This window comes from Pseudomonas sp. Z18(2022) (genome assembly GCF_036346535.1).
GTDB lineage: Bacteria > Pseudomonadota > Gammaproteobacteria > Pseudomonadales > Pseudomonadaceae > Aquipseudomonas > Aquipseudomonas yamanorum_A.
Window position 1 is genome coordinate 1 of record NZ_JAOTOA010000012.1, and the last position, 56,544, is coordinate 56,544.

Here is a 56,544-nt window from a genome sequence, read left to right on the forward strand (position 1 = left end):
GTTTTGGTTACTTTTGCGCTTTTCAAAAGTGACCCGCTGTAAGAGCGGAACCAATAGCGGCCGTTACCGAAGAAACGGATATGTACCCAACCCAGATCAAGCGTTCCCAGCCAACCTCAACCGCGCAGCCTGAGTAAAATCCAGCATCCGCTTCAGCGGTCTAACAGCCTGCGGAATCACCGACGGCTCAACAAAAATCTCATTACTCCCCTCACGCAAACACTGCAGCGTACGCTCCAGGGTGTTCATCGCCATCCACGGGCAATGCGCACAACTACGGCACGCCGCCCCATTCCCAGCCGTCGGCGCCTCGACAAAAATCTTGTCCGGACACAACTGCTGCATCTTGTAGAAGATCCCGCGGTCGGTAGCCACGATAAACGTCTTGTTAGGCAACCGCTGCGCCGCCGCAATCAACTGACTGGTAGACCCCACCGCATCCGCCAGCTCGATCACCGACGTCGGCGACTCCGGGTGCACCAGGATCGCAGCGTCCGGGTACAGCGCCTTCATGTCCTCCAACTGCTTGGACTTGAACTCTTCGTGAACGATGCACGCACCGTCCCACAGCAGCATATCCGCGCCGGTCTGACGCTGGATGTAGGTACCCAGATGCTTGTCCGGCCCCCAGATAATCGTCTCGCCGTTATCCATCAGGCTTTCAACGATCTCCAGCGCACAACTGGAAGTCACCACCCAATCGGCCCGGGCCTTCACCGCCGCCGAGGTATTGGCATACACCACCACCGTGCGCTCGGGATGCTGATCGCAGAACGCCGAGAACTCATCCACCGGGCAACCAAGGTCCAGGGAGCACGTAGCTTCCAGGGTCGGCATCAGGATGCGTTTTTCAGGGGTGAGGATCTTGGCGGTCTCGCCCATGAAACGCACGCCAGCCACCAATACGGTCTTGGCCGGGTGCGCTGCGCCGAAGCGGGCCATTTCCAGGGAGTCGGAGACACAGCCGCCGGTTTCTTCGGCCAGGGCCTGAATCACCGGGTCGCAGTAGAAGTGAGCCACCAGCACCGCGTCCTGAGCCTTGAGCTCGGCGGCAATGGCGGCACGGTAGCCCGCCTCTTCCTCGGCACTCAGCACCTTGGGCTGCTTGGCATCGAGATGGGCTTGGACCAGAAGGCGTTCGGAAATTTGCGTCATGTTCGCAAGACCTGCAGGCGCAGTTGCGCGAAAGTCGAGTGTACCACCGGCTCTGGAGCCTTTCGGGCGCCGCCGGACGAAGTGATTGTGTTCATCAAGCACGGTGAAGCTGCGCAAGGCTACAGAATATCGAATGGATTCAAAAGCCTAATCTGGGATTCGGCGAGGCATAAAAAAGGGAAACCCACGCCGGGGTTTCCCTTTTTTACAACGTCCGGTTTAGCGCGGCAACGCGCCAGGATCGTCTTGCAACAACACGCCCTGATGCATGTTCGCCAGCGCACCCTTCAGGATGGTTTCATCGGCGCCCTGGACCCTCTTGCCCTCCCGCGCCGCGTATTCCAGCAATATCAGGTAGTCGCGATGGCTGCTGGCCTGGTTGGGCTCCAGGGTGTCCTTAACCAGATTAGCCATCTCGTAGCGCTGGGTGCGGGTGTTCTGGCTGGCGCTTTGATCGACGGAGGCGTTGGTCAGGAATCCATCCTTGTAAGTGATATTCGCCGCACTGCTGGCCTTGTCGTCGACCTGTACATAGAGATAGTTCTGTGACTCGCGGCGGGTGTCGAAAGCCGGTGGCTTCCCGCCATTGAGGTCCCGATGGAAACTGGCTTTGAGGCTTGATTGCTGGACCTGATCGATCGTGCGATTCGAGATGTCACTGCCGCCCACGCGGGTTTTCTGGGACACCGTATAGGCAAACGTGTCGGTTTCCCCAGGGCGCGCCGGGTTGGGGGAGCTGGCCGTCTGGCTGATGGAGGCCTTGAAATCTGCCAAGCCCGTCAACAGGCCTTGATCCGCGGCATTGCGGGTCAGCGCCTGTGGCGCTTTGACGCCCTGCGGGTAGTTGCTGTTCATGGCGGTAAACGCATCCTTGAACATCGCCATCAGGTCCGCATCGGCTTTGCCCCGCGCCTGGGCCTTGTCGAACTGGGCCAGGTAGCTTTTCAGCGCGATTGCCTGCTGCTTGGCGTTGCCGAGGATGCCGGCGTTTTTCAGGTCGACCGAGAGATTCACCTCTCCCGCCGGGCTTTTCATGCGGGTGGTACGGCTCTGGCTGTCCGCATGAAACGCGAGGGTGATGTCATCCACTGCCCCCACTTTCAATTTGCCGCTGAGGTCTACCGAGGACAACACACGGGAATCAAACTGCGTCAGCTTGCTCAAATCGAGTTTCGGCGGCTGGGCAGCCAGGCCGTCGATGGCGCCTTGGAAGGCTTCGCCCAACTTGGCGATCTCCTTGAGCTCGGCGGCGCTGAGGGTACCGCCGTCCACCTTGGCCTGCGCGGCCAGGCCACCGGGCTGGCTGGCCAAGCTGAAGGTGACGGTCTTGCCGCTGGCGGTCTTGACGGTAAGGCTGACCCGGTTATCGGCTTCGCTGTGCAGCAGCGCTTGCTGAACCTTGAGTTCGGCCGGGCTTTGGATCTTGGACGACGCGGTGCCGAGCGCCGACTGGGAAATGTCCGTACCGCTCTTGGCGAATTGCTCGATCAGGGTAGCGCCCAAGCCGCTGAACCCGGTGGCTCTGGGCGTTGAGTCGATATTCGCGCCAATCGCCCGTGTCACGGCATCCTGGCTGTCATTTTCCCAGACCGTGATCGGTTCATGGACGGGTAATTGGCCGTTTCGGGAATAGGTCTGGGCCTGGACATCAACCGCCACGTTGCCGAGGCTGACCACCGAGGAGGGCCGCACGAGCGTGGCGTCCGTTTCTGGCGTCAGCGTCGTCGCTGGCGGCGTAACGGCCGGCCGATTGATAAGGGCAATGGCGGAGCTGATGGGCGAAAGCGTAGTCATGACGATCCCTGTCTTGAGCTGGATTGCTCCTAATTTAACCAAGACAGGGAGGGTTTGATAGCGAGATTGATACAATTGCTAGCAAAGAGCCATGTCAGAAAAATGACTCTTTGCCCTCTTTCGGTGCATCAGAAGCGGTAAGTTACCGAACCGCCAAAGCCGTTGGCGCTGTTTTCATACTTGGCGTCGTAGGTCAGTGCCAACTGCGGATTATTGTCGCGGACCTTGATCGGCTCTTCCTTCAGGTAGGAATAAGCGACGTCGAAGGTCAGGTTATCGACTGGCGTCCAGCCGGCACCCAGGCTGAATACCGTGCGGTCGCCTGTAGGAATACGCACGGAACGGTCGGTGTTGTTGGTAGGTGTCTGATCCACCGAGAAGCCGGTACGCAGCACCAGTTGTTTGTTCAACTGGTACGACAGGCCAATGGCGTGGGACCAGGTGTCATGCCAGTTCTGCTGCTCGGTGATGGAATTCAAGCCGCCAAACTGGGCCGCGAGCGCCGACACACCGTCGTTGTTGACGGTGATCTTCTTCAACTGGCTCCAGCGGGTGTAGGTACTGCCCAGGTATAAGGTCCAGTCGTCGTTCAGTTGATGAGTGACCGAGAAGTCCACCGACGATGGCGTCGTCACGTTCAGGCTCGCGTCATAGCGTTGCGGGCCGCCATCAAAGGCATCGGAAACCAGGCCCGAGGCATTGGTCTTGCCGGTCAGGTGGTAAACCACTTGCGAGTGGTAGGTCACACCGAAGCGCGTACTCTCAAACGGTTGCACCAGGATGCCGGCGTTAAAACCGGTGGCGGTGTCATTCCCCTTGATCTTGACCTGTTCACCGGCGCCGCCGCCCAGCGGCACGTTGGAATCCAGTTCACCCGAGATGCGGTTGAAGGTGGGCCCGAAGCCTACCGAGACCTTGTCGTTGAAGGCATAGCTGACGGTTGGCTGGACGGTGACAACCTTGATCACGCTTTTGCTGCCAAAGCCGTTGCCCTGGAAGGCGTTCTCATAATCGGTTTCGAGGCCGAATGGCGCATAAACACCCAGGCCGAACGCCCAGTGCTCATCAATCGGCGTCACCAGGTAGCCCATCGGCACGGCAATGCCAGGTACCATGTCGCCCTTGTCGGTGCCCGGGTTGTTGGCACCAAATTGTGAGGAACTGGCATTCTTGATGTTCGATTTGGCATCCAGGTAGGTCGCCCCGATGCTCACTTCATTCTGCTTGATGCGGGCCATGCCGGCCGGGTTGCCGTACACCGTGCTGGCGTCATCGGCGGAAGAGGAACGCCCGGCGTAACCAGTGCCCATTGAACTGATACTTTGTTCATTGAGGGCAAAACCACCGGCAAACAGGGAAGTGGAGGCAAGGGAGATCGACAGCGCCAAAGCGCTCTTGAAGAGTTTTTTATTCATTATTAGAACTCGAATTATTGGGCTGCACGGGGAAGCTACCAATCTTCGAGAGGGCGAATTATGAAGAGTTTTTCATGCGAAAAATTGTCCTACAATTCTACTGATTTCAAAGACTTCGGCGGTTTTTACGGTGCTTATTCAGACCTTGAAACCGGAATGTGACTGGCGGGTTTTAAGCGTGATTCCCTCGTAACCATTGACCTTCAAGCCACGCTTGAAGCATTGCAGGCGAGTACCGCCGAAAAAGCGTCAAGTCGCTGGTGGTATAGGTGTCGCAATGACATGATGAAGGCCATTTAACACGCGCGGCCGCACTCAAATGAATAGCACTGTCGGGAAGGGTTCAGAGACAAACAGCCCATCCGATTCGGGTGCGAGCGATTTGTCCGCCGCCGGCCTCAACCATAGCGAAGCCTTCACCGAACGGGTGCTTGCCAGCATCAACGACTGCATCAAGGTGCTGGACCTCGACGCACGCCTGACTTTCATGAGCGAAGGCGGCAAGCAGATCATGGAGGTCAGCGACTTCAATGCGATTCGCGGCTGCCCCTGGCCCGACTTCTGGCAGGACCAGGGCAACGTCGACGCCAAGGCCGCCGTTGCCGCCGCCAAGGCTGGGCGCAACGCCAGCTTTGTCGGCGCCGCCAATACCTTGGCCGGCAACCTGAAATGGTGGCACGTGAATGTCAGCCCGATCATGGGCAGTGACGGCCTGCCAGAGAAAATCCTCTGCGTGTCCCGGGACATCACGCCCCTGCGCGAGGCCGAAGAGTCCCTGCGCAAGCTCAACGAATCCCTGGAACAGCGGGTAGTGGAACGCACCCGCGACCGCGATCGCATCTGGCGCCTGTCGCCGGACCTGATGCTTGTGGCGCAACTCGACGGCGTGATCTCTGCGGTGAACCCGGCCTGGACCCGCATGCTCGGCCACGCCGAAGGCGACCTGGTGGGCAGCCAGTTGCTCGCGCTGGTTCACCCCGACGACCTGGCCGTCTCGTCATCGGCCGTCAGCCGTTTGGGCGACGGTAAAAACTTCCCCAACTTCAAGAACCGTTACCGTCACCAGGACGGCAGCTACCGCATGATCGCCTGGACGGCCGTGCCCGACAGCGATTACATCCACGCCGTGGGCCGCGATATCCAGGCCGAGGAAGAAGCCAAGGAAGCCTTGCGCCTGTCGGAAGATGCCCTGCGCCAGTCGCAGAAACTGGAAGCCATCGGCCAACTTACCGGCGGTGTCGCACACGATTTCAATAATCTGCTGACGGTGATCAAGTCCTGCGCCGACTTGCTGAAGCCGCCCTCCCTGAACGAAGCCCGCCGCATCAAATACGTGGAAGCCATCGCCAGCACTGTCGACCGCGCAGCCCGCCTGACCGCCCAGTTACTCACGTTCGCCCGTCGCCAGGCCTTGCGGCCAGAGGTGTTCAATGTCGGCGAAAGCGTCATGCGAGTAGGCGAGATGATGGACAGCCTGACCGGTTCACGGGTCAAGGTGAGCATCCAGGTGCCGGACGATGCCTGCTTTATCAACGCCGATGAAAGTCAGTTCGATACAGCGCTGGTCAATATGGTGGTCAACGCCCGGGACGCCATGGCCGGCAATGGGCATTTGACGATCAGCGTCTCGACGGCAAGCTGGCTACCATCGGTTCGCGCGCATCCGGTGCGCATCGCCGATTACGTGACGATCGAACTGGCCGACACCGGTTCCGGTATCCCGCCGGAAAAACTCGACGCGATCTTTGAGCCCTTCTACACCACCAAAGGCATCGGCCAGGGCACGGGGCTGGGCTTGTCCCAGGTGTACGGTTTCGCAAAGCAATCGGGAGGCGAGATCCTGGTGCAGAGCGAGTGCGGCAAAGGCAGCAAATTTACCCTGTACCTGCCCAAGGTCGAGCCAAGCGCCATGCCGGTACTTCAAGACACCAGCGCCTCGCCCATCGTCTCGAACCTGGGCGTATTGATGGTCGAAGACAACGCCGATGTCGGCCTGTACACCTCGCAAACCCTGGAACAGATGGGCTTTCACGTGCTGTGGGTGCCCGATGCCCAAAGCGCGCTGGAAGCGCTGGCCCCCAACCCGGAAAGTTTTCAGGTGGTGTTTTCCGATATCTCCATGCCCGGCATGAGTGGCCTGGAGTTACTGGAGGCCATCGAAGCCCTGTATCCGTGGCTGCCGGTGGTGCTGACTACCGGCTACAACGACGAGTACGCGCGTATTGCCCAGGAAGAAGCCAGTCGCTTCGTCCTTCTGCAAAAACCCTACTCCACCGAGGCGCTGGCCCTGCTGCTGCAAAAAGTCGTCAAGAGTCGTCTGACGCTGATAGCCCAAGGCTAGGCCGGGTGCCGGGAACGTTACCCATTTCCAGGGCCAGATCCAGCCAGGCCCGTGCAGCCGGTGGCAAATGTGCCTGCCGTCGCCAGGCCAGCGCGATGTGCCAATCAGTCTGGGGCTCATCCAGCTGAATCAAGGCAATGCCGGCATGCAGGTGCTTGTAAGCCAGCATGCTCGGCAAAAACGCGACGCCCAGTCCTGCGGCAACCAGGTCGACGATAAAGTCGATCTGGGCGCTGCGCGCGGTGATGCGTGGGACTACGCCTCTGCGCTCACAGGCCGTGAGAATAATCCGGTTAAGCGCAAACCCGGCTTCGAACAGTATGAAGGGTGAGTCGGCGAGGTCGGAAAAGTCGACGCTTTTACGCCCGGCCAACGGATGGTCGATCGGCATCACCACCATCAGCGGCTCCACCCGCACATCCTGATATTCAAATTCGCCGGCCACCGGCACCAGCAACGCGGCCACATCCACCTCACCAGCCTCCAGGCATTCGCCCAGCTTCTTGCTGCCGTGCTCGATCAGCTCGATCTCAATCTCTGGATAACGCTGTCGGTACAGGGCGAACATCGCCGCAAACAACACGCCACTGCCTACCGGCGGCAAACCGATGCGCAATACACCGCGCTTGAGCCCCAGCAAGTCATTGATCTCGGCCACCAGGTCACTGCGCTCGGCGAGCAGCACCAAGGCGCGACGGTAGGCGATTTCGCCAGCAGCCGTCAGCTCGCTCTTGTGGCCGATGCGATTGAACAGCGGCGTGCCCAATTCATCTTCCAGAGTCTTGACCGCCTTGCTGACGGTAGACTGGGTAAGTGACACCACCTCGGCCGCCTGTGAGAAGCTGCCTTGGCGTACCACTTCGACGAAGGCCAGCAACGTGCGAAGGTTCATGAGTATTCCATTTGCGACTTGAATCAAGTTGGAAAAGTTGTTTTTACCATGAAAGGCCTTTGTCTATCCTCACCCCACCGTTTTCTTCATTCCGGGGCATCACTGTTCATGATCATTTCGTCCGCATCGGATTACCGCGAAGCCGCCCGCCGCAAACTGCCACGTTTCCTGTTCGACTACATCGACGGCGGCGCCTACGCCGAACACACCCTCCGGGCCAACAGCTCGGACCTGTCGGATATCAGCCTGCGCCAGCGCATCCTGCGCAACGTCGAGAGCCTGAGCCTTGAGACCACCCTGTTCGACCAGCCGCTGGCAATGCCGGTGGTGCTGAGCCCGGTGGGCCTGACCGGCATGTTTGCCCGGCGCGGCGAAGTCCAGGCGGCGAAGGCAGCCGCGAACAAGGGCATTCCGTTTTGCCTGTCGACCGTTTCCGTGTGCCCGATCGAGGAAGTGGCGTCCCAGAGCCCACAGTCCATCTGGTTTCAGCTGTACGTGCTGAAAGATCGCGGCTTCATGAAAAACGCCCTGGAACGGGCCCAGGCCGCCGGGGTGAAAAACCTCGTGTTCACCGTCGACATGCCCACCCCGGGCGCGCGTTATCGCGACGCCCATTCGGGGATGTCCGGGGCCTACGGGCCGCAACGCCAAATCCTGCAGGCCATGACCAAACCGGCCTGGGCCTTCGACGTCGGTGTGATGGGCCGCCCCCACGACCTGGGCAACATCTCCAAATACCTGGGCAAGCCCACCCAGCTGAAGGACTACATCGGCTGGCTGGCCAACAACTTCGACCCGTCCATCAGCTGGAAAGACCTGGAGTGGATCCGCGAGTTCTGGAAAGGCCCGATGATCATCAAAGGCATCCTCGACCCCCAGGACGCCAAGGACGCGGTGAGCTTCGGTGCGGATGGCATCGTCGTCTCCAACCATGGCGGGCGGCAACTGGATGGCGTGCTGTCCACGGCCAAGGCACTGGCGCCTATCGCACAAGCCGTGGGCAGCGATCTGACGGTGCTGGTGGACTCCGGCGTACGCTCGGGGCTGGACGTGGTGCGCATGCTCGCCCTTGGCGCCAAAGGCGTGCTGCTGGGCCGTGCACAGGCATACGCACTGGCCGCTGACGGGCAGCGCGGGGTGGAGAACCTGCTGGATATCTTCGCCAAGGAAATGCGTGTGGCGATGACGCTGACGGGTGTGACATCGATCGCCCAGATCGATGAGTCGATTCTGGTGCGCAGCCAGGGTTGATGAGTGCTGCGACCTCAGAATTCCCCCTTCTGAGGTCGCCGGCAGATATTTCTAAATGTTTCTTCATAAAGCCAAACGGTCATCAAACAGAAACATCCCGGGAATTAAATCGTCACGTCTTAGACAGGTGGACCCTTCCACTTACCCCCTTCTTTTGAGGTGTCGTCGTGATGTTGCTGACCAAAAAGAGTCTGTCAGTCTTGTTGACCGCCCTGTGCCTGAGTGGTGTCGCTCACGCCACTGACGTAACGGGCGCCGGCTCCAGTTTCGTCTACCCGGTGCTGTCCAAGTGGTCCCAGGAATACAGCAAGAGCTCCAGTGACCGGATCAACTACCAGTCCATCGGTTCCGGTGGCGGCATCGCCCAGATCAAGGCAGCAACCGTAGACTTCGGTGCCTCCGACGCGCCGCTGTCGGCCGATGAACTGAAGGCCGGCGGCCTGGGCCAATTCCCAAGCGTGATTGGCGGCATCGTGCCGGTGATGAACGTTGAGGGCGTCGCGGCCGGCCAGTTGAAACTCGATGGCGATGTCCTGGCGAAAATCTTCCTGGGCGACATCAAGGCCTGGAACGACCCGGCGATCGCCGCACTCAACCCTGGCCTGAAACTGCCGGGCGCGAACATCACCGTGGTCCACCGCTCGGACGGCTCGGGTACCTCGTACAACTTCACCAACTACCTCGCCAAAGTCAGTGACGGCTGGAAAACCAAGGTCGGTTTCGGCACCACCGTGCCATGGCCAGTGGGCGTGGGCGGCAAGGGCAACGAAGGTGTTTCGGCCTACGTGAAGCAGATCAAGAACTCCATTGGCTTTGTTGAATACGCCTACGCCCTGCAGAACAAAATGACCTACGCCTCGCTGAAGAACGCGTCGGGCAAGTTTGTCGAGCCCAACGCGAAGGCCTTCCAGGCGGCAGCAGATACCGCCGACTGGGCCAACGCCAAGGACTTCAACCTGATCATGACCAACGCCCCGGGTGAGAACGCCTGGCCGATCACGGCGACCACCTGGATCATCATGTACAAGCAGGCGAAGAACGCCGAGCAAAGCCAGGCGGCCTTCAACTTCTTCAAATGGTCGCTGGAAAAAGGTCAGCAGCAGGCCGCGGCATTGGACTACGTAGCGCTGCCCGATTCCCTCGTGACCCGGATCGAAGGTTACTGGAAGTCTGACTTCGCCCACTGATCCGCCCTCCCATGATCCCCTTGCCCAGGCAGCGTCGTGCTTGAGCAAGGGGATGAGCACATCCGATATGAATGAAACTGTCCAACCCCTGGCCATGACCACTCACGCGAGCGATGTATCGGGTGACAGCCGCGCCGCTCGTGATCAACGCAACGACCTGTGGTTCAAACGCTCAATGTTCGGCGCGGCCATGCTCGTCCTGCTGTTGCTGGCAAGTATTGCCGCTTCGACATTGTGGGGCGGTGGCCTGGCCTTCAAGACCTTCGGTTTCGGCTTTATTACCAGCACCGAGTGGGATGCGGTCAACAACCACTTTGGCGCCCTGGTGCCGATTTACGGCACGCTGGTCACCTCCTTCCTGGCGCTGCTGATTGCGGTGCCGGTGAGTTTTGGCATCGCGATTTTCCTCACCGAGGTGGCGCCGCCCTGGCTGAGAATGCCGGTTGCCTCCGCCGTTGAATTGCTCGCGGGCATTCCCTCGATCATCTATGGCATGTGGGGGCTGTTTGTTTTCGGGCCATTCATGGCCGAGTACCTGTCACCCTGGATCAACGACTACCTGGGCGCACTTCCATTGATTGGCTCGCTGTTCCAGGGGCCGCCACTGGGCATCGGGATGCTGACCGCCGGCATCGTCCTGGCGATCATGATTACGCCGTTCATTACCTCGGTGATGCATGAAGTTTTCCGCAGTGTGCCGACTCAATTGAAAGAGTCTGCCTACGCTCTGGGTAGTACGACCTGGGAAGTGGTGTGGGACATCGTCCTGCCCTACACCCGCTCGGCAGTGGTCGGCGGTGTGTTTCTCGGCCTCGGTCGCGCCTTGGGCGAAACCATGGCCGTCACCTTCGTGCTGGGTAACGCCCAGCAGTTCTCCGCGTCGTTGCTGATGCCCAGCAGCTCCATCGCCTCCGTCATCGCCAACGAGTTCAGCGAGGCCTATACCGACCTGCATCGCTCAGCGCTGATTGCCTTGGGCTTCCTGCTGTTCATCGTGACATTCGTGGTGCTGGCATTGGCGCGACTGCTGCTCATGCGCCTGTCCCGCAAGGAGGGCTTATGAATAGCAGCGAACGCCTGTACCGCAGGCGTGCCTTCAAGAACCGCGTGGCCATGGTGTTGAGTTGTGGCGCCACGGTCTTTGGCCTGCTGTGGCTGGCGTGGATTCTGCTGACCACCATCATCAACGGCTTCCAGGCGCTCAACCTGCGCTTGTTCACTCAGATGACGCCTCCCCCCGGAACCGACGGCGGCCTGGCCAACGCCTTTTATGGCAGCGCCCTGATGTCCGGGATTGCGCTGCTGATCGGCACACCCATCGGGCTGATGGCGGGCATCTGGCTGGCTGAGTTCGCACGTCACTCGCGCCTGGGTACCACGGTGCGTTTCATCAACGACATCTTGCTGTCTGCGCCATCGATCGTGCTGGGCCTGTTCATCTATACCGGCGTGATCCTGCCGCTGAACCTGCTGACCAATCACCAGGTCGGCTTCTCCGCCATTGCCGGCGCCCTGGCGCTGGCGCTGCTGGTGATCCCGGTGGTGGTGCGCACGACCGACGAAATGCTCCAGCTGCAACCCTCCACCATGCGCGAGGCCGCCCTGGCCCTGGGCGTGCCGCAATGGAAGCTGACGTTGCAGATTGTATTGAGAGCGGCCAAGGCCGGGGTGGTGACCGGCATCCTGCTGGCGCTGGCGCGGATTACCGGGGAAACCGCCCCGCTGCTGTTCACCGCCTTCGGCAACCAGTTCTGGAGCAGCAACCTGCTCAAGCCGATTGCCAGTGTGCCGGTGGTCATTTTCCAGTACGCCATGAGCCCGTTCGATGACTGGCACGCCCTCGCCTGGGCCGGTGCCCTGGTGCTGACGATGTTCGTGCTGGTGCTGAGCTTGCTGTCTCGCCTGATTCTTTTGCGCAATAGGTCCCACTGATGCAATCGACCCGACTTGAACCTGAAAAAACCAAAATCCGTGTGCGTGGCTTGGAGTTTTTCTACAACAACCAGCGTTCGCTGAAATCCATCGACATCGATATTCCGGAAAAACGCATCACCGCGATCATCGGCCCGTCGGGCTGTGGGAAGTCGACCTTGCTGCGGGTATTCAACCGTATCTACTCGATGTACCCGAAGCAGGAGGCGCGCGGCGAGGTGCTGCTGAACGGCGAGAACATCCTGGCTCCCGGCTACTCGATGAACCGCCTGCGCAGCCACGTCGGAATGGTCTTCCAGAAGCCGGTGCCGTTTCCGATGTCGATCTACGACAACATCGCCTATGCCGTGCGCCACCATGAAAAACTGACACGCCGGGAAATGGATGACCGTGTCGAGCAGGCCCTGCGCGGCGGCGCCCTGTGGGACGAGGTGAAAGACAAACTCAAGCAAAGCGCCCAGAGCCTGTCAGGCGGGCAGCAACAGCGCCTGTGCATCGCCCGCACCATTGCACTGCGCCCGCAAGTATTGCTGCTGGACGAACCGACCTCGGCGCTCGACCCGATTTCCACCGGGCGCATCGAGCAGTTGATCACCGAGCTGAAAGAGCACTACACGGTGATCATCGTGACCCACAACATGCAGCAGGCCGCGCGGGTGTCGGACAGCACCGCGTTCATGTTCATGGGAGAGCTGATTGAGCACGGCAATACGGATGAGATCTTCACCAAGCCGAAGATGAAGCAGACCGAGGACTATATAACCGGGCGGTTTGGCTAGGTTTAACGAAAAAAGCCGATCACTCCCTGCCTTGGGAGTGGTCGGCTTTTTACCGGGCAAAAAAAAACCCGGAAATCCTCACTTGCGTGGGCCTTCCGGATTTTCTAAACCGCCAAAAATGGTGGGTCGTGTGGGATTCGAACCTACGACCAATTGGTTAAAAGCCAACTGCTCTACCAACTGAGCTAACGACCCGCTGTGTGGTGGCGCGTATAATACTGATTTCTAAGGATTATTCAACACCTTATTTGAAATAAATCAGAAATAACGCGTTGGGTCAGTAATTCCGGCCGCCTGGAAGCCTTCTGCACGCAGTCGGCAGCTGTCGCATTTCCCACAAGCACGACCGTCATTGTCTGCCTGATAGCAGGAAACAGTCAGCGAGTAATCGACGCCAAGTCCTACGCCAGCCTTCACGATATCGGCCTTGCTGCGGTTCTGCAGCGGCGCCAGGATGCGAAAGCCCTGCCCTTCTACACCGGCCTTTGTCGCCAGGTTGGCCATGCGCTCGAACGACTCGATGTACTCGGGACGGCAGTCCGGGTAGCCGGCGTAGTCCAGGGCGTTGACGCCAATGAAGATGTCACGGGCATTGAGCACTTCGGCCCAGCCAAGGGCCAGGGACAGGAAAACGGTATTGCGCGCCGGCACATAGGTCACCGGGATGCCTTCGCTGGGGCCTTGCGGTACATCAATGGAGCTGTCGGTCAACGCCGAGCCGCCAATGCCGTCGAGGTTCAGGCCAATCACCTTGTGCTCCACCACGCCCAGGTCGCGCGCGACGCGGGCGGCGGCGTCGAGTTCGGCGCGGTGGCGCTGGCCGTAGTCGAAGCTCATGGTGTAGCAGCTGTAGCCTTCGGCCCGGGCCATGGCGACCACGGTGGCGGAGTCGAGGCCGCCGGACAGCAGGATGACCGCACGCTTTTGTTCAGTCATCTCAGCGCCCCGGCTCGTCGTTCCACAGGTATTTGTGCAGTTGCAGTTGCAGGCGTACCGGCAGGTTGTCCGCGACAACCCAGTCGGCCAGGTCGCGAGCATTCAGGTCGTGATGGCTTGGGGAAAACAGCACTTCGCCGGCGCGGCGGTCCAGACCATATTGGATCAGCTTGGAGGTCGCCCAGTCGTAGTCTTCACGGGAACAGATGACGAACTTGACCTGATCGTTGGGCGTTAGCAACTCGATGTTCTCGTAGCGGTTGCGGTGCACTTCCTTGGAGCCTGGGGTCTTCAGGTCGACGACCCGACTGACCCGAGGGTCGACCGCAGCAATATCCAGAGCGCCGCTGGTTTCCAGGGACACTTCGTAGCCGGCATCACACAACTGCTTGAGCAAGGGAATGGCGTTAGGCTGCGCCAGTGGCTCGCCACCGGTGACACAGACATAACGCGGCCGGTAACCGGCCACTTGCTCGAGGATGTCTTCAAGGGTACGCACGGTGCCGCCGCTGAAGGCGTAGGCGCTGTCGCAGTACTGGCAACGCAGCGGGCAACCGGTCAGGCGCACAAATACAGTGGGCAGCCCGGCAGTGCGCGTTTCACCCTGCAACGAGTAAAAAACTTCGGTGATACGTAATGTGTCTTGCATAGTCGCCACGGGCGTAACAGCTAAACAGGCTGTCCGCCTCCGTCAGGCACTTCAAGGAATTGCGCCAACGCGTAAATCCCAGGAAGCGTGTTTCATAAAAGGGCGTGGATTCTAACGAAAAAACCCGCGCAGGGCGCGGGTTTCTTCTGAACGGGTTGCGACGCTTACATGCGTTGCAGATCCCGCTGGGCCAACTGGGCAGCGGAGGTACCCGGATACTGGGCCACCACCTGCTGCAGAATGCCTTTGACCTTGTCGGTATGACCCAGGCGGCGTTCTACGTCAGCGAGTTTGTACAGCGAGTCCGGCACCTTGGCGTGCTTGGGGTACAGCTGGCTGACCTTGGCAAAGGCCTGGCCTGCGCCCTGCAGATCGCCCTTGGCCAGGTTCACCTCACCCAACCAGTACTGGGCGTTACCCGCGTACTGGCTGTTGGGGTATTTGCGCAGGAATGCGGTAAAAGCCTGGCTGGCCTTATCGAAATCCTTGGCTTTGATCAGGTCGAAGGCTGCGTCGTAATACAGCTTCTCCTTCGCCGGATCACCCGGTTCGCTGCTGGCGGCAGGGGCTTGGCTGGCAGCCGCGCCTGCTGCTGCACCACCGGCGGCCGCACTTGGCGCGCCACCGGCAGAAGAATTATCAGGAGTAGCGGCTGGTGTAACGCCGGCTCCAATGCGTCGATCAAGATCCTGGTATCGCTCCAGGCCTTCTTGCTTCAGCTGGTTCACTTGATTCTGCAGAACTTCAATCGTGCCTTGTTGCTGCGACAATTGATCCTGCATGCGTTGCAGCTGGTTGAACAGCTCGCCCTGTGCCGAAGGTGCGGCCGTAGCCGCACCCCCGACATAGGCGCCGTTCGTGCCATAACCCGCTGGCGGATAACTGCTCCCGCTATTGTTATAGCCAGAGTTGCTATCTTCCACAGGAACCGCAGCCCACACCGCAAGCGGTGCCAGGCTGAGAGCCAATACAGTTAGAGCACGACGGCACGTTCGCATGACGAATTACTTACGCAGTTCGACGCGACGGTTTTGAGCCCAGGACTGCTCGTCGTGGCCAGTAGCAACTGGACGCTCTTTACCGTAGGAAACCAGTTCCAGTTGGCCTGGAGCAACACCTTGCAGTACCAGGTAGCGCTGAACGGCTTTCGCACGACGCTCGCCCAGTGCCATGTTGTACTCACGAGTACCACGTTCGTCGGTGTTACCTTCCAGAACAACGCGAGCGCCGTTAGCTTTCAGGTCCTTCGCGTGAACGTCCAGAGCGCGCATGGCTTCTGGCTTCAGGTCCGAACTGTCGTATTCGAAGTAGAAAGTGGTGATAGCGCGCAGAGCAGCTTCTTCGCTCAGGGAGCCGTCAACTGCACCAGTGTTAGCGCCGTAACCAGCGTTTGGATCAACAGCTGCGCCTTCACCGGCATTGTCGCCGCCTTTAGACGAGCAACCAACGGCTACGGACAGAGCCAGAGCCAGAGCAGCAAACTTACCAAACTTCAGCATTTCCATCGTGAAACTCCTAATGAACCCCAGTGTGTTAAGTACTTCTTTTTGTAGCGCCGCGTCAGTTCAGGTAAGGGGACCAGGACGGTTCTCTGACTTCGCCTTGTGCGGTAGGAAGCGGGAGCCTTACGCGTCCATTAATGGACACGAGCATCAAGACTCCCCGGCCCTGCTGGCGGGTGGCGTAGATTACCATGGTGCCGTTGGGCGCAACAGTGGCTGACTCATCAAGGTTGGTATCTGTGAGGATTTTTACGGTTCCGCGCTGCAAATCCTGGGCCGCAACCCGGAAATTAGTGAAACCATCCTGACGGTGAATCATCACCAACGTCTTTTCATCGGCCGAAAGCTTCGGTGCAGCGTTGTAGTTACCAATAAAGGTCACACGTTCGGCGCCGCCGCCGTTGACGCTGGTTTTGTAGACTTGCGGCTTGCCGCCACGGTCGGAGGTGAAGTAGATGGTCGAACCATCCTTACCCCAGAACGGTTCGGTGTTGATGCCCGGGCCGCTGGTCACACGGCTCAGCTGGCGCGAGGCCATGTTCATCACGTAGATGTCCGGGTTGCCATCTTTGGACAGGACGAACGCCAGGCGCGAACCATCGGGCGACCAGGCTGGCGCGCCGTTCAGGCCTTCAAAGTTGGTGATCTGCTCACGGCGACCGGTATCGATGTGCTGAACGAAGATCCGTGGACGCTTCTGTTCAAAGGACACGTAGGCGATACGTTTGCCATCCGGTGCAAAGCGTGGCGACAGGATCGGCTCACGGGATTGCAGCAACGTCACTGCACGAGCGCCGTCATAGTCGGAGCGCTGCAACGTGTAACGAGTGTTGTCTACCGAAAAACGCTCGGCCGTTACATAAAGCAGGCGAGTCGAGAAGGCACCCTTGATCCCGGTCAGTTTTTCAAACGACTGGTCGGAGATATAGTGCGCCATGTCCCGCAGTTGGTCCGTGGTGCCCGACACGCTGCCGGTCAGCACTTGCTGCTCGGTCGCGACGTTGAACAACGCGTACTGGATCTGCAGGCGACCGCCGGCCGGCGTGATGCTGCCAACCATCAGGTACTGGGCGTTCAACGCTTTCCAGTCGCGGAAGATGACTTCGCTGGCCTGGGTCGGCTGGCTGATCATGTTGCCTTTGTCGATCGGTGCGTAGTAACCGGAGTTACGCAGGTCATCGCTGATGATCTGCGCCATGTCGTCCGGCAGCACGCTGCCGCCCTGCCAGCCAAACGGCACAACGGCGATCGGGGTGGCCCGATCGCTACCGCTGGTGACCAGGATGTTCTTTTCATCCGCCGCCGCTATCCCTGCCATGCAGCAAATAACGACAAGCATTCCTCGAAGAAGGTTTCTCACAAGGCTAGATCCTCAGGTGTGAATGTCATCTTGAATGAACGGTAGGGAGCGAAGTCGCTTGGTTTCATTCCCTGCATCTCGGTCAACCGGCCAATGTTCTTGACCGCTGCTACCGCCGAACTGTCGAACGAACCATCGCCACTGGACTTGGCCACGCTGACCGAAGTCACCGTACCGTCCGGCAACATGCCGATCTGCAGCACTACTGTCATGCCTTTGCGTGCCGAAGGAGGACGAGTCCACCCTTCTGCTGCCCGTGAGCGAATCAGGTCATCGAAACTGCCCGCGACTTCATCACCACGTTCATCGGCCAAGGCTTGCTGGCGCTGCGGCGTGTCGGAAAGCAAATCGGCCAAGGCCTGGGCCTTTTTGTCTTCGGTCGATTTACGTGCTGCTTCCTGGGCCTTTTTCTTGGAGGCATCGGCGGCAGCTTTCTTCTTCGCATCGTCGGCGATTTTCTTCTTCGCCTCGTCAGCTTCAGCTTTCTTCTTGGCGTCGTCCGCAGCTTTCTTCTTCGCGTCTTCGACGATCTTTTTCTTCGCGTCTTCAGCGGCCTTTTTCTTGGCCTCTTCTTCGGCAGCTTTCTTGGCTTCTTCTTCAGATTTCTTCTTGGCTATATCAGCCAATTGTTTCTCTTCGGCCTTTTTGGCTTCGGCAGCTTTATCGGCTTTCTTGGCTTCATCAGCCTTCTGCGCCTCTTCCGCTTTCTTCGCCTCGTCAGCCTTTTTCGATTCCTCGGCCTTTTGAGCCGCCTCTTCTTTCTTTTGTTCCGCAGCAGCCTTCACCGCTTCCTGCTCGACCTTCTTCTGTTCCATCTGCTCGACTTCAGTCTGGCGCGCAGCCGACTTCTGGGCCTCACCCGCAATCTTCTGATTGGTCTGGGTGGTGGCCTGGCTTTTCGATTTCAGCTGATACAGGGTCGCCTGCACGATCGGCTTGGCTGGCGGCAGGTCCGGGGTCATGGCAAAGCTGACGAACAGCATGCCAAACACCAGAACGTGCAGGGCAATTGCCCACACGCTAGGCCAGAAGAAGCTTTCCGAGGCGGACGGCTCTCGCTGTTGGTGCATCAGGGCGCCTCGGTAATCAAGCCAACATTACCGACTCCGGCCTTCTGCAGCCCGCCCATGGCGCCCATCACGGAGCCATAGTCGACAACCTTGTCGCCGCGAATGAACACCTGGGTGTGCTTGCCGCCTTCGTTGCCGGCGCGAATGATCTTGGTCACGGCATCAGTCATCTGCGGCAAGGTCATGGCCTTGTCCTGCTGTTTCTGAGTGTCGACTTCGCTGCCAAGGTTCCAGTAATAGGTCTTGTCAGCCTTGATCGAAATGGTCAGGACCTGGGTGTTGTTGTCCTGCGGCAAGGCTTCGCTGGAAACCTTGGGCAGATCAACCTTCACGCCCTGATTGAGCATCGGCGCGGTCACCATGAAGATAACCAGCAGCACCAGCATCACGTCGATGTAAGGCACTACGTTCATCTCGGCGACCGGCTTGCGCTTTTTGCGAGCTCGAGCGATTAAAGCCATTGGGAATTACCTGCTTATTCTTCGCTGGTGTGCACTTTACGGTGCAGGATCGCCTGGAATTCATCGGCGAAGGTGTAGTAACGGCTGATCAAGGTTTCGCCACGAGCGGCAAAACGGTTGTAGGCGATTACTGCGGGAATAGCTGCGAACAGGCCGATGGCGGTGGCGACCAGCGCTTCGGCGATACCCGGGGCCACAGTGGCCAGGGTCGCTTGCTGGGCCTGGGCCAGGCCGCGGAAGGAGTTCATGATGCCCCATACGGTACCGAACAGGCCGATGTAAGGGCTCACGGAACCGACAGTGGCGAGGAACGGCAGGCTTTGCTCAAGCTTTTCCTCTTCGCGGGAAATCGCGACGCGCATGGCACGGGCCACGCCTTCCATGACCGCTTCAGGGTCAACACCTGGCTGCTGGCGCAGACGGGAGAATTCCTTGAAGCCGGCGCGAAAGATCTGCTCGACGCCCGAATCCGGGTCCGGGTTGCTGCCCGCCTGGCGGTACAGCTTGGACAGGTCGATACCCGACCAGAAGCGCTCTTCGAAGCTCTCCAGGGCACGTCGACCGGCACGCAGCAGGGTGCTGCGCTGAAAAATCATGACCCAAGAGGTAACCGATGCGGCTACCAGGACCAGCATCACCAGTTGAACCACGACACTGGCATTGCTGACCAGGCTCCACATGGAGGTATGGTCGACGACGGTAGGTTCCACGCTAAATCTCCTGCTCTGAATGTTTACCCGCGCCGCTCACGCCGGCAAAGGCCGTGCGTAGAGTTTCGGGAATGGCCCGGGGTTTCAAACTATTGGTGCGAACACAGGCCACCAGGAACTGCCCCTCACAGAGCAGCGTTGCATCCGTAGCCCGCCTGACCTGCTGTTTAAAGCGCAGGCTGGCACGGTTCAATTCGGTTATTTCTGCGCTGACCAGCAGTTCGTCGTCCAGTCGCGCCGGCGCGTAATAGCGCGCCTCGCTGGAATGCACGACAAACAACAGGTCCTCCCCTGCAAGCGTGGACTGGGCAAAGCCCAGCTCCCGTAGCCGCTCGGTTCGAGCCCGTTCCATGAACTTTAGGTAATTGACGTAGTAAACGATGCCGCCAGCATCGGTGTCCTCGTAATAAACGCGACAGCGATGTGCGAACGACTGATCCCCGTTTTGCGCGCGCATACTCTAGTGCTTACTCCTCAGGTTGCCAATCCGGCCAGGCAACTGTTTTTCATTCTCTGGCACATTTCTAACGAAAGAATGACGACGCCAGCCACTAGGACAGCACAAACGCCGAATAAATCGAATCGCCAAGCCTTTTTTAATCGTCTACTGCATCGAGGAATTCGTCTACTACGGGCATCTCGCCCAATCGTGACGGAATGTTTAACCCAAAGTGCAGATAGGCATGCCGGGTGACCACGCGGCCCCTCGGCGTACGCATGATGTAGCCCTGCTGGATCAGGTACGGTTCCAGCACATCCTCAATCGTGTGTCGCTCTTCACTGATGGCTGCCGCGAGGCTGTCCACGCCCACCGGACCGCCGTCGAACTTCTCGATCATGGTCAACAGCAGACGCCGGTCCTGGTGATCAAAGCCGTGTTCGTCGACATCCAGCAGGTTCAGCGCCAGGTCCGCCACCGGCTTGGTGATATGCCCCTTGGCGCGCACTTCGGCAAAGTCGCGTACCCGGCGCAGCAAACGGTTGGCAATCCGTGGTGTACCCCGTGCGCGGCGGGCGATTTCAAACGCGCCTTCCGGGTCCAGGGGCAAACCGAGGATGTTCGCCGAACGGCTGACGATGGTGGCCAGGTCCGCCGTGCTATAGAACTCCAGACGTTGAACAATCCCAAAACGGTCTCGCAGCGGGTTGGTCAGCATCCCCGCGCGGGTGGTCGCCCCCACCAGCGTGAACGGTGGCAGGTCGAGCTTGATCGAGCGGGCCGCCGGGCCTTCGCCGATCATGATGTCCAGCTGGAAGTCTTCCATGGCCGGGTACAGCACTTCCTCGACGATGGGCGAAAGCCGGTGAATCTCGTCGATAAACAGTACGTCGTGAGGTTCGAGATTGGTCAGCAGCGCCGCCAGGTCGCCCGGGCGCTCCAGCACGGGGCCCGAGGTGGACTTGATCGACACGCCCATTTCCTGGGCGATGATGTTGGCCAGGGTGGTCTTGCCCAGCCCCGGAGGGCCGAAGATCAACGTGTGGTCCAGTGACTCGCTGCGCCCGCGCGCGGCCTGGATAAACAGCTCCATCTGCTCGCGCACGGTGGGCTGGCCGATGTATTCGGCAAGGCTCAGGGGGCGAATGGCCCGGTCCTGGACTTCTTCACGATCACGCGGGCCGGTGGCCGCGATCAGACGATCAGCTTCAATCACTTAAATCATTCCCTTCAGGGCGCGGCGGATCATGTCTTCGCTGCTCAGGTTCTTGTCCTTGATGACCGACACGGCTTTGCTCGCCTCTTGCGGTTTGTAACCCAGGGAGATCAGCGCACTGACCGCATCGCTTTCAGCGCTGGCCACCGGCGCACCCGGCGCGTCCGGCTGGTTAGGCACCAGGGCGAACATGCTCGGCACCACTTCCCAGGCCTTGAAGCGATCCTTGAGTTCCACCAGCAAACGCTCGGCGGTTTTCTTGCCGACACCCGGCACCTTGGTCAGCGCCGACGTATCCTGGGCCGACACACAGCGCACCAGCTCATCCACTTCCAGGCTCGACATCAACGCCAGCGCCAGCTTCGGCCCCACGCCGTTGAGGCGGATCAGTTCGCGGAAGAAATCCCGGTCACGCTTGCCAATGAAACCATAGAGCAATTGCGCATCTTCGCGCACCACCAGGTGGGTGTGCAGGGTCAGCGGCTCACCGACCGACGGTAGGCGGTAGAGGGTAGTCATGGGCACTTCCAGCTCATAGCCCAGCCCGTTTACATCCAGAATCAGGTGCGGCGGCTGTTTCTCAGCCAGGGTGCCGCGCAAGCGTCCAATCACGTTCGAATCCTTAAGAATCGGCTCAGATCAAGGCCTGGCCGGTAATAACGCGGGCATGTCGGCCGACAGCACAGGCCGTTCATGCACCCCACGCAGAATGATTGCGCTGATGCTATCAGAGACGCAGCCGGCCGCCACGACTGCGTGCCGTACCCAAGCCATGGGGCATCAGGCTGGAGCGGGTGTGGGCGTGGCAAATGGCAATGGCCAGCGCGTCGGAGGCGTCGATTTGCGGCTTGGCGGTGAGTTTGAGCATGTGCATGACCATCATCATCACCTGCTCCTTGTTGGCCGCACCGGTGCCGACCACGGCTTGCTTGACCTGGGTCGCGGTGTATTCAGCGATTTCCATGCCCTCCTCGGCACCGGCAACGATGGCCGCACCACGGGCCTGGCCGAGCTTGAGGGCCGAGTCGGCGTTTTTTGCCATGAACACCTTTTCGATGCCCATGGTGACCGGGCCGTAGGTCTGGATCACTTCACGCACACCGCGATACACGATCTGCAAGCGCTCGGCCAACTCGCCGGCGCCGGTACGGATACAGCCCGAGGCCACGTACACGCAGCCTCGCGGGGTCTGTTGGACCACGCCAAAGCCGGTGATTCGCGAACCGGGGTCGATACCTAGGATTAGAGTCATAACGCCTGCGAGATGGATTTAAAGCGGATGCGCCAGGCACATGGTTTTTGTAACAGCATAGAACCCTGTAGGCGCTGGCTTGCCTGCGATAAAGACACCTCGGTACATCAGTTACACCGAGTTGATGCCATCGCAGGCAAGCCAGCTCCCACATTGGATCTCCGGCGCTCTTAAGTGAGCTGTTCGGCAACCGACTCAGGGATATCGGCGTTGGAATAGACGTTCTGCACGTCATCCAGGTCTTCGAGCATATCGAGCATCTTGAGCACCTTCTGCGCACCGTCCAAGTCCAGTTCGGCACTGGTGGTCGGCAGCATCACGATTTCCGCGTCGGTGCCTTTGAAACCGGCTGCTTCCAGCGCGTTACGCACCGAGTAAAAGCCCGCAAACGAGGTAAACACGTCGATGGAACCGTCTTCGTTGGTCACCACGTCGTCGGCATCCGCCTCCATCGCCGCTTCAATCAGCGCATCCTCATCAACGCCCGGCGCGAAAGAAATCTGCCCCTTGCGCTCAAACAGGTAGGCCACCGAACCGTCGGTGCCAAGGTTGCCGCCACACTTGCTGAACGCATGGCGCACAGCCGCCGCAGTACGGTTGCGGTTGTCGGTCATGCACTCGACCATCACCGCCACGCCACCCGGGCCATAGCCTTCGTAGCTCAATTCGACCATGTCATCGGTATCGGCCGCGCCGGCACCACGAGCCACGGCGCGATCGATGATGTCGCGGCTCATGTTGGCACCGAGAGCCTTGTCCAGGGCCAGGCGCAGACGCGGGTTGGAACCCGGGTCACCGCCACCCTGGCGCGCGGCTACGGTCAGCTCGCGAATCCACTTGGTGAAGATCTTGCCTTTCTTGGCATCCTGACGCTCTTTGCGGTGCTTGATGTTCGCCCACTTGGAATGGCCAGCCATAACACAACTCCGAAATTCTGTAGAAACCTGTCGATCCCGCCCCAGGCGGGACTTCCCTCTTAAACGTACAGCCCTTGTAACGCAAAGGCGCATCCGAAGATGCGCCCTTAGCTGACAATGTAAAACCTTATCGCGCTTTCACGCTGCGGCCTTACTCAGCCTTTGGTGTCTCGCGCAGACGGATATGCAGCTCGCGCAGTGCCTTGGCATCCACCACACCCGGTGCTTGCGTCATCACGTCGGCAGCACTTTGGGTTTTCGGGAAGGCAATCACTTCACGGATCGACTGGGCACCGGTCATCAGCATCACCAGACGGTCCAGGCCGAAGGCCAGGCCGCCATGGGGTGGTGCGCCGTACTTCAGGGCGTCGAGCAGGAAGCCGAACTTCTCTTGCTGCTCATCTTCGTTGATGCCCAGCAGGCGGAAGACCGATTGCTGCATTTCCTTGCGGTGGATACGGATCGAACCGCCACCCAGCTCGGTGCCGTTCAACACCATGTCGTAGGCACGGGACAGAGCGCCAGCCGGGTTGGCTTCCAGCTCTTGCGGCGTGCACTTGGGCGCGGTGAACGGGTGGTGCAGCGCGCTGAAGCTGCCGTCGTCGTTCTCTTCGAACATCGGGAAGTCGACCACCCACATCGGCGCCCACTGGCAGGTCAGCAGGTTCAGGTCGTTGCCGACCTTGATCCGCAATGCACCCAGCGCTTCGCTGACGATCTTGGATTTGTCGGCGCCGAAGAACACGATGTCGCCGTCGACCGCGCCAACACGATCCAGGATCACGTTGAGGTTGGCTTCAGGGATGTTCTTGACGATTGGCGACTGCAGGCCTTCAACACCCTTGGCGCGCTCGTTGACCTTGATGTACGCCAGGCCCTTGGCACCGTAGATGCCGACGAACTTGGTGTAGTCGTCGATCTGCTTGCGCGGCATGCTCGCAGCGCCAGGAACGCGCAACGCGGCAATACGGCATTTAGGGTCGTTGGCCGGGCCGCTGAACACCTTGAAGTCGACATCTTTGAGTTGGTCTTCAACGTCAACCAGTTCCAGCGGGTTACGCAGGTCCGGCTTGTCGGAACCGTAACGACGCATGGCTTCTTCGAAAGTCATGTGCGGGAATTCGCCGAACTCCAGGTCCAGCACTTCCTTGAACAGGTTGCGGATCATCTGCTCGGTGATGCCCATGATCTCTTTTTCATCGAGGAAGCTGGTCTCGATGTCGATCTGGGTGAATTCCGGCTGGCGGTCAGCCCGCAGGTCTTCGTCACGGAAGCATTTGGCGATCTGGTAGTAACGATCGAAGCCGGCAACCATCAGCAGTTGCTTGAACAGCTGTGGCGATTGCGGCAACGCGAAGAAGGAACCGGCGTGGGTACGGCTCGGCACCAGGTAGTCGCGGGCGCCTTCCGGGGTTGCACGGGTCAGGATCGGCGTCTCGACGTCGAGGAAGCCGTTCTCGTCCAGGAAGCGACGGATGCTGGTGGTCATGCGCGAACGCAGGCGCAGCTTCTCGGCCATTTCCGGGCGACGCAGGTCGAGGAAGCGATAACGCAGGCGGGTTTCTTCGCCCACATCGGAGAACTCGTTCAGCGGGAACGGCGGGGTTTCCGACTCGTTCAACACTTCCAGCTCGTAGCCCAGCACTTCGATCATGCCCGACGCCATGTTGGCGTTGGTGGCACCGGCCGGACGCAGGCGAACCTTGCCGGTGATCTTCACGACGTACTCGCTGCGCACGCGATCGGCGGCGGCGAAGCTCTCGGCGCGGTCCGGATCGAACACCACCTGGGCCAGACCATCACGATCACGGATATCGAGGAAGATCACCCCGCCGTGGTCGCGGCGACGGTGAACCCATCCGCAAAGGGTGATTTCCTGACCTTCCAGGGTCTCGTTCAGTTGGCCGCAATAGTGGCTGCGCATCATGATAGTGGTTTCGCTTCTCGTAATTCGAAATTCGGTGGAGGCCTGCCTCATCACCGTACAGCTAAGTCAGGTGACGGATAATGCAGGAGCCTGCGCGTAGAGTTCAACTCAGTCTGCTTTGTCGCCGCCGGCCAGATTCTTCTTCGACCCGGTCTTGAAGTCGGTCTCGTACCAGCCATTGCCACTCAGGCGAAAGCCCGGCATGGACAACATCTTTTTAAGCTCCGGTGCCTGGCAGGCAGGGCAATCGACCAGCGGCGCGGCGCTGATCTTTTGAATGGCTTCCAACTGATGACCACAGGAAGCGCATTGATAGTCGTACATGGGCATGAAGATGTCTCGGCGATCAGATCACGGCATACGCCGCGCCCTGCCCTGACTCCAACCCTTGGGAAAGTCCCGGCATGCGCAGCAAAGCCCGGGATTATATCTGGTAAATCGAGGCTGTGCAGCCGTGGCGGCGCGCTGCTCTTTATATAGGTGCCTGCGACAGGCTCCTGCCGGGCGCCAGACCCGGGAGAAGCCCGGGCCCGACAGGATCAAGCCTGCCCCGGATGCACAGTGGGTGCGGTAATACGCCCTTTCAATACATGAACCACGCAAACCACCCTGACCAGGCCGCTGAAGTTCTTTACACCGCCATAACGCAAGTGCACTTCCCGGTCCACGTAAGATAGCAGCGCACTGACCGAACAGGTATTGATCCTGGCTATCTCCGCAAGGATATTCCAATAAACCTCTTCGAGTCGCAAACACGTCGAAAAACCATTAAGCCGAACGGATCGGGACAATGGCCTGGCCAGGTTCATATCAAACCCTTTGGCAAAAGGATCCACCTTTATTTTGTGCAAGCCGCACGTTTCCATAACTCCATTACCTGTTCCGCGAGACATACACTTGACACTCCATTGCCTGACGACCACCCATCAATCGTTGTTGTTGGCCGTTGGGCCTATAAAACATCAAGAAGACAAGTGCAGCCAGAAGACGGGGAGCCGAGCGCCGTAGGACAAGCCAACGCGCGTATCGGGAAGCTCGCAAGGGAAGGGAGTCGCAGAGGAACAAGCACGCGAGGGGCGTCAGCTAGACGCCCACCCGCATCAGGTGTTACTTGTTTTCGAGCAGGGAACGCAGCATCCACGCGGTCTTTTCATGAACTTGCATACGCTGGGTCAGCAAGTCGGCAGTCGGCTCATCGCTGACTTTATCCAACAACGGGAAGATGCCGCGGGCGGTACGGGTAACCGCTTCCTGGCCTTCGACCAATTGCTTGATCATGTCTTCAGCGCTCGGTACGCCCTCTTCTTCCTTGATCGAAGAAAGTCGCGCGTATACCGAGTAGGCACCCGGTGCCGGAAAGCCCAGGGCACGAATGCGTTCGGCAATGGAATCCACCGCCAGCGCCAATTCGTTGTACTGCTCTTCAAACATCAAGTGCAGTGTACGAAACATGGGGCCCGTTACGTTCCAATGGAAGTTATGGGTCTTCAGGTAAAGTACATAGGTATCGGAAAGCAGTCGCGAAAGTCCATCAACGATTGATTTACGATCTTCTTCACTGATACCAATATCGATTGCCATGTTTTTCCCCTTCAATTGATAAAAAATTCATTGATCAGGTGCTGGACCACTCTAGCAAGAGTGCCGGCCTTGCGCAGCCCGCACGGGCCTCCCGAGGTGCGGCAAATCGCCCCTTGCAGAGCGAATCTACACAGCAGGCCGGGCTTCACGCCCAGCGAGAAAAATTACCCAACACCTGCGAAAAAGCCTGCACCTGTCTAGGACAAGCGTTTGCCGCAGAAATGCCGTGCCCCTTGTAACAGCCTGAAATGCTTGATTTGAGTAGGCACAGGCTTTGCTGTTAAATAGGCAGCGTGTCGCCACCGTTATTTTTCACGGCAGCGACATAGGCTGATACCCGCGCACGTGCCCAACGCCTCCCATTGTTCAGAAGCGAACCGTGCCAGTCAGCTCTTCCTTGTGATCCGTCTTAACGTGAGTTAATCAAAATGTTGAAAATCGTCCACCTGCTAACGGGCGCAGCAGCTTTGCTGCTGTCCTTTATACCCAGCCTGCGATCAGAAACCCTGCCTTACCTGCAACAACCTGACGCTCTCTACCTGACCTTCTTTGGTCTTCTTAACCTGACACTGGCTCCAGTCATTCCTTACTGGAACAAAGGCCCGCGTCATCAACTGCAAAACCTGGTCAGCGCCCTGCTGGTCCTGGCTGTTGTCGTGCAAACCCTCACCCTGCTGGCGCCTATGCCTGAAGTCGGTGGCCACCCGGCCGTCCTGCTCAGCCTGGCAATAGCACTGATTGCCATCGTTCTTCATCTGGCCATCAGTTTTTACCGCTCCTCCCCGGCCGCTGCGTCGCAAAGCTACGACATGACCAACCGGGATACCGGTACCGTCAAGTGGTTCAACACCTCCAAGGGCTTCGGCTTCATTTCCCGGGATTCGGGCGACGATATCTTCGTCCACTTCCGGGCGATTCGCGGCGAAGGCCATCGCGTCCTGGTGGAAGGCCAGCGCGTGGAGTTCTCCGTGATGAACCGTGACAAGGGCCTGCAAGCTGAAGATGTGATCGCCGCGTTGCCGCGTCGCTGATTCCAGCACCCCGAAAAAAGAAACCGCGATGCAGCCTGGCTGCATCGCGGTTTTTTTATGCCCGGGGATTTCCCCCTGCCTCATTAATAATGAGGCGGTGGCGCTTCTTCCTCGGAGGACTCGAACTGGCCGCCCATTTCTTCCTGGCGCTTGAGTAGCGCCGTCATCTGCATCTGCAGGCGTTCGACCGCCCGTTGCTGGGTAACCAGGATGTCATTGAGGGTCTCGATGGTGTCGTCTTGAAAGGCCAGGCGACTCTCCAGGTCCATCACACGGTCTTGAAGGTCCATGGCTCAAGCCTCCAGGAACGTAAAGTCAGCCGGCAGGATCTCGCGCAGACGTGCACGAATCACCGCCACTTGCTCGTCGCTGTAAGGCTTCGCCGGATGCTTGCCCCAGACCGGCGCCGGCCAGGCGGCGTCGTCGCGCTTGCGTACGATCACATGCACGTGCAGTTGGCTGACAACATTGCCCAGGGCGCCAATGTTCATCTTGTCGGCGCCGAAGCCTTCATTCAGCAACTGCGCCAGCGCTGTGCTTTCCTGCCACACCCGCTGCTGGTCAGCGACATCCAGTTGAAACACTTCGCTGATAGCTTCTATGCGCGGCACCAGGATGAACCATGGATAATTCGAGTCATTGGACAGCAGCAGCCGGCACAGGGGGAAATCCCCGATGGGCAAGGTGTCTTGTTGAAGACGTGGATCTAAGGCGAACACAGCAGTCACTCCCGTTCGGCGGGTCAGGTTTCAGGCGCCCAGCATACCTGCGAATGCCTGGCGCTTCACGGCGAATGCATCAGGCCAAATACGCGCCCTAACAGGACGCCACAAAAAAAAGCGCACCATTTCGAGACAGGCCAATATTTCGGCTACGCTAAATGACCAATGCAACCGAACCTGGTCAAAGTCCGAGCACAGGACCCGCTTCAAGACCCTGATCCAGAGGGCTTGCAAGGCACAAACAGAGAGTTGGAGCAAAAAACCCGGCCGGGAACAACTGCACCAAAATGACCCATTTGTGCCTCAAAGGGATCCGCCGACTACCCACCGAACGGGGTGAACCGGTAACGTTTTGCCCTGGTGCAGATTTTATGCACCACCGAACAGGAGTACAGCAGGCGAGTCAAGGCCAAACCAAACGGCGTAAAAAGCCCGTGCTTATGCGGTTTTTACAGGGCTTTGACAATTTTCACGAAAAAATCACATTCGGTTTCCGGTTTGTGCACGCTTGTTGCATTCACACCCATATGGTCGACAACAGCACCGGCGGGAAGCAGGTGTTTCGCGACAGAAAACAACAGCGGGTCAATGCTTTTCAGGGAAGTGTTAAAACTTTTAAGGGTGACTTTTCCACCCTGATTCCAAGGTTTTAAAACAGTATTGAAGTTGTCAGTTCGGTTACATTCGGACTGTAAATTTGCGACATGGACATAGCAATTTACGACAGGCTCGTAAAGAAGCTGAAAGGATAGATGGGCAAGTATCGCCAATATTGTCAGCGTGATATAAGTTTGCGCCGACACAAAAAAGAAAGAGCCGCCCAGACAAAAATATAGGTGGGACGGCAGTACTCTTCCTAAAACCAAAGGAGCAAATCACGATGCGCGTGATGAAGTGGAGCATGATCGCCCTGGCTGTTTCAGCAGGCACCTCGCAGTTCGCAATGGCGTCCTCCCAGGACGATTCCAAGGGCTTTGTTGAAGACAGTACCTTCAGCATCAACACTCGCCTCCTGAACTTTAGCCGCGACTTCCGTAACAATGACACCGGCAAAAGCCGCGTCGACGAAACCGGCCTGGGCTTCAACGGCCTGTACCAGTCGGGCTTCACCCAAGGCACCATCGGTGTGGGTGTCGACGTGATCGGTCTGTTGGGCGTCAAACTGGACAGCGGCAAGGGTCGTTCCGGTACCGGCCTGTTTCCTACCGGCTCCGACGGTCGCTCGCAGGATGACTACTCCAAAGGCGGCGGCGCAGTTAAGTTCCGTATCTCCGATACGGTCCTGAAAATCGGCGACCAGTACACCACCGCGCCTGTATTCGCTTCCGACGACAGCCGTCTGCTGCCTGAATTGCCACAGGGTATCTCGCTTGTCAGCAACGAGATCAAAGGCCTGAAACTTGAAGGCGGTCACTTCACGTCGAGCGTGGCGCAAGCCCAGACCTACCGCGACAGCCTGGGCCTGACAAAAACCGACTTCATCGGTGGCGTCTACGCCCTGACTCCAGAAGTCAGCGCCAGCCTCTACTACGCGAAGACCGAAGACTACTGGAAGAAAACCTACGCCAACCTGAACTGGACCCATGCGCTTAGCAATGAACAGTCCCTGGCGGTCGACTTCAACATCTACAGCACCAAAAGTGATGGCGCTGGCCTGCAACGGGCTGAGAAAGACGGCACCACCAAACTGGATAACCGTGCATACAGCTTGCAAGGCGCGTACACCATCCAGGCTCACACCTTTACCCTGGCCTACCAGAAGGTTAGCGGTGACGGTGACTACGGCTACGGCGTAGACGGCGGCGGCACGATCTTCCTTGCCAACTCCATCGCTCGTTCCGACTTCAACGCTGAAGACGAGAAGTCCTTCCAGGCTCGCTACGACCTGAACATGGCGACTTTCGGCGTACCAGGCCTGAGCTTCATGACTCGCTACGTTAAAGGTACCGGCGCCAACACCGCCGACACCTCGAACGGTAAAGAGTGGGAACGTGACATCGAAGCCAAGTACGTGATCCAGAGCGGCCCAGCCAAAGACCTGAGCCTGCGCGTACGTCAAGCCACTTATCGCTCCAGCGATGGTGTGTACTACGGTTCGGCGTCCATCGACGAACTGCGTCTGATCGCACAATACCCGCTGAACATCTTGTAATTGGCAGTTTGATTACAACGATGACTTAGGGCTTCGGCTCTAACTAAAAAGCCGCTCACTTGTTCGCAAGTGAGCGGCTTTTTTATTGCAACTTGATCTCAACAACCACATAACTAGCAAGCTAACTATCTAGTTTAATCCTACACATCAAACCTGACACATCGGACAAGTTTGATCCGCAAGTCACACCCTCACTTCGTAGCGCTTTCCTGCATTACTCGAATAACCCGCTGGGGAAACGGAATATCGATTCCCGCGCCTTTCAAACGATCACGTGCCAGTTCATTGAACATGAACATCACATCCCAATAATCCGAAGTCTTGGTCCAGACTCGCAGGGAAACGGTGATTGAACTGTCGCCCAGGGTCGAAACCACGGCTGCCGGCGCAGGATCAGCCAGTACCCGTGGGTCCTTGGCCAGTTCCAGCAGCACTTCGCGCGCTTTCTGCAGGTCGGCTTCGTAGTCGACACCCACATCAAACACCACTTTGCGGGTCGGCTGACGGTTGGTGTTGGTGATGAGGCCGTTGGACAGGCTGCCGTTCGGGATGATCACCGTCTTGTTGTCGCCGGTGCGCAACACGGTGTGAAAGATCTGGATGCTGTCGACGGTACCGGAAGTGCCCTGGGCTTCGATCCAGTCACCAATGCGGAACGGACGGAACAACAGAATCAGCACACCGCCGGCGAAGTTCGCCAGGCTGCCTTGCAATGCCAGACCGATGGCCAGGGTAGCGGCACCAATCGCGGCAACGAACGAAGTGGTTGCCACGCCGATCATCGAGGCCACGTTGACCACCAGCATGACCTTGAGCGCAATGTTCGCAAGGCTGGTAATGAAGTGTTGCAACGCCAGGTCAGCATTACGCAGTGCCAGCAAACGCCCCACTCGGTGGGTCAAGACGTTGATCAGCCACCAACCGATGGCCAGGGTGACCAAGGCCAGCAAAAACCGGCTGCCGTATTCCATGATCATCGGTAACCACGACTCCGAGGTCTTGATCAGGTGATCCACTTCAGCGTTCAAATCCATCTACATTCTCCTGTTTACCGGATGCTCGGCATATTGAGTGGCCATAAATGCAATTGAGCCCCGTAGGGCTCAATGGTGGGCGCAGGCTCTGGGGCGTGGGACGTCAAAAACGCCCGCAGGTTCCCCAAAGAGCCATCAGTCGCGGAAGTTATTGAACTGCAGCGGCATGTCGAAAGTCTTGGCGCGCAAGGCGGCAATGGCCTCTTGCAAGTCATCACGCTTCTTGCCGGTGATACGCACCTGCTCGCCCTGGATCGCGGCCTGGACCTTGAGCTTGGCGTCCTTGACATGAGCGACGATTTTCTTCGCCAGCTCCTTGTCGATGCCTTCTTTGAACACGACTTCCTGTTTCATCAGCTTGCCGGAGGCATAAGCGTCCTTGATTTCAAGGCACTGTGCATCGATCTTGCGCTTGACCAGCGACAGCTTGAGGATCTCAATCATCGCTTCAAGCTGGAAGTCGGCTTCTGCGGTGAGGTTGACGGCGAGGTCTTTTTCCTTGAACTCGAAGCTGCCCTTGCCCTTCAAGTCATAGCGACGATCCAGCTCCTTGACGGCGTTCTCGACGGCGTTGGTGAGTTCGTGCTTGTCCAGTTCGGATACCACGTCGAACGACGGCATGTAATTTCTCCAATAAAAAGGGGCGCGGCTCAGTAGAGATGGAGCACGCCCAGGCTAAAATGCCCGGGCATTATAGCGGTTCTTTCGCCTCGTTCACTGCGGGCAGCCTTACGGAGTAAAAACTGATGTCGACCACCTGGCATGTCCTCGGTGCTGGCAGCCTCGGAACACTCTGGGCCACCCGCCTGGCCCGTGCCGGGCTGCCCGTACGGCTGATCCTGCGGGACCACGCGCGGCTGGCGAGCTATCAGGCGGCTGATGGACTGACCCTGGTTGAGCAAGGCGTGGCCCACACCTACCCGGTCGTTGGCGAAACCTGCGACAGTCCGGGGCCGATTCATCGCCTGCTGGTGGCGTGCAAAGCCTACGACGCCCAAGAGGCCGTCGCACAGCTTGAACACCGGCTGGCGCCCGACGCCGAACTGATCCTGCTGCAAAACGGCCTGGGCAGCCAGGACGCGGTCGCCGCCCAACTGCCCCAAGCCCGCTGTATTTTTGCCTCCAGCACCGAAGGCGCGTTTCGCGAAAGCGACTGGCGGGTAGTGTTTGCCGGCCACGGTTATACCTGGCTCGGGGACGCGAGCCACCCTACTCCACCGATATGGCTGGATGACCTGCAAGCCGCCGGCATTCCCCACGAGTGGAGCACCGACATCCTCACCCGCCTGTGGCGCAAACTGGCGCTGAACTGCGCAATCAACCCGCTGACCGTGCTGTATGAATGCCGCAATGGCGACCTGCAAGCCCATCAATGCGAGGTCGCCACCCTGTGCGCCGAACTCGCCGAGCTGCTTGAGTGCTGCGGCCAACCGGCTGCCGCACAGGATTTGCAAAACGAAGTGGAGCGTGTGATCCAGGCCACCGCAGCCAATTACTCGTCGATGTACCAGGACGTAGCCAGTGGCCGACGCACCGAAATCAGCTACCTGCTGGGGTACGCCTGCCAGGCGGCCGCACGCCATCAACTGAGCTTGCCGCACCTGCAGCAACTCCAGGTGCGATTGGTGCAGCGACTGTCTGCACGCGGATTGCCCAGCGACTGAAGCACGCGCTACCCTGCCTGCTTGTTCCTTTGCAGCGAAAACCTTGATGCCACTGCGCCAGCGTCTCGAAAATCTACCGGTTGGGCAGAAACTGCTGGCGGCCCTGCTGGTTTTGTTGACCACCGTGTTGCTGGTGGCCAACCTTACCTTTATCAGCGCCGCCTACTGGATCTCCCAGGAAAGCATGGCGCCCCAGGCCTTGCAGGCCATCGGTCGGCTGGTGTCCAACCCGTCACTGTCTGCCGAGGCGCTGGACTCACCGCTCAAGGCGCAAACCCTGCTGGATGAACTCACCAGTTATTCGCCATTAAGGGCTGCGGCCTTGTATGACGGCGACGGGACACGCCTGGCCCAGTTGCAACACGCCAATCGCCTGCACCTGCCAGACAACTACCACGAGATTGAAATCTGGCGCGCCACCGAATTTCGCAGCAATCAAGTGATCACCATTCCCCGGGCCGGCCAACCGTCCGGGCATCTGTTGCTGGTGGCCAGCAGCGAACTGCCGGTGGCGTTCTACACCGGCACCTTCACCGCCAGCCTGGGCATCCTGATTTTCAGCGTACTGCTATGGCTGGTGATTGCCCGGCAGATCAAGCGCCTGATTACCCGGCCGATCCATGAGCTGGAAGAGTTGTCGCGCCAGGTCACCCGGGAAGAGAACTACGCCCTGCGCGCCGGTCGCGGTAACCATGACGAAATCGGCAGCCTGGCCGAAGCCTTCAATACCATGCTCTCGCGCATTGAAGCCCGCGAACAGCAACTCAAGCGCGCGCGGGACGATTCCCAGGCCGCCTACGATCAAGCCCAGGGCCTGGCGGAAGAAACCCGCCACACCAACCGCAAGCTGGAGCTGGAAGTGCAGGTGCGCAGCAAGATCGAGAAAAAACTCACCGGTTTCCAGAATTACCTCAACAGCATCATCGACTCGATGCCCTCGGCGCTGATCGCCCTCGATGAACAGCTCTACGTCACCCAATGGAACCAGGAAGCCAGTGCGCTTTCCGGCACCCGCCTGGACGAGGCGCTGAACCAGCCGATCTTCCTCGCCTTCCAGCCGCTCAAGCCCTTCCTGCCGCAGATCAAGGCCACAGTGGAGCAACACACCGTGGAACGGATCGAGCGGGTAACCTGGGTCAAGGATGACGAGGCCAAACACTACGCCCTGACGTTCTACCCGCTGATGGGCGGTGCCGGGCGCGGCGTGGTGATCCGGATCGACGACATCACCCAGCGCCTGTCCCTGGAAGAAATGATGGTGCAGTCCGAGAAGATGCTCTCGGTCGGCGGCCTGGCCGCCGGCATGGCCCACGAAATCAACAACCCGCTGGGGGCGATCCTGCATAACGTGCAGAACATCCGCCGCCGGCTGTCCAACGAACTGCCTAAAAACCTCGAGCATGCCGAGCAGGTGGGCATTGACCTGGACACGGTCAACCGCTACCTGCAAAGCCGCGAAGTGCCGCAATTGCTCGATGGCATCCAGCAAGCCGGCGCCCGAGCGGCAAAAATCGTCACCCATATGCTCAGCTTCAGCCGCCGCAGCAACCGCCAGATGGCGCCCTGCGACTTGCCGGCCTTGATCGACCAGGCGGTGGAAATTGCCGGCAACGATTTCGACCTCACCGTGGGCTTCGACTTCAAGGGCCAGGCGATCATCCGCCAGTTCGATCCGCAGTTGGGCCCGGTGCCCGGCACCGCCAACGAACTGGAACAGGTACTGCTCAACCTGCTGAAAAACGCCGCCCAGGCGATTCACCAGCGCGAAGACGACAGCGAGCCCGGGCGCATCATCCTGCGTACCCGGCTCAACCCGCCCTGGGCGGAAATCCAGGTGGAAGACAACGGCATCGGCATGAGCGAAAACGTGCGCAAACGCACCTTCGAACCGTTCTTCACCACCAAGGAAATCGGCCAGGGCACGGGGCTTGGGTTATCGGTTTCGTATTTCATCATCACCAACAATCACAAGGGGCAGATGGAGGTCCAGTCGACCCTCGGCCAAGGCACCTGCTTCACCCTGCGGCTACCTTTGGCGGGCAGCCAATTGCCCCCCAACGAACTCACTCAACTGGAGCGCTAACCATGGGCTTTCGCCTGTCGAAGATTTATACCCGTACCGGCGACAAGGGCGAAACCGGCCTGGGCGACGGCCGCCGCGTGCCCAAGGACCATCCACGGGTGGAGGCGATTGGCGAAGTGGATGCGCTGAACAGCCAACTTGGTTTGCTGTTGGCGGGTCTGGAGGAACAGAGCGGGCAACATCCGGCGCTTAAGGATGTGATCGAAGTGCTGACGCCTTGCCAGCATCGACTGTTTGATCTGGGCGGTGAGTTGGCGATGCCCGTGTATAAGGCGCTGAATGCGGCGGAAGTCGACCGTTTGGAAGCGGCGATCGATCGCTGGAACGAAGAGGTCGGGCCGCTGGAGAACTTCATTCTGCCGGGTGGTTCGGCGTTGATTGCCCAGGCCCATGTATGCCGCAGCCTGGCCCGCAGTGCAGAACGGCGGTGTCAGCACCTGAATGCGGTGGAACCGCTGGAAGGCGTGGGGTTGGCGTATATCAACCGGCTGTCGGACTTGCTGTTCGTGGCGGCCAGGGTGATTGCCAAGCGCCAGGGCGTTGCGGAGATTTTGTGGCAGGCGGCCGCAAAGCCGCACTAATGCTTACTGACTGATTGAACCTGTGGTGAGGGAGCTTGCTCCCGCTGGAGTGCGAAGCGCTCCCAATATTTTGGGTCTGCTGCGCAGCCCAGCGGGAGCAAGCTCCCTCGCCACAACAAGCTGCCTTGGCCATTGGCCAAGGTTATGCCTCAAACCTCTGGCCAGAACGCCCGAATCCCCGCCACACCTTGAGCCCCGGCTTCCCAGGCCTTTTCCAGCTCGGCAGGCCCAACCCCACCGAGCAAGAACACCGGCTTGCTGAACCCGCTGATCAACTGCTGCGCCTGCTCCCAACCCAACGGCTGCGCGTCAGGATGAGTCTGGGTCGGCTGCACCGGCGACAACGTCACGAAATCCACGTCCATCAACTCCGCCAACGCCAGCTCTTCAGCATTATGGCAAGACGCCGCCAACCAACGATCCTTGGGTAAAGGTCGCCCCTTGCTGGCGTACTTGCGCAGTTGCGCCGAGGTCATATGCCAACCGGCCGCGGGGAAATCCCCCAGCCACTCAAACGGCCCCTTGAGCATCAACTGAGCCTTGCCCGCACACAGGCCCACGGCGTCCACCGCCAGGTCACGGTACTTGGGGTCGTAACCGTTGGGGGCACGCAACTGAACCAGCTTGATGCCGTCCGCGATGGCTTTTTGAATACCGCGCAACAGCACCGGGGTTTCCAGCTCACCGGGCGTGATGAGGTATTGCGCCGGCAACCGCGCCGCGGCAACGATCGGCGCATTGGCCGCCGGAAACTCATAGTTCGGCAGGTCCCGCGGGGCGACCCATTCAAGGGGCTGGCCTTCGGCACCGTGGGGCTCGCCGGTAAAGGCCGAGACTTCCCAGACATCCAGCAACACCTGCTTGTCCGGGTAATCATGTTGCACCTTGATCAACGGGCGAGCCGTGGTGACCTGGATGCCCAGCTCTTCCTGCAATTCACGGGACAGCGCGGTAGCGACCGATTCATCGGCCTCCACCTTGCCACCGGGAAACTCCCAGAGGCCGCCCTGATGCTGGGTATCGGCGCGGCGCGCCAGCAGAATCCTGCCGTCGACACCCCGGATGACCGCTGCTGCTACATGAACTCGTTTCACCGCACTGTTCCTCTAAACGTAAATCCACCTGTAGGAGCGAGCTTGCTCGCGAAAGTCGTTAACGATAACGCGGGCTTGCTGGTTCAAAGAGGCGCCCTCTGGTTTTTCGCGAGCAAGCTCGCTCCTACAGTGATACCCGCCATACCTGTGTATCAGGTGCGGTATTCCGCGTTGATCTTCACGTACTCGTGGGACAGGTCAGTGGTCCAGATGGTTTCGCTGCACTCGCCGCGACCCAGCTCGATACGGATGGTGATTTCTTCCTGCTGCATCACCGCAGAACCCTGGGCTTCGGTGTACGTCTCGGCACGGGCGCCACGGCTGGCGATGCACACTTCGCCGAGGAACACGTCGATCTTGCTCACATCCAGGTTCGGCACACCGGCACGGCCAACAGCAGCCAGGATACGGCCCCAGTTCGGGTCAGAGGCAAACAGCGCAGTCTTGATCAACGGCGAGTGAGCCACGGTGTAGCCCACATCCAGGCATTCCTGGTGGTTGCCGCCGCCGTTGACTTCAACCGTCACAAACTTGGTGGCGCCTTCGCCGTCACGCACGATGGCCTGGGCCACGTCCATGCAAACTTCAAACACCGCCTGCTTCAAGGCTGCGAAATACGCGCCGTTGGACGAGGTGATTTCCGGCAGGTCGGCCTGGCCGGTAGCGATCAACATGCAGCAATCGTTGGTCGAAGTGTCGCCGTCGATGGTGATGCGGTTGAACGACTTGTTGGCGCCATCGAGCATCAGGTTCTGCAGCACATCACGGGAGACTTTGGCGTCGGTGGCGATGTAGCCGAGCATGGTCGCCATGTTCGGGCGAATCATGCCGGCGCCTTTGCTGATGCCAGTGACGGTAACGGTCACGCCTTCGTGCACAAACTGGCGGCTCGCGCCTTTTGGCAGGGTGTCGGTAGTCATGATGCCGGTGGCCGCGGCCGCCCAGTTATCCACCGACAGGTCATCCAGTGCAGCTTGCAGCGCGCCTTCGATTTTCTCTACCGGCAGCGGCTCACCGATCACGCCGGTGGAGTACGGCAGCACCTGGCTGGGGTCCACGCCGGTCAGCTCGGCCAGCTTGGCGCAGGTGCGGGCAGCGGCAGCCAGGCCTGGCTCACCGGTGCCGGCGTTGGCATTGCCGGTGTTGGTCAGCAGGTAGCGCACCGGGCCTTCAACCCGCTGCTTGGCCAGGATCACGGGAGCTGCGCAAAACGCGTTCAGGGTGAACACACCCGCGACGGTCGAGTCTTCGGCACAGCGCATCACCACCACATCCTTGCGCCCCGGGCGCTTGATGCCGGCCGAAGCGATACCGAGTTCAAAACCGGCAACCGGGTGCAACGTGGGCAAAGGACCAAGACCAACAGCCATGAATGCGCTCCTAAAAATATTGGATGTGTACCCCGTCGCTATCGACGGTGATGAAATGGCAAAACGCCGCGACGGCTGATGCCGGTCGCGGCGCGGGGGTGTTGCAGCGTCAGGCGAAAATCTTAGTTGATTTCGCCGTGGCAGTGTTTGAACTTCTTGCCCGAACCGCACCAGCACAGCTCGTTGCGACCCAGCTTCTGCTCATTGCGCACCGGGGCTTGGGCCAGGGCCACATCGACCTCTTCGCCCAACACTTCCGGAGCCTCAAGACCAGGCGCTTCGTCGTGCTGGAACTGCATGCGCGCAGCCAGTGCCTCGGCTTCCTGGCGCAGGCGAGCTTCTTCCTCGATCGGGTCTTCGCGACGCACCTGAACGTGGGACAGCACACGAATCGAATCGCGCTTGATCGAATCCAGCAGCTCGGAGAACAGCGTGAACGACTCGCGCTTGTACTCCTGCTTCGGGTTCTTCTGGGCGTAGCCACGCAAGTGGATGCCGTGACGCAGGTGGTCCATAGTCGACAGGTGGTCTTTCCACAGGTCGTCCAGCACGCGCAGTACGATTTGCTTCTCGAAGGTGCGCAGTGCTTCAGCACTCGCCTGCTCTTCTTTTTCGTTGTACGCGGCCAGCAGCTCGGTCATGAGCTTCTCGCGCAGGGTTTCTTCGTACAGGTGATCGTCTTCGTCGAGCCATTGCTGGACCGGCAAGTCGACACCAAAGTCGCTCTTCAGCGCCGCTTCCAGGCCGGCAACATCCCACTGCTCAGGCAGCGATTGTGGCGGAATGTGTGCGCTGACGGTGGCGTTGAGCACGTCCTGGCGGAAATCGGCAATGGTCTCGCCGATGTTGGTGGCGGCCAACAAACTGTTACGCATGTGATAAATCACTTTACGCTGTTCGTTATTGACGTCATCGAACTCGAGCAGTTGCTTACGAATGTCGAAGTTGCGGCCTTCTACCTTGCGCTGGGCCTTCTCGATGGCGTTGGTCACCATGCGGTGTTCAATCGCTTCACCGGACTGCATGCCCAGGGCTTTCATGAAGTTCTTCACCCGGTCCGAGGCGAAGATGCGCATCAGGCTGTCTTCCAGGGACAGGTAGAAACGGCTGGAACCGGCGTCGCCCTGACGACCGGCACGACCACGCAGCTGGTTGTCGATACGGCGCGATTCATGGCGCTCGGAAGCGATCACCTGCAAGCCACCGGACTCCAGCACTTGCTGGTGACGCTTCTGCCAGTCGGCCTTGATCTGTGCGATTTGCTCAGGCGTTGGATCTTCCAGGGAAGCCACTTCCACTTCCCAGTTACCGCCCAACAGGATGTCGGTACCACGACCGGCCATGTTGGTGGCGATGGTCAATGCACCCGGGCGACCGGCCTGGGCGATGATCTCGGCTTCTTTTTCGTGGAACTTGGCGTTGAGGACCTTGTGCTCGATGCCTTCCTTGTTCAGCAAGCTGGACATGTGCTCGGAAGTTTCGATGGTGGCCGTACCCACCAGCACCGGACGGCCCTGGGCCATGCATTCCTTGATGTCGGCGACGATGGCCGCGTATTTCTCGTCGGCGGTCAGGAACACCAGGTCGTTGAAGTCTTTACGCGCCAGTGGTTTGTTCGGCGGGATAACCATTACCGACAGACCGTAGATCTGGTGGAATTCGAACGCTTCGGTGTCGGCTGTACCGGTCATGCCGGACAGTTTGTTGTACAGACGGAAGTAGTTCTGGAAGGTGGTCGAGGCCAGGGTCTGGCTTTCAGCCTGGATGTTCAGGACTTCCTTGGCTTCGATCGCCTGGTGCAGGCCTTCCGACAAACGGCGGCCCGGCATGGTACGACCGGTGTGTTCGTCGACCAGTACGACCTGGCCGTCCTGCACGATGTATTCAACGTTGCGATGGAACAGCTTGTGAGCGCGCAGGCCTGCATACACGTGGGTCAACAGGCCCAGGTTGTGCGCCGAGTACAGGCTCTCGCCTTCAGCCAGCAGGCCGATCTGGGTCAGCATGTCTTCGACGAACTGGTGACCGGCTTCGTTGAGCTCGACCTGACGGGTCTTCTCGTCGATGGTGAAGTGACCTTCTTTGGTCACCACGCCTTCCACTTCCTCGATGTGTTGCTCAAGGCGCGGGATCAGCTTGTTGATCTCGGTGTACAGGCGCGAGCTGTCCTCGGCCTGACCGGAAATGATCAGCGGGGTACGGGCTTCGTCGATCAGGATGGAGTCGACTTCGTCGATCACGGCAAAGTTGAGTTCGCGCTGGAATTTTTCTTCCATGCTGAACGCCATGTTGTCGCGCAGGTAGTCGAAACCGAATTCGTTGTTGGTACCGTAGGTGATGTCGGCAGCGTAGGCGGCGCGCTTCTCTTCCGGCGGCTGGAACGGCGTGACAACACCGACGGTCAGGCCGAGGAATTCATACAGCGGACGCATCCAGTTGGCATCCCGGCGAGCCAGGTAGTCGTTCACCGTCACAACGTGCACGCCCTTGCCGGACAGTGCGTTGAGGTAAACGCCCAGGGTTGCCACCAGGGTCTTGCCTTCACCGGTACGCATTTCGGCAATCATGCCTTCATGCAAGGTCATGCCGCCGATCAACTGAACGTCGAAGTGGCGCATGCCCATGACACGCTTACCGGCTTCGCGGGCGACCGCAAAGGCTTCGGGAAGCAGCTTGTCGAGGGTTTCACCTTTGGCTATGCGGGCCTTGAACTCTTCGGTCTTGGCGCGCAATTGCTCGTCCGAAAGGGCAACCATCTGCTCTTCGAAGGCATTGACCAGCTGCACCGTCTTGAGCATGCGTTTGACTTCGCGCTCATTCTTGCTTCCAAAAAGTTTCTTTAACAAAGGCGCAAACATATCGGCAGGTTCTTCCACACATAGGGATGGAGGGCGCCCCGTGAGTCGCCCGAGCAGCCCTCACGGCCGCATGCGAACGAGCATTCTACCCGGAAACGTGGGTGAGGAAAGTGGCGTTATTCCACGATGCTGGCACGGCGCTCTTAGAGGGCTTGTTTAAAATAAGGGCTTTTTGCTGAACTTCAACCCATTCGGGTAATAAGTTACTCGTTGATTTAATGGATAAACTGCCGGCAATGCAATGGCCACGGCGTCGCAGACGCTTTCTGATACCATGGCGGCTCTGTTACTTAAGGTGTCCAGTCATGGCATTTCGCCCTCTTACGGCCCGTGCTCCCGCCGTGTTGCTTCGCGAAGCCAAGCCTTTAAAAGCCATCTTCGGCCATGCGCAACGTCTTGGTCATCTGCAACGCCTGGTAGAAAGCCAACTGCAACCCGCCGCCCGCGAACACTGCCATGTGGCCTCGTGGCGCGAAGGCAATCTGCTGCTGATCGTCACCGACGGTCACTGGGCGACACGCCTGCGCTATCAGCAAAAGCGGCTGCAGCGCCAATTGATGGCTTTCGACGAATTCGCCAGCCTGACGCGCATCCAGTTCAAGGTGCAGCCGCCTACCGTGCAGCAAGGTGCGGTGGGGCATACCATGGACCTGTCGGAAGTTGCGGCCGAAACCATTCAGGCCACCGCAGACGGGATTACCGATCCGAACTTGCGCGCTGCGCTGGAGCGGCTGGCTGCTCACGCCAAGCCCAGAACCTGAAACCTTACACAAAACTCATTGTGGGAGCGAGCAACCCCGCTCCCACATTTGACCGCGTCGCTATTTACGCTTGCTGCCGCCCAACAAAGACCCCAACAACCCGCGCACCAACTGCCGGCCCATCTGATTGGCCGCCTGCTGCATCGCTGATTTCAGCGCCTTGCCTGCCGTAGTCCCCAGGAACGCACCAGCCTTGTCGGTGAAGCTCGGTTCTTCAGCCGTGGGCGTCGCTTCGACTTGTGGCCCCAGGTCCTTGCGGGCCATCAACACTTCGTACGCCGACTCCCGGTCTATCGGCTTGTCATAGCGCCCCAGCAACGGCGAACCGGCAATCAACGCTGCCCGCTCGGCTTCGCTCAGCGGCCCGATCCGCGATTGCGGCGGCGCCACCAGTACGCGTTGGACTACTTCAGGCGTCCCCTTTTCCTGCAAGGTTCCCACCAATGCCTCACCTGTACCCAACTCGGTCAGCACCGCCAGCGCATCAAACGCCGGGTTGGGTCGGAAGCCATCGGCCACGGCCCGCAGAGACTTCTGCTCTTTGGTGGTGAACGCCCGCAGCCCATGCTGGATACGCAAGCCCAACTGCGCCAGCACGGTGTCCGGCAAGTCTCCCGGAGACTGGGTGACGAAATACACACCGACGCCTTTCGAGCGAATCAGCCGCACCACTTGTTCCAGGCGATCCTGCAGGGCCTTGGGGGTGTCGGCGAACAACAGATGCGCCTCATCGAAAAACAACGCCAGCAGTGGCTTGTCGGCATCACCGCGCTCCGGCAATTGCTCGAACAGTTCGGCCAGCAGCCACAACAAGAACGTCGCATAGACCTTCGGCGCCTCATGCACCAGGCGGCTGGCATCCAATAGATGAATACGCCCGCGCCCATCACTGGCCGGTTGCAGGATGTCTTCCAGTTGCAGCGCCGGCTCGCCGAACAACGCTTCGGCGCCCTGCTGCTCCAGCACCGCCAGGCGCCGCAACAGTGCCTGACTGGAACCGGTGGTCATCAAGGCCGCGTCCTCCCCCAGCAATTCCGGGTGGTAGCGCAAATGATTCAGCAGTGCCTTGAGGTCCTTGAGGTCCAGCAACAACAAGCCTTCGCGGTCTGCCACCTTAAAGGCGGCGTAGAGGGCCGATTGCTGGCTGTCGGTGAGTTCCAACAGACTGCCGAGCAACAGCGGGCCCATTTCACTCATGGTGGTACGCAACGGATGACCGGACTGGCCGTGGATATCCCACAACGTCACCGGATAAGCCTTGGGCGTGTAATTAAGGAAAGGCATGCCGGCAATGCGCTCGGCGACCTTGCCCTGAGGGTTGGCCGCCGCGCCCAGGCCACACAGGTCGCCCTTGATGTCGGCGGCGAATACCGCCACGCCTGCATCACTGAAGGCTTCCGCCAGTCGCTGCAAAGTGACGGTCTTGCCGGTACCGGTGGCACCCGCGATCAGCCCATGGCGGTTGGCCAGGCGCATCGCCTGGGCGATCGGCTGGCCTTCGAGATCTGCACCAATAATGAGTTGCGAGGAGTCAGGCATTTTGTCACCCATGGTTAATCTTTAGCACTGCATGGTCGATACAGTTAACGCGAGAGACCCAAAAAGTCTTAGAAAAATGGGCCGGATAATTCCTGCAGGAGCAGATGGAAATATCACACTTTTTTTGACGCAGCCATTTTGCGCGCCTCAAAAGGACGCGCATCGGATATTAAGACCATAGCGGACACCACAAGCCATGAATAAAAATCTGCGTTTCAGCCATAAAATCCTGCTTGCCGCCGCTCTTATCGTCATAGCCGCCTTTGCGTTGTTTACCCTCTACAACGACTACTTGCAGCGTAATGCGATTCGCGACGACCTGAACAACTACCTGCATGAAATGGGCGATGTCACCGCCAGCAATATCCAGACCTGGCTGGCCGGGCGCATTGTGCTGATAGAAAGCGCCGCGCAGAACATCGCCATCAACCCCGACTCAAGCACCGTCGCCAACCTTCTGGAACAGAAAGCCCTGACGTCTTCATTCATGGCGACCTACCTTGGCGACAGCAAAGGCGGCTTCGTGATCCGCCCCGACACCAAGATGCCCGACGGCTTCGACCCGCGTGTGCGCCCCTGGTACAAGGGCGCCCAGAGCAGCAACGGCTCGACCCTCACCGAACCTTATATTGATGCGGCCACCGGCCAGTTGATCATCTCCATCGCCACCCCCAGCAGCAAAGCGGGCCAGAGCGTCGGCGTGGTGGGCGGCGACCTGAGCCTGCAAACCCTGGTGGACAACATTGGCGCCTTGAACTTCGGCGGCATGGGGTATGCCTTCCTGGTCAGCGCCGACGGCAAAGTGCTGGTGCACCCCGACAAAAGCCTGGTGATGAAAACCTTGGCCGATGTCTATCCAACCAACACCCCGAAGATCAGCAGCGACTTCAGCGAGGTCGAGGTCAACGGCAAAACCCGTATCGTCACGTTTACCCCGATCAAGGGCCTGCCCTCGGTGAACTGGTACCTGGGCCTGTCGGTGGATAAAGACAAATCCTTCGCAATGCTCAGCGAATTCCGCACCTCGGCGATCATTGCCACGATCATCGCGGTGGTCATCATCATCGCCCTGCTGGGCATGCTGATCCGCATCCTCCTGCAGCCACTGCACATCATGACCCGCGCCATGGAAGACATCGCCGACGGAGAAGGCGACCTGACGCGCCGCCTGACCATCCAGAACCATGACGAGTTCGGTGTACTTGGCAGCGCGTTCAATCGCTTCGTGGAGCGCATTCACACCTCGATTCGCGAAGTGTCCTCGGCCACCGAGCAGGTCAATGAAGTGGCCCTGCGGGTAGTCAGCGCCTCCAACTCCTCGATGGTCAATTCCGACGAGCAGGCCAACCGTACCAACAGCGTCGCCGCCGCCATCAACGAACTGGGGGCCGCCGCCCAGGAAATCGCCCGTAACGCCGCACAAGCCTCCAACCAGGCCAGCGATGCCCGGCACTTGGCCGAAGACGGCCAGCAGGTGGTCGAGCGCAATATCAAGGCAATGAACCAGTTGTCGCAGATGATCAGCGCCTCCAGCACCAATATCGAAGCGCTTAACAGCAAGACGGTGAACATCGGGCAGATCCTGGAAGTGATCACCAGCATTTCCCAGCAAACCAACCTGCTGGCCCTCAACGCGGCGATTGAAGCTGCACGGGCCGGGGAAGCCGGGCGCGGGTTCGCGGTGGTGGCCGATGAAGTGCGCAACCTGGCACACCGCACCCAGGAGTCGGCGCAGCAGGTGCAGAAGATGATCGAGGAGTTGCAGGTCGGCGCCCGGGATTCGGTCAGTACCATGAGCGAAAGCCAGCGTCACAGCCTGGACAGTGTGGAAATCGCCAACCTGGCGGGCGAACGCCTGAACAGCGTGACCCAGCGCATCGGCGAAATTGACGGGATGAACCAGTCGGTGGCCACCGCCACCGAGGAACAGACCTCCGTGGTGGAGTCGATCAACATGGACATCACCGAGATCAACACCCTCAATCAGGAAGGCGTGGAAAACCTGCATTCGACCTTACGGGCCTGCTCCGACCTGGAACAGCAGGCGGCGCGGCTGAAACAGCTGGTGGGCAGTTTCCGGATCTGATCCGGCCGGGTCAGTCGCTGCCTTGCGCAGTGGCTGACGTCTTTTCTTCCGGTGACTCGGACGTTTCCTGCAACTGCTCCCACAACTCGACGGCGCCAGGAAACTCGGTGCCGTCCTCACTGCTCAGGTCATCCGGGTCATAGCGACTCAAACAACCTTCTCCCAACGTCGCGGGGGCTTTGGAAGTGGCTTTATCCAGCGGATCACTCATTCTCCAATCCTCACCTGTCGCCAAAGAAAAAGGGCCTGTCGCGATTTAACGCCCAGGCCCTTCATTCTTCAATCAAAACACTTCAATCAGAAGACGACAGTCTTGTTGCCGTGCACCAGCACCCGGTCTTCCAGGTGATAGCGCAGGCCGCGTGCCAGCACCATCTTCTCGACGTCACGGCCAAAACGCACCATGTCTTCGATGCTGTCGCTGTGGCTGACGCGCACCACGTCCTGCTCGATGATGGGGCCCGCATCCAACTCTTCGGTGACGTAATGGCACGTTGCGCCGATCAGCTTCACACCTCGCAGGGACGCCTGGTGATACGGCTTGGCGCCTACAAACGAGGGCAGGAAACTGTGGTGAATGTTGATCACCTTGCCGGCATATTCGCTGCACAGGTCCGGCGGCAGGATCTGCATGTAGCGCGCCAGTACCACGACGTCCGCGTCGTGCTGCTTGACCAGGCGCGAGACCTCGGCAAACGCCGGTTCCTTGTCCTGCGGGTTGACCGGGACGTGGTAGTACGGGATGCCGTGCCATTCGACCATGCTACGCAGGTCGTCATGGTTGGAAATCACGCAGGAGATCTCGCAGTCCAGCTCGTCGCTGTGCCAGCGGTGCAACAAGTCAGCCAGGCAGTGGGACTCACGGCTGGCCATCAGCACCACGCGTTTTTTCTGCTCTGTGTCGGTGATGCGCCAGGTCATCGAGAACTCTTCAGCGATCGGCGCAAATGCCTCGCGAAATGCTTCAAGACCAAAGGGCAGCGTGTCGGCACGAATTTCGTGACGCATGAAAAACCAGCCGCTGAGATTGTCCGAGTGATGGCTCGCTTCGGTGATCCAGCCGTTGTGGGAAGCCAGAAAGTTACTGACCTTGGCAACGATGCCAACCCGGTCCGGGCAAGCAATCACCAGCCGAAAAGTGCGCATTAGGGGGAAACTCCAGAACTTCGCAAAGGCCGCCATTCTAGCGATTGCGCAGAAAAACTGCAGTATTCCTCCACGCTTATTCTGATCCCGAGCGTCAGCCCTGCCCCTTAATAGCGTAAGGTTTTACCCACTATATGTGTACAAACCGATGGACTGGGGCAGTAAGCCAAGACTTAACGAGAGTATCTTTAAGGCCTTAAGCCTTACTAATTAACTCAATTCCACGCTTTTGCCACAAACAACCAAAGTAAATTACATAAATGCGGCCTTAAATGTTTACTTGGGCAAACCGTCTGACTATTATTGGGCCACTATCCCCTTTCACCCAGCGCCCTACATAAGGTAGTCCCCATGTCCCTGATCAACGAATACCGCGCCACCGAAGAAGCTATCAAAGAGCTGCAAGCCCGTTTGAAGAACCTGTCCCAAGACGACAAACTGCAAACCGAGCTGGAATTCGAAGGCAAACTGCGCACCCTGATGGGCGAATACTCCAAATCCCTGCGTGACATCATCGCGCTGCTGGATCCAGAGTCGAAAGTTAAGGCTCCACGTGGCGCCGTGAAAACTACCGGCACCAAGCGCGCACGCAAGGTTAAACAATACAAAAACCCGCACAACGGCGAAGTGATTGAAACCAAAGGTGGCAACCACAAGACTCTGAAAGAGTGGAAAGCCAAGTGGGGCGGCGACGTGGTTGAAGGCTGGGCTACCCTGCTGGGCTAAGCCTCGTCAGGACGCTGCGTGATACGCAACGCAATAAAAAACGCCAGCTTGCTGGCGTTTTTTATTGTCCATCTTTTACCCTGGCACCGATTACAGGCTCATTCGAGCTGCTAAAGCGTCAACATATTCCTGCCACTCATCAAGCACCTGCCGCTGAAACGGTGTAGCACTAACAGCCAACTCAACACGCGCCTGTTTAAAATCCTCGAGGGTGTTTGGTGCGCCCCATTGCGGGTCTGACAAACGCTGCTGACAGAAAACTCTCCAGCGCTGTTGCTCCTCACTACTCAAGGTTTCAGGGAAGTTACGGGCGCGATAGCGAAATAATAATTCAGGCAAACGTTCGTCATCAAAAGGCCATTGCTGCCGTGCTAATTGCTCAGGCTCGGCGACTCTCACTTGTTCACATAAACGTCGATCACGATCACCGATAAAACCATCGTACAACTGCTGCTCCGGATCGGCACTCGACGCAAAATCTTCCTCGGCATAAATCGCCGGTAATTTATCGCGCCATAGTTCTTGTGCGTCGCTTAGCCGCAGGGCGCGCGCCGCATACTCATCCATATCCAGTTGCAGCCGCTCGCGGTCTTGCGCCCGAAGCACACTTAACGGCGCGACCACCGGGCAGCGATTGATGTGCAGCAATTTGAGCGGTACCGGCAACTCACCTTCGGCAAGGTCGTCACGACGGGTATATAGACGCTGGCGCAAGGTCTGCGCGTCCTCGTCCAACAGGCCCTGGGGATCGAGCCCCAGGTCGCAGACGATCAATGCATTGCGATTGCGCGGGTGCCACGCCAAGGGCAGCACCACGCCCAGGTAATGACGCTCTGCAGAAAAACGCCCGGAAATATGCACCATCGGTTGCAACAACCGCACCTGGTCCATGACCCGTTGCTTGCTACGCAGTTGAAACAGCCAGTCATAGAGCTTGGGTTGCTTTTCGCGGACCAACCGGGCCAATGCGATGGTGGCGCGCACATCGGACAAGGCATCGTGAGCCTGCCCGTGGTCGATACCATTGGCGGCGGTCAGCCGCTCAAGCTTGAGGGTGACGCGCCCGTCCTGTTCCGGCCAGACGATTCCGTCCGGGCGCAGGGCATAGGCGGTGCGTACCACGTCGATCAGGTCCCAGCGGCTGTTACCGCCTTGCCACTCGCGGGCATAAGGGTCAAAAAAGTTGCGATACAAACTGTAGCGCGTCATCTCATCGTCAAAACGCAAGGTGTTGTAGCCGGCCCCGCAGGTGCCCGGGGCTGCCAGTTCAGCGTGCACCCGGGTCATGAAGTCGGCTTCGGCCAGGCCCTTCTCCGCCAGCACGCCAGGGGTGATGCCGGTGATCGCGCACGCTGCCGGGTGCGGGAGGATATCGTCGCCGGGCTGGCAATAGAGGTTGACCGGCGGCCCTACCTCGTTGAGTTCAAGGTCGGTGCGAATACCGGCTACCTGCAGCGGGCGGTCGGTACGCGGGTTGATGCCGGTGGTTTCATAGTCGTACCAGAAAATGGTGGTCACGGGCTATTCCTGTGCTGAAGACCGACAAAGTCTAGGCGCTGGAAGGCACCGGCGGCCAGCGCTGTGTTCACTGTACAAACATTCAGTAAATCGTTGGGTGGTTGCTTCCACCGTCGACACTGCTAGCATCGGTCTTTCCAACCCCGCCGCTGCCGCCCAGGCGCCAGCGCCGCACTGCCAAGGAACGCGATGCCACCTGCGCCACTGGATACCCGCTACCAGATCGAGACCCCGGAGGGCATCGACCTGCCCCTGCGCCCGGCCGGCCTGCTGGTCCGCTCGCTGGCCTTTGCCTTCGACCTCGGGTTGCGCGGCCTGATTCTCGGCATTCTTTTTATTGCGCTGGCCTTCCTCGGTAACCTGGGCATAGGCCTGGGTTCGCTGCTGCTGTTTCTCGTCAGCTGGTGGTACATGGTGCTGTTCGAGGTGCTCAACCAGGGCTGCTCGCCCGGCAAGCAGATAATGGGCCTGCGGGTGGTACAGGACGATGGCACGCCCATCGGCTGGTCCGCCTCGCTGATCCGCAACCTGCTGCGTTTTGTCGACATGCTGCCGTTCGGCTACTTCCTCGGCGCCATCAGTTGCCTGCAACACCCCAACTTCAAGCGCCTGGGCGACCTGGCCGCCGGGACCCTGGTGATCTATCGCGAACAGCCGCTTCCCCGCCCGCAAGTACCACAAGCCCCCGCGCTGCGCCTGCCGTTCGCCCTTGAGCTGAACGAACAACGGGCCATTCTCAGCTTCGCCGAACGCCAGGGCGAACTGTCCGCCGAACGCGTCAACGAACTGGCCGCGATCCTGGCTACGCCCCTGCAGGTCTCCCCTGCCCGCGCCGTGGCGGAACTCAATGGCGTGGCCCGCGGACTGTTGGGGCCAGCATGAAGCAGAGTCTTTTCGAAAGCCGTCACCAACCACAATGGCAAGCCTTTGCCGAGCAGTTGACGCAGTTGGAGAAAGGCAAAGCCAAAGGCACCGACTTCGCCGACTTCCCTCATCAATACCGGCAGCTGTGCCAGCACCTCGCCCTGGCCCAGGAACGCGGCTACAGCAGTTATCTGGTGGACCCGCTGCAGCAACTGGCCTTGCGCGGCCATCAACAGTTGTATCGAAATCGCAGCCAACTGGGAGCAAACGTGCTGAGCTTCCTGCTGGCCGACTTCCCCAGGCTGGTTCGCGCGCAATGGCCATTCGTGTTGGCCGCCAGCCTGCTGTTCTTTGGCAGCCTGATCGGCATTGCCTTGCTGGTGTACCTGTTTCCGGACTTGATCTACAGCATCGTCAGCCCCCAACAGGTGGCCGAGATGCAGGGCATGTACGACCCCGATGCCAGCCGTCTGGGCCGGGCCGCCGAACGCGCCTCCAGCGAAGACTGGATGATGTTTGGCTACTACGTGATGCACAACATCGGCATCGCGTTCCAAACCTTTGCCGCGGGGCTGCTGTTTGGCCTGGGCAGCGTATTTTTCCTGTTCTTCAACGGCCTGATCATTGGTGCCGTCGCCGGGCACCTGACTCAAATCGGCTACGGCCAGACCTTCTGGTCATTCGTGATTGGCCATGGCGCCTTCGAACTCAGTGCTATCGCCCTGGCTGGTGCCGCGGGCCTGCAACTGGGCTGGGCATTGATTGCGCCGGGGCAACTGACAAGAGGCGAATCCCTGCGACTGGCCGCGCGCAAAAGCGTGCAAATGATTTGTGGGGTAATGGTGTTCCTGCTGATCGCTGCGTTTATCGAAGCGTATTGGTCCTCCACCACGGCCGTGGCGCCGTGGATCAAGTACCTGGTGGGCGCCGCCCTGTGGTTGCTGATGGCCACCTACCTGCTGTTTGCCGGACGCAATCGCCATGCGCCTGAGTGATGCCAGCGTCGTGATCCGCCCACGCAACGCCTGGGAAGCCATGGACCTCGGTATCCTGCTGGCCCGCGAACACCGGCTGCTGCTGATGAGCAGTTGGGCCCTCGTGACCTTGCCGGTCTTCGCCCTGTTCAGCCTGCTGCTGTGGAATCACCCGTCCACCGCACTGCTGCTGTTCTGGTGGTTGAAACCGGCATTCGACCGCCTGCCGCTGTATATCCTGTCCAAGGCCCTGTTCGGCGAAACACCCAGCCTCAAGCAGGCCCTGCGCCAATGGCCGCGCCTGCTCAAGGGCCAATTGCTGGCCAGCCTGACCTGGCGGCGCTTCAGCCTGAGCCGCAGCTTCGTGATGCCGGTGGTCCAGCTCGAAGGCCTGCGAGGCCAGGCACGCCAGCAACGTCTTGGGGTACTGCAACAACGCAACGCCAGCGCCGCCCGCTGGCTGACCCTGATCGGAGTGCACCTGGAAATCGCCTTGTGGTTCGGGTTGATGGCGGTGTTCTATTTCTTCCTGCCGCAAGAGGTCGAACGGGACTGGGATTGGCAACAGCTGGTACTCACCGCCGGGCACGACTGGCTATGGCTGGAGCACCTGACCAACGCTTTCTATGCCTTGATCCTGGTGTTCTGGGAGCCTATCTACGTCGCTTGTGGTTTCAGCCTGTACCTGAACCGCCGCACCGTACTGGAAGCCTGGGACCTGGAGTTGGTGTTCCGCCGACTGCGCCAGCGCCTGAGTGGCGTGGCACCGGCCCTGCTGCTGGTGATCGGGCTGATGCTGGTCCCGGCGATTCCACCGGTGTGGGCCGATGAATCGCCGCCCCAAACGCCCCTGAGTACAGAATCGGCGAATCAGTCGATCAAGGCGCTGCTGGAGCAGCCACCGTTCAAGAATCCGGAAACCGTCACCCGCTACCGGTTCGGTGACGAAAAAACAGCAGACAAAAACAAGCCCGCAGCCGACGCCAAGCTACCGGCCTGGCTGGAAGCATTGCTGAAAAACCTCAACAGCGACTCGTTCAAGCACATCGCCAAAGCCCTTGAAGTACTGCTCTGGGGATTGCTGGTGGGTGGGCTGGCACTGGTGATCTGGCGTTATCGCGACTGGCTGCATGCATTTGTCAGCCGGCGCAGCCCGCGCCAGCCCAAGATAGCCACACCTGCCCCCGCTCAAATGTTCGGCCTGGAACTGGGCGCAGAAACCTTACCCGAAGATATCGCCAGCACCGCCGAACAGCTCTGGGCCACTCAGCCCCGGGAAGCCCTCGGTTTGCTTTACCGGGGCTTGCTCAGCCGCCTGCTGTACGACTTCAACCTGCCACTGAAAAACGCCGACACGGAAGGCCAGGTCCTGGAGCACATCCGCCAATTGCAACAACCGCAATTGCTTGCATTCAGCGATGAGCTGACCCGTTATTGGCAAAACCTCGCCTATGGCCACCGCCTTCCGCCGGCCCTGGCGCAACAACAGCTATGCAGCCGTTGGCGAAGCCTGTTCGGCCCGGGAGCGGCACAATGAACCGGCCACTGCTGTGGGTCGCAGTGCTTGTGGCGTGTTTGCTGGCCGCAGGCGGTTTTTATGCCTGGCACAAGGCGATTCCGTATCAGGAAGTGGTGGATCGTGGCGCTTCGCCCGAGGCCCTGGCCAATCCTTACCTGGCAGCGGAACACTTTCTGCGCCAGCAAGGCCTGGTGGTGGAACATGCCAACAGCCTGGAGCGGCTGGCCAGCCTTTCGCCCATAGGTAACAGCCTGCTGTTGCTCGGCGAGCGCAGCAACATGAGCCCGCCCCAGGTGGATCAACTGCTGCAATGGACCCGGGCGGGCGGCCATCTGTTGCTGGTAGCCGAAGCGCTGTGGGATGAGGACACCGGCAAAAGTGGCGACCTGCTGCTGGATCGCGTGCAGATACACCAGTCCTTCAGTGAAACGTTCGATGCTCCGGCACCCGCGCGCAAAAAGAAAACGCCGGACCTGACCAAGCTCTATGTGGACAACGAAACGGCCCCGGCCTACTTCAGCTTCGACACCGACTTCAATCTCACCGACCCCAAACACCTCGCGCAATTCTCGGCCAACAGTGCCAAGTCGACGCATCTGATGCAGGTCAACCTCGGGCAAGGCCGTGTGACGGTGGTCACCGACAGCGATCTGTGGAAAACCCCGGCCATCGGCCTGCACGATAACGCCTGGCTGCTCTGGTACCTGAGCCAAGGCACCCACGTCACACTGCTGTCCAACACCGATGTCGAGGATCTGTTCAGCCTGCTGCTGCGCTACTTCCCCCAGGCACTGGTGGCACTTGCCGCACTGATTGCCCTGGGGTTGTGGCACGCCGGCATGCGCCAGGGCCCGATCCGGCAGCCGGCCCCCAAGGCGCGCCGGCAACTGCAGGAACACTTGAAAGCCAGTGCCGACTTCCTGCTGCGCCGCAGCGGGCAAAACAGCCTGCTGCTCGCCTTGCAGCACGACATCCAGCGCACAGCCCGACGCCGTCATCCCGGGTTCGAATACCTCGACGCCACCGAACAATTGCGGGTTCTTGAACACCTGACTCGCCAACCCTCCCTCGTCATCAGCCAGGCCCTCGGCCCACTCCCGGTGAAGCGGCTCTCCAGCGCCGATTTCAGCCGCCAGGTGGCCTGCCTGCAAACCCTCAGGAATGCCCTATGAGCGAATTACCCGCCACTGACCCGCTTCAGCGCGCCAGCCAACTGGCCCAGGCTTTGCGCATCGAACTGCGCAAGGCGGTCATCGGCCAGGATCAGGTGATCGATGACGTGCTCACCGCGTTGATCGCCGGCGGCCATGTGCTGCTCGAAGGTGTTCCCGGCCTGGGCAAGACCTTGCTGGTACGTGCCCTGGCGCGCTGTTTTGGGGGCGAGTTCGCGCGCATCCAGTTCACGCCGGACCTGATGCCCAGCGACGTGACCGGCCATGCCGTATACGACCTGCATACCGAGCAGTTCAAGCTGCGCAAAGGGCCGCTGTTCACCAACCTGTTGCTGGCCGACGAGATCAACCGCGCCCCGGCAAAAACCCAGGCCGCTTTGCTGGAAGCCATGCAGGAGCGCCAGGTAACCCTCGAAGGCGAGGCACTGCCCATCGGCCAACCGTTCATGGTGTTGGCCACCCAGAACCCCATCGAGCAGGAAGGCACTTACCCTTTGCCTGAAGCCGAACTGGATCGTTTCATGCTCAAGGTGCGCATGGACTACCCCGAGGCGCAGCAGGAACTGGACATGGTGCGCGAAGTCACCCGCTCGTCCCGGGCCGACATGCTCGACGTACAACCGCTGCGCACGGTGCTGCACGCTGAAGATGTGCTGCTGTTGCAACAGATCGCCAGCGAGCTGCCCCTGGACGAACAAGTACTCGACTACGCCGTGCGCCTGGCCCGTACCACCCGCAGTTGGCCGGGCCTGACCATCGGTGCCGGGCCCCGGGCCTCCATTGCCCTGGTTCGTGGCGCACGGGCACGGGCCCTGCTGCGGGGCGGCGAATTCGTGACTCCGGACGACATCAAGGGCTGTGCCCTGGCAGTGTTGCGCCATCGGGTGCGCATTGCCCCGGAGCTGGATATCGACGGGCTGGAAGTCGACCAGGTGCTCAGGCAACTGCTGGACCAAGTCCCGGCGCCACGGCAATGACACGCCCATGAGACCGACTCGCCTGCTATTGATCTGGCTCGGTGTGCTGCTGGGCCTGGGTATTCTGCTCGGCACGTTGATGGCGCTGCAGGTCAAGGTGCCAGACACCCTGCACTCCGTGACCTGGGGCTTGCTGCTGGCTCTGTTGCTGCTGGCCCTGCTGGATGCCATCCGCCTGCGCCGCCGGCCGTCCCCGCGCGTGCGACGGCAGATGCCCGGCAGCCTGGCGTTGGGGCGCTGGGGAGACGTGCGGGTGACACTGGAGCACGATTATCCCCAGCCGCTGATGGTCCAGGTATTCGATCATGTGCCCGAGGGTTTGGCGGTGGAGAACCTGCCCCAATCCATCGAACTTCGCCCGGGTGAGCACAGTGAGCTGGGCTACCGGCTGCGGCCGCTAAGACGCGGGCATTTCAGTTTTACCCGGTGTGAAATCCATCTTCCCAGTGCCCTGGGGCTGTGGTCCGCACGGCGCCTGATAGACGTCAACGATGCCACCCGCGTCTACCCGGACTTCGCACGCCTGTACGGTGCGCAGTTGCTGGCAGTGGACAACTGGCTCAACCAGCTTGGTGTACGCCAGCGGCAACGACGCGGGCTGGGCCTGGAGTTTCATCAACTGCGCGAGTTTCGCGAGGGCGACAGCCTGCGCCAGATCGACTGGAAAGCCACCGCCCGGCAACGCACGCCGATCGCCCGGGAATATCAGGATGAACGTGACCAGCAGATTATGTTCATGCTCGATTGTGGAAGGCGCATGCGCAGCCAGGACGCCGAACTGTCGCATTTTGACCACGCCCTCAATGCCTGCCTGCTACTCAGTTACGTGGCGTTGCGCCAGGGCGATGCCGTGGGGCTCTGTACGTTTGCCTGCGACCAGCCGCGCTACCTGGCACCGGTCAAAGGCAGTGGCCAGCTCAACTTGCTGCTGAATGCGGTGTATGACCTGGATACTTCCCGTCGTACCGCTGATTACCAGGCGGCCGCCAGCCAACTGCTGGCCCGGCAGAAACGTCGCTCGCTGGTGATCGTGGTAACCAATTTGCGCGATGAGGATGATGAAGAGTTGCTGAGCGCCGTCAAACGCATCAGCCGCCAGCACCGGGTATTGGTTGCAAGCCTGCGGGAGGAAGTCCTTGACCAGTTGCGCCAGGCCCCCGTGCAAACCCTGCCCGAAGCCCTGGCCTATTGCGGCAACATCGACTATCTCAATACCCGGGATGAACTCCACGGCCGCTTGAACGCCCATGGTCTGTCGGTTCTGGACACACTGCCTTCGGAACTCGGAGCCTCCCTGGTGACCCGCTACCTGGGCTGGAAAAAAGCCGGAGCGCTATGAAACCTCGCGCGCAGCACTGCACAGAACCTAGGCAGAGGCCTGCAATGGATCAAAGCTGAAGTAATTCAACAGGGCGCTGATCACCTCCCCATATTCGGCGGGCGCCTGTGACACGCTGAACCCGGAGTCGTAATGCTGCGGGTTTATATCCTCATGGCACCACAGGCAGGTGGCCGTGAGGTCTACCGCCTGTACCTCGCCCTCGGGGCCGGGAATTTTCAGGCGCAGCTCGAATGCCACATCGACCATCATGGGCAATTGGCTGATCAACATCAGCCCTTTCTCGGAAACATTGCCCAAATAGCCAATGGGTTTGTCCGTCAGGCGATTGAAGACCTGAAGGAAGCAAGGTAACTGATGCCGCTCGATCCGTCGCTGCGTAAACATGATGAGGTCGCCATCCAATGGCCATGAGTTTGGCCGCTCCAGTGATTCGGAACGAGCCCAAAGGCCCGCTCTCCCCGGATATCGGTGCGACAACAGCCAATGCTTTGTCACCTTACAGCTGCCAAATCCGGGTATTCCATCCGTTCGAATAGAAACCTATACAAACCGATATTCAAAGATT

General features: G+C 59.6%; 53 protein-coding genes, 1 tRNA gene and 1 pseudogene. 21 read left to right on the forward strand and 34 right to left on the reverse strand.

Translation table 11 applies throughout. The features are described 5' to 3' along the window. Positions 1-96 precede the first annotated feature (96 nt). The 3 genes from nadA to V3W39_RS21510 form a co-directional block, all read right to left on the reverse strand. Entirely contained in the window at positions 97-1,155 is a 1,059-nt protein-coding gene (gene nadA, locus V3W39_RS21500; RefSeq protein WP_177046069.1) for a quinolinate synthase NadA, read from the reverse strand. Between the two features lie 219 nt (positions 1,156-1,374). Further along, on the reverse strand, positions 1,375-2,949 hold the full coding sequence (locus V3W39_RS21505; protein ID WP_330213321.1) for a lactate dehydrogenase: 1,575 nt from the start codon (positions 2,947-2,949) through the stop codon (positions 1,375-1,377). Between the two features lie 128 nt (positions 2,950-3,077). Next, entirely contained in the window at positions 3,078-4,364 is a 1,287-nt protein-coding gene (locus V3W39_RS21510) for an OmpP1/FadL family transporter (RefSeq protein ID WP_177046067.1), read from the reverse strand. 382 nt (positions 4,365-4,746) lie between these two features. On the opposite strand from V3W39_RS21510, the gene V3W39_RS21515 reads away from it, so the two are divergent. Further along, a complete protein-coding gene (locus V3W39_RS21515) occupies positions 4,747-6,705 on the forward strand; it encodes a hybrid sensor histidine kinase/response regulator (RefSeq protein WP_259196826.1) in 1,959 nt (652 codons plus the stop codon). Here the strand turns inward: V3W39_RS21515 and V3W39_RS21520 are convergent. Beyond that, a complete protein-coding gene (locus V3W39_RS21520) occupies positions 6,671-7,597 on the reverse strand; it encodes a LysR family transcriptional regulator (RefSeq protein WP_177046063.1) in 927 nt (308 codons plus the stop codon). The genes V3W39_RS21515 and V3W39_RS21520 overlap by 35 nt on opposite strands. 108 nt (positions 7,598-7,705) lie before the next feature. On the opposite strand from V3W39_RS21520, the gene lldD reads away from it, so the two are divergent. From lldD to pstB, 5 genes are all read left to right on the forward strand, one after another. Continuing rightward, positions 7,706-8,848: an FMN-dependent L-lactate dehydrogenase LldD gene (gene lldD / locus V3W39_RS21525; protein ID WP_177046061.1), complete on the forward strand. Its 1,143-nt coding sequence runs from the start codon at positions 7,706-7,708 to the stop codon at positions 8,846-8,848. 170 nt (positions 8,849-9,018) lie between these two features. Then, positions 9,019-10,035 carry a phosphate ABC transporter substrate-binding protein PstS gene (pstS, locus tag V3W39_RS21530; RefSeq protein ID WP_177046052.1) on the forward strand — a complete coding sequence of 339 codons (1,017 nt, stop codon included), beginning with the start codon at positions 9,019-9,021 and terminating at the stop codon, positions 10,033-10,035. Positions 10,036-10,102: 67 nt separating this feature from the next. Next, positions 10,103-11,098, forward strand: coding sequence for a phosphate ABC transporter permease subunit PstC (pstC, locus tag V3W39_RS21535; protein ID WP_177078775.1), 996 nt, complete (start codon positions 10,103-10,105; stop codon positions 11,096-11,098). Next, on the forward strand, positions 11,095-11,967 hold the full coding sequence (gene pstA, locus V3W39_RS21540; protein ID WP_177046048.1) for a phosphate ABC transporter permease PstA: 873 nt from the start codon (positions 11,095-11,097) through the stop codon (positions 11,965-11,967). Before pstC ends, pstA begins: the two co-directional genes overlap by 4 nt. Continuing rightward, on the forward strand, positions 11,967-12,746 hold the full coding sequence (pstB, locus tag V3W39_RS21545; protein WP_177046046.1) for a phosphate ABC transporter ATP-binding protein PstB: 780 nt from the start codon (positions 11,967-11,969) through the stop codon (positions 12,744-12,746). Before pstA ends, pstB begins: the two co-directional genes overlap by 1 nt. Before the next feature lie 119 nt (positions 12,747-12,865). Here pstB and V3W39_RS21550 read toward each other — a convergent pair. The 18 genes from V3W39_RS21550 to V3W39_RS21635 form a co-directional block, all read right to left on the reverse strand. Continuing rightward, a tRNA-Lys gene (locus V3W39_RS21550) sits at positions 12,866-12,941 on the reverse strand. Between the two features lie 63 nt (positions 12,942-13,004). Continuing rightward, a complete protein-coding gene (gene queC, locus V3W39_RS21555; protein ID WP_177046044.1) occupies positions 13,005-13,682 on the reverse strand; it encodes a 7-cyano-7-deazaguanine synthase QueC in 678 nt (225 codons plus the stop codon). A gap of 1 nt (position 13,683) precedes the next feature. Beyond that, positions 13,684-14,331 (reverse strand): 7-carboxy-7-deazaguanine synthase QueE, encoded by a 648-nt coding sequence (gene queE, locus V3W39_RS21560; protein ID WP_177046036.1) that lies wholly within the window; start codon positions 14,329-14,331, stop codon positions 13,684-13,686. Positions 14,332-14,495: 164 nt separating this feature from the next. Further along, the gene (ybgF, locus tag V3W39_RS21565) at positions 14,496-15,329 is read right to left on the reverse strand and encodes a tol-pal system protein YbgF (RefSeq protein ID WP_177046034.1); all 834 of its coding nucleotides are present in this window, start codon (positions 15,327-15,329) and stop codon (positions 14,496-14,498) included. A 6-nt stretch (positions 15,330-15,335) separates the two neighbouring features. After that, positions 15,336-15,836 (reverse strand): peptidoglycan-associated lipoprotein Pal, encoded by a 501-nt coding sequence (gene pal, locus V3W39_RS21570; protein WP_003209827.1) that lies wholly within the window; start codon positions 15,834-15,836, stop codon positions 15,336-15,338. 55 nt (positions 15,837-15,891) lie between these two features. After that, positions 15,892-17,172: a Tol-Pal system beta propeller repeat protein TolB gene (gene tolB, locus V3W39_RS21575; RefSeq protein WP_032881902.1), complete on the reverse strand. Its 1,281-nt coding sequence runs from the start codon at positions 17,170-17,172 to the stop codon at positions 15,892-15,894. Positions 17,173-17,189: 17 nt separating this feature from the next. Beyond that, positions 17,190-18,263, reverse strand: a complete 1,074-nt coding sequence (tolA, locus tag V3W39_RS21580) for a cell envelope integrity protein TolA (RefSeq protein ID WP_330213322.1) — start codon at positions 18,261-18,263, stop codon at positions 17,190-17,192. Further along, complete coding sequence (tolR, locus tag V3W39_RS21585; RefSeq protein WP_161635741.1) at positions 18,263-18,715, reverse strand: protein TolR; 453 nt, start codon at positions 18,713-18,715, stop codon at positions 18,263-18,265. The genes tolA and tolR overlap by 1 nt, the downstream gene beginning before the upstream one ends. Positions 18,716-18,738: 23 nt before the next feature. Continuing rightward, positions 18,739-19,434, reverse strand: a complete 696-nt coding sequence (gene tolQ / locus V3W39_RS21590) for a protein TolQ (RefSeq protein ID WP_177134118.1) — start codon at positions 19,432-19,434, stop codon at positions 18,739-18,741. 1 nt (position 19,435) lies between these two features. Further along, entirely contained in the window at positions 19,436-19,891 is a 456-nt protein-coding gene (gene ybgC, locus V3W39_RS21595; protein ID WP_177046030.1) for a tol-pal system-associated acyl-CoA thioesterase, read from the reverse strand. Positions 19,892-20,030: 139 nt separating this feature from the next. Continuing rightward, positions 20,031-21,089 (reverse strand): Holliday junction branch migration DNA helicase RuvB, encoded by a 1,059-nt coding sequence (gene ruvB, locus V3W39_RS21600; protein WP_071484352.1) that lies wholly within the window; start codon positions 21,087-21,089, stop codon positions 20,031-20,033. After that, positions 21,090-21,701, reverse strand: coding sequence for a Holliday junction branch migration protein RuvA (gene ruvA, locus V3W39_RS21605; RefSeq protein WP_330213323.1), 612 nt, complete (start codon positions 21,699-21,701; stop codon positions 21,090-21,092). A gap of 115 nt (positions 21,702-21,816) precedes the next feature. Next, the gene (ruvC, locus tag V3W39_RS21610; RefSeq protein ID WP_003209812.1) at positions 21,817-22,341 is read right to left on the reverse strand and encodes a crossover junction endodeoxyribonuclease RuvC; all 525 of its coding nucleotides are present in this window, start codon (positions 22,339-22,341) and stop codon (positions 21,817-21,819) included. Between the two features lie 170 nt (positions 22,342-22,511). Then, on the reverse strand, positions 22,512-23,258 hold the full coding sequence (locus tag V3W39_RS21615) for a YebC/PmpR family DNA-binding transcriptional regulator (protein ID WP_010169954.1): 747 nt from the start codon (positions 23,256-23,258) through the stop codon (positions 22,512-22,514). Between the two features lie 151 nt (positions 23,259-23,409). Further along, complete coding sequence (gene aspS / locus V3W39_RS21620; RefSeq protein WP_258347414.1) at positions 23,410-25,185, reverse strand: aspartate--tRNA ligase; 1,776 nt, start codon at positions 25,183-25,185, stop codon at positions 23,410-23,412. Between the two features lie 108 nt (positions 25,186-25,293). After that, complete coding sequence (locus tag V3W39_RS21625) at positions 25,294-25,515, reverse strand: FmdB family zinc ribbon protein (RefSeq protein ID WP_003209804.1); 222 nt, start codon at positions 25,513-25,515, stop codon at positions 25,294-25,296. Positions 25,516-25,724: 209 nt separating this feature from the next. Beyond that, a complete protein-coding gene (locus tag V3W39_RS21630) occupies positions 25,725-26,078 on the reverse strand; it encodes a ribbon-helix-helix domain-containing protein (RefSeq protein ID WP_177046026.1) in 354 nt (117 codons plus the stop codon). Between the two features lie 214 nt (positions 26,079-26,292). Continuing rightward, on the reverse strand, positions 26,293-26,766 hold the full coding sequence (locus V3W39_RS21635; protein WP_003209800.1) for a Dps family protein: 474 nt from the start codon (positions 26,764-26,766) through the stop codon (positions 26,293-26,295). Positions 26,767-27,194: 428 nt separating this feature from the next. Here V3W39_RS21635 and V3W39_RS21640 point away from each other — a divergent pair, with 428 nt between their 5' ends. Further along, on the forward strand, positions 27,195-27,797 hold the full coding sequence (locus tag V3W39_RS21640; protein WP_177046024.1) for a cold-shock protein: 603 nt from the start codon (positions 27,195-27,197) through the stop codon (positions 27,795-27,797). A gap of 83 nt (positions 27,798-27,880) precedes the next feature. Here the strand turns inward: V3W39_RS21640 and V3W39_RS21645 are convergent, their stop codons facing one another. Both V3W39_RS21645 and V3W39_RS21650 read right to left on the reverse strand, forming a co-directional pair. Beyond that, positions 27,881-28,087 (reverse strand): SlyX family protein, encoded by a 207-nt coding sequence (locus V3W39_RS21645; protein ID WP_169386128.1) that lies wholly within the window; start codon positions 28,085-28,087, stop codon positions 27,881-27,883. A gap of 3 nt (positions 28,088-28,090) precedes the next feature. Then, on the reverse strand, positions 28,091-28,516 hold the full coding sequence (locus V3W39_RS21650) for an HIT domain-containing protein (RefSeq protein ID WP_177046022.1): 426 nt from the start codon (positions 28,514-28,516) through the stop codon (positions 28,091-28,093). A gap of 883 nt (positions 28,517-29,399) precedes the next feature. Here V3W39_RS21650 and V3W39_RS21655 point away from each other — a divergent pair. Then, positions 29,400-30,671 (forward strand): OprD family porin, encoded by a 1,272-nt coding sequence (locus V3W39_RS21655; RefSeq protein ID WP_177046020.1) that lies wholly within the window; start codon positions 29,400-29,402, stop codon positions 30,669-30,671. A gap of 191 nt (positions 30,672-30,862) precedes the next feature. On the opposite strand, the gene V3W39_RS21660 is transcribed toward V3W39_RS21655, so the two are convergent. Together V3W39_RS21660 and V3W39_RS21665 are read right to left on the reverse strand one after the other, a co-directional pair. Further along, positions 30,863-31,705 (reverse strand): mechanosensitive ion channel family protein, encoded by an 843-nt coding sequence (locus tag V3W39_RS21660; protein WP_177046018.1) that lies wholly within the window; start codon positions 31,703-31,705, stop codon positions 30,863-30,865. A gap of 135 nt (positions 31,706-31,840) precedes the next feature. Next, complete coding sequence (locus V3W39_RS21665) at positions 31,841-32,326, reverse strand: YajQ family cyclic di-GMP-binding protein (protein WP_093205682.1); 486 nt, start codon at positions 32,324-32,326, stop codon at positions 31,841-31,843. 125 nt (positions 32,327-32,451) lie between these two features. Between V3W39_RS21665 and V3W39_RS21670 the strand changes: the two genes are divergently transcribed. Genes V3W39_RS21670 through V3W39_RS21680 form a run of 3 tightly spaced genes read left to right on the forward strand, consistent with a single transcriptional unit; the run spans position 32,452 to position 36,033 of the window. Then, positions 32,452-33,369 (forward strand): putative 2-dehydropantoate 2-reductase, encoded by a 918-nt coding sequence (locus tag V3W39_RS21670; RefSeq protein ID WP_259196835.1) that lies wholly within the window; start codon positions 32,452-32,454, stop codon positions 33,367-33,369. Between the two features lie 46 nt (positions 33,370-33,415). Further along, on the forward strand, positions 33,416-35,452 hold the full coding sequence (locus tag V3W39_RS21675; RefSeq protein ID WP_177046014.1) for a sensor histidine kinase: 2,037 nt from the start codon (positions 33,416-33,418) through the stop codon (positions 35,450-35,452). Positions 35,453-35,454: 2 nt separating this feature from the next. Continuing rightward, on the forward strand, positions 35,455-36,033 hold the full coding sequence (locus V3W39_RS21680) for a cob(I)yrinic acid a,c-diamide adenosyltransferase (protein ID WP_063027599.1): 579 nt from the start codon (positions 35,455-35,457) through the stop codon (positions 36,031-36,033). A gap of 149 nt (positions 36,034-36,182) precedes the next feature. Here V3W39_RS21680 and V3W39_RS21685 read toward each other — a convergent pair whose 3' ends face one another. From V3W39_RS21685 to secA, 3 genes are all read right to left on the reverse strand, one after another. Further along, positions 36,183-37,127 carry a Nudix family hydrolase gene (locus V3W39_RS21685; protein ID WP_330213324.1) on the reverse strand — a complete coding sequence of 315 codons (945 nt, stop codon included), beginning with the start codon at positions 37,125-37,127 and terminating at the stop codon, positions 36,183-36,185. Between the two features lie 152 nt (positions 37,128-37,279). Further along, a complete protein-coding gene (gene argJ, locus V3W39_RS21690; RefSeq protein WP_330213325.1) occupies positions 37,280-38,497 on the reverse strand; it encodes a bifunctional glutamate N-acetyltransferase/amino-acid acetyltransferase ArgJ in 1,218 nt (405 codons plus the stop codon). Between the two features lie 122 nt (positions 38,498-38,619). Next, positions 38,620-41,355, reverse strand: coding sequence for a preprotein translocase subunit SecA (gene secA, locus V3W39_RS21695; RefSeq protein WP_177046008.1), 2,736 nt, complete (start codon positions 41,353-41,355; stop codon positions 38,620-38,622). Between the two features lie 305 nt (positions 41,356-41,660). Here secA and V3W39_RS21700 point away from each other — a divergent pair, with 305 nt between their 5' ends. Then, on the forward strand, positions 41,661-42,116 hold the full coding sequence (locus V3W39_RS21700; protein WP_177046006.1) for a DUF721 domain-containing protein: 456 nt from the start codon (positions 41,661-41,663) through the stop codon (positions 42,114-42,116). Between the two features lie 60 nt (positions 42,117-42,176). On the opposite strand, the gene V3W39_RS21705 is transcribed toward V3W39_RS21700, so the two are convergent. Beyond that, the gene (locus V3W39_RS21705) at positions 42,177-43,655 is read right to left on the reverse strand and encodes a helicase HerA-like domain-containing protein (RefSeq protein ID WP_177115616.1); all 1,479 of its coding nucleotides are present in this window, start codon (positions 43,653-43,655) and stop codon (positions 42,177-42,179) included. Positions 43,656-43,851: 196 nt separating this feature from the next. Here V3W39_RS21705 and V3W39_RS33830 point away from each other — a divergent pair. Continuing rightward, positions 43,852-44,883, forward strand: a pseudogene (locus V3W39_RS33830) (HAMP domain-containing protein); the annotation flags it as partial. Positions 44,884-44,976: 93 nt separating this feature from the next. Next, a complete protein-coding gene (locus tag V3W39_RS33835; RefSeq protein ID WP_371318589.1) occupies positions 44,977-45,741 on the forward strand; it encodes a methyl-accepting chemotaxis protein in 765 nt (254 codons plus the stop codon). A 10-nt stretch (positions 45,742-45,751) separates the two neighbouring features. On the opposite strand, the gene V3W39_RS21715 is transcribed toward V3W39_RS33835, so the two are convergent. Together V3W39_RS21715 and purU are read right to left on the reverse strand one after the other, a co-directional pair. After that, positions 45,752-45,952 carry a hypothetical protein gene (locus V3W39_RS21715; protein WP_177046000.1) on the reverse strand — a complete coding sequence of 67 codons (201 nt, stop codon included), beginning with the start codon at positions 45,950-45,952 and terminating at the stop codon, positions 45,752-45,754. An 86-nt stretch (positions 45,953-46,038) separates the two neighbouring features. Then, a complete protein-coding gene (gene purU, locus V3W39_RS21720; RefSeq protein ID WP_177078786.1) occupies positions 46,039-46,887 on the reverse strand; it encodes a formyltetrahydrofolate deformylase in 849 nt (282 codons plus the stop codon). A 351-nt stretch (positions 46,888-47,238) separates the two neighbouring features. On the opposite strand from purU, the gene mvaT reads away from it, so the two are divergent. Further along, positions 47,239-47,613 carry a histone-like nucleoid-structuring protein MvaT gene (gene mvaT, locus V3W39_RS21725; RefSeq protein ID WP_005790963.1) on the forward strand — a complete coding sequence of 125 codons (375 nt, stop codon included), beginning with the start codon at positions 47,239-47,241 and terminating at the stop codon, positions 47,611-47,613. A gap of 90 nt (positions 47,614-47,703) precedes the next feature. Here mvaT and sbcB read toward each other — a convergent pair whose 3' ends face one another. Beyond that, complete coding sequence (gene sbcB / locus V3W39_RS21730; protein ID WP_330213326.1) at positions 47,704-49,131, reverse strand: exodeoxyribonuclease I; 1,428 nt, start codon at positions 49,129-49,131, stop codon at positions 47,704-47,706. Positions 49,132-49,320: 189 nt separating this feature from the next. Here sbcB and V3W39_RS21735 point away from each other — a divergent pair, with 189 nt between their 5' ends. Genes V3W39_RS21735 through V3W39_RS21760 form a run of 6 tightly spaced genes read left to right on the forward strand, consistent with a single transcriptional unit; the run spans position 49,321 to position 55,976 of the window. Then, complete coding sequence (locus tag V3W39_RS21735) at positions 49,321-50,013, forward strand: RDD family protein (protein WP_177045994.1); 693 nt, start codon at positions 49,321-49,323, stop codon at positions 50,011-50,013. Continuing rightward, the gene (locus V3W39_RS21740) at positions 50,010-50,990 is read left to right on the forward strand and encodes a stage II sporulation protein M (RefSeq protein WP_177078788.1); all 981 of its coding nucleotides are present in this window, start codon (positions 50,010-50,012) and stop codon (positions 50,988-50,990) included. Before V3W39_RS21735 ends, V3W39_RS21740 begins: the two co-directional genes overlap by 4 nt. Next, a complete protein-coding gene (locus tag V3W39_RS21745) occupies positions 50,977-52,506 on the forward strand; it encodes a DUF4129 domain-containing protein (protein ID WP_330213327.1) in 1,530 nt (509 codons plus the stop codon). The genes V3W39_RS21740 and V3W39_RS21745 overlap by 14 nt, the downstream gene beginning before the upstream one ends. Next, entirely contained in the window at positions 52,503-53,660 is a 1,158-nt protein-coding gene (locus tag V3W39_RS21750; RefSeq protein ID WP_330213328.1) for a DUF4350 domain-containing protein, read from the forward strand. The genes V3W39_RS21745 and V3W39_RS21750 overlap by 4 nt, the downstream gene beginning before the upstream one ends. After that, positions 53,657-54,637, forward strand: coding sequence for an AAA family ATPase (locus tag V3W39_RS21755; protein WP_177120674.1), 981 nt, complete (start codon positions 53,657-53,659; stop codon positions 54,635-54,637). Before V3W39_RS21750 ends, V3W39_RS21755 begins: the two co-directional genes overlap by 4 nt. 7 nt (positions 54,638-54,644) lie before the next feature. Beyond that, entirely contained in the window at positions 54,645-55,976 is a 1,332-nt protein-coding gene (locus V3W39_RS21760) for a DUF58 domain-containing protein (protein WP_177045983.1), read from the forward strand. Between the two features lie 27 nt (positions 55,977-56,003). Here V3W39_RS21760 and V3W39_RS21765 read toward each other — a convergent pair whose 3' ends face one another. Beyond that, positions 56,004-56,363: a PilZ domain-containing protein gene (locus V3W39_RS21765; protein WP_177045981.1), complete on the reverse strand. Its 360-nt coding sequence runs from the start codon at positions 56,361-56,363 to the stop codon at positions 56,004-56,006. Positions 56,364-56,544 lie beyond the last annotated feature (181 nt).

Excerpts from the sequence above, each read along its gene's own strand:
- pstS (WP_177046052.1), top strand. The coding sequence starts at position 9,019 with ATGTTGCTGACCAAAAAGAGTCTGTCAGTCTTGTTGACCGCCCTGTGC.
- pstB (WP_177046046.1), top strand. The coding sequence starts at position 11,967 with ATGCAATCGACCCGACTTGAACCTGAAAAAACCAAAATCCGTGTGCGT.
- V3W39_RS21640 (WP_177046024.1), top strand. The coding sequence starts at position 27,195 with ATGTTGAAAATCGTCCACCTGCTAACGGGCGCAGCAGCTTTGCTGCTG.
- ruvC (WP_003209812.1), bottom strand. The coding sequence starts at position 22,341 with ATGACTCTAATCCTAGGTATCGACCCCGGTTCGCGAATCACCGGCTTT.
- V3W39_RS21645 (WP_169386128.1), bottom strand. The coding sequence starts at position 28,087 with ATGGACCTTCAAGACCGTGTGATGGACCTGGAGAGTCGCCTGGCCTTT.
- V3W39_RS21700 (WP_177046006.1), top strand. The coding sequence starts at position 41,661 with ATGGCATTTCGCCCTCTTACGGCCCGTGCTCCCGCCGTGTTGCTTCGC.
- purU (WP_177078786.1), bottom strand. The coding sequence starts at position 46,887 with ATGCGCACTTTTCGGCTGGTGATTGCTTGCCCGGACCGGGTTGGCATC.
- pstC (WP_177078775.1), top strand. The coding sequence starts at position 10,103 with ATGAATGAAACTGTCCAACCCCTGGCCATGACCACTCACGCGAGCGAT.
- V3W39_RS21630 (WP_177046026.1), bottom strand. The coding sequence starts at position 26,078 with ATGTCTCGCGGAACAGGTAATGGAGTTATGGAAACGTGCGGCTTGCAC.
- V3W39_RS21760 (WP_177045983.1), top strand. The coding sequence starts at position 54,645 with ATGAGACCGACTCGCCTGCTATTGATCTGGCTCGGTGTGCTGCTGGGC.
- V3W39_RS21615 (WP_010169954.1), bottom strand. The coding sequence starts at position 23,258 with ATGGCTGGCCATTCCAAGTGGGCGAACATCAAGCACCGCAAAGAGCGT.
- V3W39_RS21735 (WP_177045994.1), top strand. The coding sequence starts at position 49,321 with ATGCCACCTGCGCCACTGGATACCCGCTACCAGATCGAGACCCCGGAG.
- mvaT (WP_005790963.1), top strand. The coding sequence starts at position 47,239 with ATGTCCCTGATCAACGAATACCGCGCCACCGAAGAAGCTATCAAAGAG.
- V3W39_RS21765 (WP_177045981.1), bottom strand. The coding sequence starts at position 56,363 with ATGTTTACGCAGCGACGGATCGAGCGGCATCAGTTACCTTGCTTCCTT.
- pstA (WP_177046048.1), top strand. The coding sequence starts at position 11,095 with ATGAATAGCAGCGAACGCCTGTACCGCAGGCGTGCCTTCAAGAACCGC.
- V3W39_RS21510 (WP_177046067.1), bottom strand. The coding sequence starts at position 4,364 with ATGAATAAAAAACTCTTCAAGAGCGCTTTGGCGCTGTCGATCTCCCTT.
- V3W39_RS21675 (WP_177046014.1), top strand. The coding sequence starts at position 33,416 with ATGCCACTGCGCCAGCGTCTCGAAAATCTACCGGTTGGGCAGAAACTG.
- V3W39_RS21520 (WP_177046063.1), bottom strand. The coding sequence starts at position 7,597 with ATGAACCTTCGCACGTTGCTGGCCTTCGTCGAAGTGGTACGCCAAGGC.
- ybgF (WP_177046034.1), bottom strand. The coding sequence starts at position 15,329 with ATGCGAACGTGCCGTCGTGCTCTAACTGTATTGGCTCTCAGCCTGGCA.
- V3W39_RS21745 (WP_330213327.1), top strand. The coding sequence starts at position 50,977 with ATGCGCCTGAGTGATGCCAGCGTCGTGATCCGCCCACGCAACGCCTGG.
- V3W39_RS21505 (WP_330213321.1), bottom strand. The coding sequence starts at position 2,949 with ATGACTACGCTTTCGCCCATCAGCTCCGCCATTGCCCTTATCAATCGG.
- lldD (WP_177046061.1), top strand. The coding sequence starts at position 7,706 with ATGATCATTTCGTCCGCATCGGATTACCGCGAAGCCGCCCGCCGCAAA.
- ybgC (WP_177046030.1), bottom strand. The coding sequence starts at position 19,891 with ATGCGCGCGCAAAACGGGGATCAGTCGTTCGCACATCGCTGTCGCGTT.
- V3W39_RS21665 (WP_093205682.1), bottom strand. The coding sequence starts at position 32,326 with ATGCCGTCGTTCGACGTGGTATCCGAACTGGACAAGCACGAACTCACC.
- V3W39_RS33835 (WP_371318589.1), top strand. The coding sequence starts at position 44,977 with ATGGTCAATTCCGACGAGCAGGCCAACCGTACCAACAGCGTCGCCGCC.
- V3W39_RS21660 (WP_177046018.1), bottom strand. The coding sequence starts at position 31,705 with ATGGATTTGAACGCTGAAGTGGATCACCTGATCAAGACCTCGGAGTCG.
- V3W39_RS21670 (WP_259196835.1), top strand. The coding sequence starts at position 32,452 with ATGTCGACCACCTGGCATGTCCTCGGTGCTGGCAGCCTCGGAACACTC.
- V3W39_RS21715 (WP_177046000.1), bottom strand. The coding sequence starts at position 45,952 with ATGAGTGATCCGCTGGATAAAGCCACTTCCAAAGCCCCCGCGACGTTG.
- tolB (WP_032881902.1), bottom strand. The coding sequence starts at position 17,172 with ATGCTTGTCGTTATTTGCTGCATGGCAGGGATAGCGGCGGCGGATGAA.
- V3W39_RS21740 (WP_177078788.1), top strand. The coding sequence starts at position 50,010 with ATGAAGCAGAGTCTTTTCGAAAGCCGTCACCAACCACAATGGCAAGCC.
- queC (WP_177046044.1), bottom strand. The coding sequence starts at position 13,682 with ATGACTGAACAAAAGCGTGCGGTCATCCTGCTGTCCGGCGGCCTCGAC.
- V3W39_RS21680 (WP_063027599.1), top strand. The coding sequence starts at position 35,455 with ATGGGCTTTCGCCTGTCGAAGATTTATACCCGTACCGGCGACAAGGGC.
- V3W39_RS21755 (WP_177120674.1), top strand. The coding sequence starts at position 53,657 with ATGAGCGAATTACCCGCCACTGACCCGCTTCAGCGCGCCAGCCAACTG.
- V3W39_RS21635 (WP_003209800.1), bottom strand. The coding sequence starts at position 26,766 with ATGGCAATCGATATTGGTATCAGTGAAGAAGATCGTAAATCAATCGTT.
- aspS (WP_258347414.1), bottom strand. The coding sequence starts at position 25,185 with ATGATGCGCAGCCACTATTGCGGCCAACTGAACGAGACCCTGGAAGGT.
- V3W39_RS21655 (WP_177046020.1), top strand. The coding sequence starts at position 29,400 with ATGCGCGTGATGAAGTGGAGCATGATCGCCCTGGCTGTTTCAGCAGGC.
- tolA (WP_330213322.1), bottom strand. The coding sequence starts at position 18,263 with ATGCACCAACAGCGAGAGCCGTCCGCCTCGGAAAGCTTCTTCTGGCCT.
- V3W39_RS21705 (WP_177115616.1), bottom strand. The coding sequence starts at position 43,655 with ATGCCTGACTCCTCGCAACTCATTATTGGTGCAGATCTCGAAGGCCAG.
- nadA (WP_177046069.1), bottom strand. The coding sequence starts at position 1,155 with ATGACGCAAATTTCCGAACGCCTTCTGGTCCAAGCCCATCTCGATGCC.
- pal (WP_003209827.1), bottom strand. The coding sequence starts at position 15,836 with ATGGAAATGCTGAAGTTTGGTAAGTTTGCTGCTCTGGCTCTGGCTCTG.
- secA (WP_177046008.1), bottom strand. The coding sequence starts at position 41,355 with ATGTTTGCGCCTTTGTTAAAGAAACTTTTTGGAAGCAAGAATGAGCGC.
- argJ (WP_330213325.1), bottom strand. The coding sequence starts at position 38,497 with ATGGCTGTTGGTCTTGGTCCTTTGCCCACGTTGCACCCGGTTGCCGGT.
- queE (WP_177046036.1), bottom strand. The coding sequence starts at position 14,331 with ATGCAAGACACATTACGTATCACCGAAGTTTTTTACTCGTTGCAGGGT.
- V3W39_RS21750 (WP_330213328.1), top strand. The coding sequence starts at position 52,503 with ATGAACCGGCCACTGCTGTGGGTCGCAGTGCTTGTGGCGTGTTTGCTG.
- V3W39_RS21625 (WP_003209804.1), bottom strand. The coding sequence starts at position 25,515 with ATGCCCATGTACGACTATCAATGCGCTTCCTGTGGTCATCAGTTGGAA.